The organism is Kitasatospora sp. UYEF31 (genome assembly GCF_057291755.1).
In genome coordinates this window covers 56,396-114,066 of sequence record NZ_JBXAWK010000011.1, presented here as the reverse complement: position 1 = coordinate 114,066, position 57,671 = coordinate 56,396, and the positions used below count along the sequence as shown (strand labels likewise).

The 57,671-nt window shown below is 68.8% G+C and carries 43 protein-coding genes, 1 tRNA gene and 1 pseudogene (2 of these 45 running past the window's edge); 10 read left to right on the top strand and 35 right to left on the bottom strand.

The window, feature by feature from the left end; genetic code table 11:
* The 8 genes from AC0Z36_RS08230 to uvrA all read right to left on the bottom strand — a co-directional run.
* A protein-coding gene (locus tag AC0Z36_RS08230; RefSeq protein WP_485462054.1) for a M14 family metallopeptidase crosses the window boundary here: on the bottom strand, nt 1–1,420 show its 5' portion. Its footprint begins 1,817 nt before the window's first position; only the first 1,420 of its 3,237 coding nucleotides appear in the window; the start codon lies at nt 1,418–1,420; the stop codon falls past the left edge of the window.
* 412 nt (nt 1,421–1,832) lie between these two features.
* A complete protein-coding gene (locus AC0Z36_RS08225) occupies nt 1,833–3,098 on the bottom strand; it encodes a GNAT family N-acetyltransferase (protein WP_485462053.1) in 1,266 nt (421 codons plus the stop codon).
* 330 nt (nt 3,099–3,428) lie between these two features.
* A complete protein-coding gene (gene whiA, locus AC0Z36_RS08220) occupies nt 3,429–4,409 on the bottom strand; it encodes a DNA-binding protein WhiA (RefSeq protein WP_485462052.1) in 981 nt (326 codons plus the stop codon).
* Nucleotides 4,400–5,392 (bottom strand): gluconeogenesis factor YvcK family protein, encoded by a 993-nt coding sequence (locus AC0Z36_RS08215; RefSeq protein WP_485462051.1) that lies wholly within the window; start codon nt 5,390–5,392, stop codon nt 4,400–4,402. Before AC0Z36_RS08215 ends, whiA begins: the two co-directional genes overlap by 10 nt.
* A complete protein-coding gene (rapZ, locus tag AC0Z36_RS08210; RefSeq protein WP_485462079.1) occupies nt 5,389–6,219 on the bottom strand; it encodes an RNase adapter RapZ in 831 nt (276 codons plus the stop codon). The genes AC0Z36_RS08215 and rapZ overlap by 4 nt, the downstream gene beginning before the upstream one ends.
* Before the next feature lie 80 nt (nt 6,220–6,299).
* Nucleotides 6,300–8,348 (bottom strand): excinuclease ABC subunit UvrC, encoded by a 2,049-nt coding sequence (uvrC, locus tag AC0Z36_RS08205; RefSeq protein ID WP_485462050.1) that lies wholly within the window; start codon nt 8,346–8,348, stop codon nt 6,300–6,302.
* A gap of 496 nt (nt 8,349–8,844) precedes the next feature.
* Nucleotides 8,845–9,318: a Rieske (2Fe-2S) protein gene (locus AC0Z36_RS08200; protein WP_485462049.1), complete on the bottom strand. Its 474-nt coding sequence runs from the start codon at nt 9,316–9,318 to the stop codon at nt 8,845–8,847.
* 36 nt (nt 9,319–9,354) lie between these two features.
* Nucleotides 9,355–12,189 (bottom strand): excinuclease ABC subunit UvrA, encoded by a 2,835-nt coding sequence (uvrA, locus tag AC0Z36_RS08195; protein WP_485462048.1) that lies wholly within the window; start codon nt 12,187–12,189, stop codon nt 9,355–9,357.
* Nucleotides 12,190–12,550: 361 nt separating this feature from the next.
* Between uvrA and AC0Z36_RS08190 the strand changes: the two genes are divergently transcribed.
* Both AC0Z36_RS08190 and AC0Z36_RS08185 read left to right on the top strand, forming a co-directional pair.
* Nucleotides 12,551–13,294, top strand: coding sequence for a maleylpyruvate isomerase family mycothiol-dependent enzyme (locus tag AC0Z36_RS08190; protein WP_485462047.1), 744 nt, complete (start codon nt 12,551–12,553; stop codon nt 13,292–13,294).
* Nucleotides 13,295–13,372: 78 nt separating this feature from the next.
* On the top strand, nt 13,373–14,029 hold the full coding sequence (locus AC0Z36_RS08185) for an MBL fold metallo-hydrolase (RefSeq protein ID WP_485462046.1): 657 nt from the start codon (nt 13,373–13,375) through the stop codon (nt 14,027–14,029).
* 93 nt (nt 14,030–14,122) lie between these two features.
* Here the strand turns inward: AC0Z36_RS08185 and AC0Z36_RS08180 are convergent, their stop codons facing one another.
* From AC0Z36_RS08180 to uvrB, 3 genes are all read right to left on the bottom strand, one after another.
* The gene (locus AC0Z36_RS08180) at nt 14,123–15,928 is read right to left on the bottom strand and encodes a TerD family protein (RefSeq protein ID WP_485462045.1); all 1,806 of its coding nucleotides are present in this window, start codon (nt 15,926–15,928) and stop codon (nt 14,123–14,125) included.
* Nucleotides 15,929–16,063: 135 nt separating this feature from the next.
* Nucleotides 16,064–16,639, bottom strand: a complete 576-nt coding sequence (locus AC0Z36_RS08175; RefSeq protein WP_485462044.1) for a TerD family protein — start codon at nt 16,637–16,639, stop codon at nt 16,064–16,066.
* Nucleotides 16,640–16,815: 176 nt separating this feature from the next.
* Complete coding sequence (gene uvrB / locus AC0Z36_RS08170) at nt 16,816–18,897, bottom strand: excinuclease ABC subunit UvrB (protein WP_485462043.1); 2,082 nt, start codon at nt 18,895–18,897, stop codon at nt 16,816–16,818.
* Nucleotides 18,898–19,205: 308 nt separating this feature from the next.
* Between uvrB and AC0Z36_RS08165 the strand changes: the two genes are divergently transcribed.
* The 4 genes from AC0Z36_RS08165 to AC0Z36_RS08150 all read left to right on the top strand — a co-directional run bounded on the left by AC0Z36_RS08165 (nt 19,206) and on the right by AC0Z36_RS08150 (nt 22,440).
* A complete protein-coding gene (locus AC0Z36_RS08165; protein WP_485462042.1) occupies nt 19,206–19,631 on the top strand; it encodes a hypothetical protein in 426 nt (141 codons plus the stop codon).
* Between the two features lie 109 nt (nt 19,632–19,740).
* Complete coding sequence (locus tag AC0Z36_RS08160) at nt 19,741–20,493, top strand: ATP-binding cassette domain-containing protein (protein WP_485462041.1); 753 nt, start codon at nt 19,741–19,743, stop codon at nt 20,491–20,493.
* The gene (locus AC0Z36_RS08155) at nt 20,493–21,764 is read left to right on the top strand and encodes an ABC transporter permease (protein ID WP_485462040.1); all 1,272 of its coding nucleotides are present in this window, start codon (nt 20,493–20,495) and stop codon (nt 21,762–21,764) included. Before AC0Z36_RS08160 ends, AC0Z36_RS08155 begins: the two co-directional genes overlap by 1 nt.
* A 169-nt stretch (nt 21,765–21,933) precedes the next feature.
* Entirely contained in the window at nt 21,934–22,440 is a 507-nt protein-coding gene (locus AC0Z36_RS08150) for a hypothetical protein (protein ID WP_485462039.1), read from the top strand.
* On the opposite strand, the gene coaE is transcribed toward AC0Z36_RS08150, so the two are convergent.
* The 7 genes from coaE to rpsA form a co-directional block, all read right to left on the bottom strand.
* Nucleotides 22,431–23,027, bottom strand: coding sequence for a dephospho-CoA kinase (gene coaE / locus AC0Z36_RS08145; RefSeq protein WP_485462038.1), 597 nt, complete (start codon nt 23,025–23,027; stop codon nt 22,431–22,433). The genes AC0Z36_RS08150 and coaE overlap by 10 nt on opposite strands.
* 145 nt (nt 23,028–23,172) lie before the next feature.
* The gene (dprE2, locus tag AC0Z36_RS08140) at nt 23,173–23,931 is read right to left on the bottom strand and encodes a decaprenylphospho-beta-D-erythro-pentofuranosid-2-ulose 2-reductase (protein WP_485462037.1); all 759 of its coding nucleotides are present in this window, start codon (nt 23,929–23,931) and stop codon (nt 23,173–23,175) included.
* 153 nt (nt 23,932–24,084) lie between these two features.
* Nucleotides 24,085–25,473 carry a decaprenylphosphoryl-beta-D-ribose oxidase gene (gene dprE1 / locus AC0Z36_RS08135; protein WP_485462036.1) on the bottom strand — a complete coding sequence of 463 codons (1,389 nt, stop codon included), beginning with the start codon at nt 25,471–25,473 and terminating at the stop codon, nt 24,085–24,087.
* Nucleotides 25,466–26,443, bottom strand: a complete 978-nt coding sequence (locus AC0Z36_RS08130) for a decaprenyl-phosphate phosphoribosyltransferase (RefSeq protein WP_485462035.1) — start codon at nt 26,441–26,443, stop codon at nt 25,466–25,468. The genes dprE1 and AC0Z36_RS08130 overlap by 8 nt, the downstream gene beginning before the upstream one ends.
* Before the next feature lie 7 nt (nt 26,444–26,450).
* A complete protein-coding gene (locus AC0Z36_RS08125) occupies nt 26,451–27,014 on the bottom strand; it encodes a phosphatase PAP2 family protein (RefSeq protein ID WP_485462034.1) in 564 nt (187 codons plus the stop codon).
* 495 nt (nt 27,015–27,509) lie between these two features.
* Complete coding sequence (locus tag AC0Z36_RS08120; protein WP_485462033.1) at nt 27,510–28,559, bottom strand: TolB family protein; 1,050 nt, start codon at nt 28,557–28,559, stop codon at nt 27,510–27,512.
* 198 nt (nt 28,560–28,757) lie between these two features.
* Complete coding sequence (rpsA, locus tag AC0Z36_RS08115; RefSeq protein ID WP_485462032.1) at nt 28,758–30,308, bottom strand: 30S ribosomal protein S1; 1,551 nt, start codon at nt 30,306–30,308, stop codon at nt 28,758–28,760.
* 444 nt (nt 30,309–30,752) lie between these two features.
* Here rpsA and AC0Z36_RS08110 point away from each other — a divergent pair, with 444 nt between their 5' ends.
* Nucleotides 30,753–31,598, top strand: a complete 846-nt coding sequence (locus tag AC0Z36_RS08110) for a class I SAM-dependent methyltransferase (protein WP_485462031.1) — start codon at nt 30,753–30,755, stop codon at nt 31,596–31,598.
* A gap of 102 nt (nt 31,599–31,700) precedes the next feature.
* Here AC0Z36_RS08110 and pgfA read toward each other — a convergent pair whose 3' ends face one another.
* From pgfA to polA, 4 genes are all read right to left on the bottom strand, one after another.
* A complete protein-coding gene (gene pgfA / locus AC0Z36_RS08105) occupies nt 31,701–32,945 on the bottom strand; it encodes a cell envelope lipid trafficking protein PgfA (RefSeq protein ID WP_485462030.1) in 1,245 nt (414 codons plus the stop codon).
* A 232-nt stretch (nt 32,946–33,177) separates the two neighbouring features.
* Nucleotides 33,178–33,315 (bottom strand): hypothetical protein, encoded by a 138-nt coding sequence (locus AC0Z36_RS08100; RefSeq protein WP_485462029.1) that lies wholly within the window; start codon nt 33,313–33,315, stop codon nt 33,178–33,180.
* 328 nt (nt 33,316–33,643) lie between these two features.
* Nucleotides 33,644–35,092 carry a lytic transglycosylase domain-containing protein gene (locus AC0Z36_RS08095; RefSeq protein WP_485462028.1) on the bottom strand — a complete coding sequence of 483 codons (1,449 nt, stop codon included), beginning with the start codon at nt 35,090–35,092 and terminating at the stop codon, nt 33,644–33,646.
* 300 nt (nt 35,093–35,392) lie between these two features.
* On the bottom strand, nt 35,393–38,146 hold the full coding sequence (gene polA / locus AC0Z36_RS08090; protein ID WP_485462027.1) for a DNA polymerase I: 2,754 nt from the start codon (nt 38,144–38,146) through the stop codon (nt 35,393–35,395).
* 98 nt (nt 38,147–38,244) lie between these two features.
* On the opposite strand from polA, the gene AC0Z36_RS08085 reads away from it, so the two are divergent.
* Nucleotides 38,245–38,685, top strand: a complete 441-nt coding sequence (locus AC0Z36_RS08085; protein ID WP_485462026.1) for a hotdog fold thioesterase — start codon at nt 38,245–38,247, stop codon at nt 38,683–38,685.
* A gap of 94 nt (nt 38,686–38,779) precedes the next feature.
* Here the strand turns inward: AC0Z36_RS08085 and AC0Z36_RS08080 are convergent, their stop codons facing one another.
* The 6 genes from AC0Z36_RS08080 to AC0Z36_RS08055 form a co-directional block, all read right to left on the bottom strand.
* Nucleotides 38,780–39,547: an ABC transporter ATP-binding protein gene (locus AC0Z36_RS08080; protein ID WP_485462025.1), complete on the bottom strand. Its 768-nt coding sequence runs from the start codon at nt 39,545–39,547 to the stop codon at nt 38,780–38,782.
* Nucleotides 39,544–40,437, bottom strand: a complete 894-nt coding sequence (locus AC0Z36_RS08075; RefSeq protein ID WP_485462024.1) for an ABC transporter ATP-binding protein — start codon at nt 40,435–40,437, stop codon at nt 39,544–39,546. The genes AC0Z36_RS08080 and AC0Z36_RS08075 overlap by 4 nt, the downstream gene beginning before the upstream one ends.
* Nucleotides 40,437–41,831, bottom strand: a complete 1,395-nt coding sequence (locus AC0Z36_RS08070; protein ID WP_485462023.1) for a branched-chain amino acid ABC transporter permease — start codon at nt 41,829–41,831, stop codon at nt 40,437–40,439. Before AC0Z36_RS08070 ends, AC0Z36_RS08075 begins: the two co-directional genes overlap by 1 nt.
* Nucleotides 41,828–42,748, bottom strand: coding sequence for a branched-chain amino acid ABC transporter permease (locus tag AC0Z36_RS08065; RefSeq protein WP_485462022.1), 921 nt, complete (start codon nt 42,746–42,748; stop codon nt 41,828–41,830). The genes AC0Z36_RS08070 and AC0Z36_RS08065 overlap by 4 nt, the downstream gene beginning before the upstream one ends.
* A gap of 316 nt (nt 42,749–43,064) precedes the next feature.
* The gene (locus AC0Z36_RS08060) at nt 43,065–44,237 is read right to left on the bottom strand and encodes a branched-chain amino acid ABC transporter substrate-binding protein (RefSeq protein ID WP_485462021.1); all 1,173 of its coding nucleotides are present in this window, start codon (nt 44,235–44,237) and stop codon (nt 43,065–43,067) included.
* A gap of 390 nt (nt 44,238–44,627) precedes the next feature.
* Nucleotides 44,628–45,269, bottom strand: a complete 642-nt coding sequence (locus tag AC0Z36_RS08055) for an ANTAR domain-containing response regulator (RefSeq protein WP_485462020.1) — start codon at nt 45,267–45,269, stop codon at nt 44,628–44,630.
* 119 nt (nt 45,270–45,388) lie between these two features.
* Between AC0Z36_RS08055 and AC0Z36_RS08050 the strand changes: the two genes are divergently transcribed.
* Nucleotides 45,389–45,469, top strand: a tRNA-Leu gene (locus AC0Z36_RS08050).
* Between the two features lie 115 nt (nt 45,470–45,584).
* A pseudogene (locus AC0Z36_RS08045) lies at nt 45,585–46,127 on the top strand (helix-turn-helix domain-containing protein); the annotation flags it as partial.
* Nucleotides 46,128–46,217: 90 nt separating this feature from the next.
* Here the strand turns inward: AC0Z36_RS08045 and pyk are convergent.
* From pyk to AC0Z36_RS08010, 7 genes are all read right to left on the bottom strand, one after another.
* On the bottom strand, nt 46,218–47,657 hold the full coding sequence (gene pyk / locus AC0Z36_RS08040) for a pyruvate kinase (RefSeq protein ID WP_485462019.1): 1,440 nt from the start codon (nt 47,655–47,657) through the stop codon (nt 46,218–46,220).
* A 316-nt stretch (nt 47,658–47,973) separates the two neighbouring features.
* Nucleotides 47,974–49,434, bottom strand: coding sequence for a glutamate synthase subunit beta (locus AC0Z36_RS08035; protein WP_485462018.1), 1,461 nt, complete (start codon nt 49,432–49,434; stop codon nt 47,974–47,976).
* Nucleotides 49,427–54,010, bottom strand: coding sequence for a glutamate synthase large subunit (gene gltB, locus AC0Z36_RS08030; protein ID WP_485462017.1), 4,584 nt, complete (start codon nt 54,008–54,010; stop codon nt 49,427–49,429). Before gltB ends, AC0Z36_RS08035 begins: the two co-directional genes overlap by 8 nt.
* Before the next feature lie 445 nt (nt 54,011–54,455).
* Nucleotides 54,456–55,235 carry a VIT1/CCC1 transporter family protein gene (locus AC0Z36_RS08025; protein WP_485462016.1) on the bottom strand — a complete coding sequence of 260 codons (780 nt, stop codon included), beginning with the start codon at nt 55,233–55,235 and terminating at the stop codon, nt 54,456–54,458.
* A gap of 4 nt (nt 55,236–55,239) precedes the next feature.
* Nucleotides 55,240–56,364, bottom strand: a complete 1,125-nt coding sequence (gene lgt / locus AC0Z36_RS08020; RefSeq protein WP_485462015.1) for a prolipoprotein diacylglyceryl transferase — start codon at nt 56,362–56,364, stop codon at nt 55,240–55,242.
* A gap of 13 nt (nt 56,365–56,377) precedes the next feature.
* On the bottom strand, nt 56,378–56,989 hold the full coding sequence (locus AC0Z36_RS08015; protein WP_485462078.1) for a DsbA family protein: 612 nt from the start codon (nt 56,987–56,989) through the stop codon (nt 56,378–56,380).
* Nucleotides 56,990–57,293: 304 nt separating this feature from the next.
* Nucleotides 57,294–57,671, bottom strand: the final stretch of a protein-coding gene (locus AC0Z36_RS08010; RefSeq protein WP_485462014.1) for a DsbA family protein. It continues 549 nt past the right edge of the window; only the last 378 of its 927 coding nucleotides appear in the window; its start codon lies beyond the right edge, outside the window; its stop codon occupies nt 57,294–57,296.

Sequence of the window (57,671 nt, the reverse complement as noted above, 5' to 3'; positions counted from 1 at the left end):
CCGGCTCGTCCGGCTGCTGGGTCGACTTGGCGACCGACAGCGCGAACGGCACGTTGGCCGCGTACTCACGCTGGATCAGCTTTTCGTCGTCCGGGAAGCCGAAGATGCTGCCGACGGCGTTGGTGCAGTCCGCGGCCTTCCAGCGGTCGTCCGGGTACCAGTTCGACGCCGTCTGGCAGGTCGACATCTCCGGGGTGTACGCCATCGCCGATGCGATGTTGTCCATCCACCCGTCAGTTTCGCCGTTGGTGGTGTACAGCTCAGCCGAAAGGTCCGGGTCGTAGCCCCGCACGGCCGGGTTCGCGTCGTCACCGGCCAGCGCGGCCATGATCTGGTCGTCGGGGCTGTCGGTGTTCACCTGCCAGCCGACGCCGTAGAGGAGCAGTTGCGCGGCCGAGTGGTAGTTGACCACGAACCGCGGCTTCAGCCGTTCGACCAGGCCTTCGATCGCCTTCGTCTCCGGCTCGGAGTCGGGGGCCGGGCCGCGGTAGGTCTCGCTGCCCGTGTTGGGCGAGGAACCTTCGTCGTCGTAACCCCACTTGTAGGAGAGGTTGCGGTTCGGGTCGACGCCGTCGCCCGCGCCGATCTTCCCGTCGCCGTTGTTGTCCCGCAGGTTCTTGCGCCACATCCGCTGGCCCGGCTGGAAGGTCCAGTCGTAGCCGTCCGGGTTGGCGGACAGGACGAACCAGAACTCGTTGTCGTCGACGAGCTTGGTGAGGTCCTTGTCCTTCCCGTACGAGTCGACGTATTGGTTCAGCAGCCGCCGGGTCATCTCCGGGGTGATCCACTCACGGGCGTGCTGGTTGGACATGTACACCGAGGTCGGCTTCGAACCGTCCGCCGAGCGCCGGGCGTCCTTGGTGACCCGCACCGCGAGCATGTCCTGCCCGAGCGTGGACTTGCCGAAGGACACGACCTTGGCGATGTCCGGGTGTTTCTGCGCGAGTTCGACCATCTGCGCACCGAGGCCGCCGGGTCCGCTGTACGGCTTGTAGACGCCGTCCCCGGGCGGGGCGGCGAACGACCGCGCCTGCTGCGAATCCGACTGGAGCTCGACGCCTGCGGCCCGCAGCGCCGCGGCCTGGTCGGCGGAGACGATGACAAGGGTGCCGTCGGTCTTGTCGCCGCCCTCCTCATGGTCGTCCAGGCCGAGCGCGTCGACCGCGGCCTGCTGCTTGGCGTCCTTGGCGACGGCGGTGTACGCCTTCAGCCCGTCGTCCGCGGCCGGCGGCAGTTTCGCCGCCGGGGGCGCGGTGGTGACCTCGGCGAACGGTGCCGGTTCCGACGCGTTCGGCGCGGCGTTCGCGGTCGGCAGCGCGGACGACAGCCCGATCGTGAGCGACAGCGCGGCCAGCCCGGTCACGCCGAGCCTGGCGCCCTTCCATGTGGTGCGACGTGCGGGGTTCCCCTTGGATCTCACTCGACCCCCCGGTCGTGAGTGCGAAGCGGTGCTGAGCGGCGGCACCGGCTACTGCTTGTGAGGTGGAACTGCTGCGTGCGGCAAAACGGAAAGCGGGTGTCGTACGGCTCTCAAGAACTCACTGGGAAAGGAGCTTTCAATGGAACCAGAGCGACACCCGTGGGCAAACGCTAGGCATGCTACGCCTGTTGCCCCGGCGCGCAAGAGAGTTCAGGTTGCACCGTTGTGACAACGTCGCGTGGCGAAAAGTCTGTACCAGCCAACGATTTCATCCCGTCCGATCGGAAAGCGACCGGATCCGCACATACCGGAGCACCCGCCGAGAGAGGTCGACGGGTGCTCCGGTGTCCGCTTGTGCCCGGGCCCGGCCAGAACCGGTCGGGGCACCAAACCGTCCCGGCCGTCCGGGACTTCAGAACCAGTCAGGGCACCAGGGCGCCTTCGCCGTACGGAACATCAGGTCCGCGGTGGCGGCCGAACCCCGCACTTCCCCGCCGACCAGTCCGGCGGCGGCGAACCTGACCGCGCTGTTCCCGCCGAGGTAGAGCGCGCCGAGGGTGCCGACGTCCAGCGACAGGTCCGCAGAGGCGTCCGTACGGGCGCACTGCGCCGTGCCGTCCGGCCGCACGGTGAGTTCGAAGCGGCCCTCGGCGTAGCCCAGCGGGTCGGTCACCTGGAGGACCAGACGCCCCGGAGCGCTGTAGGTCCGGGCCGCCAGCGCGGCCGGGACGTCGAGCAGCCGCACCCACACGAAGTCGGCCTGGCCGGTCCGGGTCACCGAGCGCGGGTCGTCGAACAGCAGGGGCAGCAGGTCGTCCGGGGCGCGGTCGGCCGCGGACAGCCGGGTCACCCAGTCCACACCCGCGGCGAACTCCCACAGTGCGGCCTCGGCCTGCGGGGTCGCCCCGAGCAGGTGCTCCACCTTGAGCTTGTTGTTCGACTGGAAGCCGGTCCAGTCGTCCTCGACGCTGTAGCCGAGCAGACCGGCGACCTCGCCCGCACCGTCCCGGTAGACGACGTGGAAACGCAGTTCGGGCTTGTCGGCGGCGGGCCGCTTGATCTTGCCCGAATACAGCTCCCAATGCCGCTCGTTGCGGGTGATGGAGCCGACGGCGGCCCCGTGCACCCGCGCGTACAGCTCGGGCCCGACCTTGCGGACGGTGTCGCCGTCCACGAACTCCAGGCTGGACCCCGGCTCACGCAGGACGGCCGCCCGCACGGGCTTGCCGCGCAGCAGGTCGACCTCGTAGTTCACCGACTCGGTGGCCGGGCCGAAGCCGAACCGGCCGTAGATCTGGTACTCGGCGGCGATGAGCATGGCCAGCGGCTCACCGCGCCCGGCGGTCTCCCGCAGGTCGCGCTCGATCATCCGGCTGAGCAGTCCGCGCCGCCGGTGCGTCGCCGCGACGGAGACGTTGGTGACGGCGCCGACGGTGAGGATCCGCCCGCCGGGCACGGTCAGGTCGCTGGGCCAGCTCCGGTACGTGCCGACGATCCTGCCGTCGTGGAAGGCCGCGAAGGTGCGTTCGGGGCTGTAGTGCGCGTTGCCGTTGAAGTACTCGGCCCGTGCCTGCCGGCCCTCCTCGGTGCGCTCGACCACGCGGTGGAAACCCGCGTCCAGGGCATAGACCCAGTCACCGATCTCGTCCTTGGCGATAGGCCGTACATCGATCTCCACTGAACACTCCCCTGACAGGCCCGACGGCCGGAACGACAAAAACCCCGACCGGGAAACCCTATGTTTCCTGGCCGGGGATTCCGAACCTTTTAATCCGCTGTCCGGTTTTCAGGCCTGTTACGCATACCGCACCGGGCTTGGCCGATCCGGCTTCGCGCCGCGCGACCTCTGCGACGGCGGTCCGCCACCAACTGGACAGACCGGAGGGAACTGGTGGTCATCCGTAGAAGATGACCACCAGTTCCCTCCGGTCTGTCTGGTCGGCGCAAGCCCCGCACAACAAACACCGCGCAGCACGCCGCACACTGCCCAGCCGTGCCGGCGAGCCCGCTACGACACCAGTATCTCCATGTTCAGCCCGGCCTCGGTGCTCGGCAGACCCAGGTCGGAGGCCCGCTTGTCGGCCATCGCGAGGAGCCGGCGGATCCGCCCGGCGACCGCGTCCTTGGTCAGCGGCGGGTCGGCGAGACCGCCCAGCTCCTCCAGGGAGGCCTGCTTGTGGTCCAGGCGCAGTTTGCCGGCCGCGGCCAGGTGCTCCGGGACCTCCTCGCCCAGGATCTCCAGGGCACGGGCCACCCGGGCCCCGGCGGCGACCGCCGCGCGGGCTGAGCGGCGCAGGTTCGCGTCGTCGAAGTTGGCGAGGCGGTTGGCCGTGGCCCGGACCTCGCGGCGCATCCGCCGCTCCTCCCAGGCCAGCACGTTCTCATGCGCGCCGAGGCGGGTCAGCAGCGCGCCGATGGCGTCGCCGTCCCGCACGACCACACGGTCCACACCGCGCACTTCGCGGGGCTTGCTGGAGATGCTCAGCCGGCGGGCCGCGCCCACCAGGGCGAGGGCCGCCTCGGACCCGGGGCAGGTGACCTCAAGGGAGGACGACCTGCCGGGTTCGGTGAGTGAGCCGTGCGCGAGGAACGCCCCGCGCCAGGCCGCCTCGGCGTCGCACGTCGCCCCGGACACGACCTGTGGGGGGAGGCCGCGCACGGGACGGCCGCGGCCGTCGATCAACCCGGTCTGCCGGGCCAGCTGCTCGCCGCCGGCGGTCACCCGCACGACGTACCTGCTGCCGCGGCGCAGCCCGCCGGGCGCGATCACGATCAGGTCGGAGGTGTGCCCGTACACCTCAAGGATGTCCTTGCGCAGCCGCCGGGCCGCGGCGCCGGTGTCCAGCTCCGCCTCGATCACGATCCGCCCGCTCACCAGGTGGATGCCCCCGCCGAACCGCAGCATCGCCGAGACCTCCGCCTTGCGGCAGCAGGAGCGGGTGACGGGCAGTCGGCTCAGCTCGTCTTTCACAGCCGCCGTCATCGCCATGGCGCGATCCTTTCACGATCGGTGAAAATCCGGTCATAGGCGGCGGCCAGACGCGAAGGGTCGTGCCTGGGGGTGCCGTCGCCCACGGCCACAGGGGCGAGCATGACATGTCCGCCCAGCCTTGCGGCGGTTTGTTCGAGTTCGGCCACATCCTCCACCCGGTCGGCGTCACCTAGTACTACATCGAACCGCAGCGCGGGCGCGTGCTCGGCGACGACCTCCAGGTGCCGCTGCGGTGAAAAGCCGTCCGTCTCCCCCGGCTGCGGTGCCAGGTTCAGCGCCAGGACGCGCCGGGCCTTCGTCTCCACCAGGGCGGTGGCCAGTTCGGGCACGAGCAGGTGCGGCAGCACCGAGGTGAACCACGAACCGGGGCCCACGACCACCCAGTCGGCGTCCATGATCGCAGTGACGGCCTCCGGCACGGTCGGCGGATCGTGCGGGATCAGCCGGATGCCGCGCACTTCGCCCGGGGTGGTCGCCACTTCGGCCTGCCCCCGGACCACAGTGATCGCATCGGGCCGCGCGGGGTCGACCCCGGCCACGTCGGCTTCGATGTCCAGCGGCACGGAGGACATCGGCAGCACCCGGCCGTGTGCGTCGAGCAGCCGGCCCATCCAGTCCATGGCCTGCACCGGATCGTCGTCGAGCAGTTCCCACAAGGCGGCGATGAGCAGGTTGCCGACGGCGTGGCCGCCCAGCTCCCCGTCACCGGCGAAGCGGTGCTGGATGACCCTGCTCCAGGTCTGACCCCACTCGTCGTCCCCGCACAGGGCGGACAGCGCCATCCGCAGGTCGCCGGGCGGGAGGATGCCCAGGTCGCGGCGCAGCCGCCCGCTGGACCCGCCGTCGTCGGCGACGGTGACGACGGCGGTCAGCTCCCGGGTGAGGCGGCGCAGTGCCGCCAGGGAGGCGGACAGCCCGTGCCCGCCGCCCAGGGCCACGACCTTGGGGCCCGTGGCCGGTGGTTGGTACTGGTGTTTCACTCCCGCCCCATGTCCCGGTGCACGATCGCGGCCTCCACACCGTCCTCGATGAGGCGGCGGACCAGCTTCTCGGACATCGCCACACTGCGGTGCTTGCCGCCGGTGCAGCCCACGGCGAGGGTCAGGTAGCGCTTGCCCTCGCGCTTGTAACCCTCGGTGATGATGCGCAGCAGTTCGGCGTACCGGTCCAGGAACTCCTTGGCCCCGGGCTGGTTGAAGACGTACGCGCTGACCGCTTCGTCGACGCCGGTGTACGGGCGCAGCTCGGGCACCCAGTGGGGGTTGGGCAGGAAGCGGCAGTCGACCACGAGGTCGGCGTCCACCGGCAGGCCGTACTTGAAGCCGAACGACATGACGGTGGCGCGCAGCGTCGGCTCGTCGGCCTCGGCGAACTGCGCGTCCATCTTGGCGCGCAGCTCGTGCACGTTGATGTCGGAGGAGTCGATCACCAGGTCGGCCTCACCGCGCAGTTCACGCAGCAGGCCGCGCTCCTTGGCGATGCCGTCGACGATGCGGCCGTCGCCCTGCAGCGGGTGCGGTCGGCGGTTGGCCTCGAACCGGCGGACCAGCGCGCCGTCGGAGGCCTCCAGGAAGACCGTGCGGCGGACCACTCCGGCGTTGTCGAGTTCGGCCAGGGCCGAGCGCAGGTCGTCGAAGAACGTCCGTCCGCGCACGTCGACGACGACGGCGATCCGGGCGACGGCACCCTGGGTGCGCGCGCCGAGGTCGACCATGGCGGGGATGAGGCTGGGCGGCAGGTTGTCGACGACGAACCAGCCGAGGTCCTCCAAACCTTTGGCCGCGGTGCTGCGGCCGGCTCCGGACATGCCGGAGATGATCACCAGCTCCGGGGTCCCCTCGGCCGGCACCACGCCCGCGGGGGGTTTGCCCCCGCGGCCTGATTCGTTCACTGTTCCTCCTGCTTCCCGGCTTGCGCCGGTGCTGTGCTGATCTTCTGTGTGCTGCCGGAAGTGGTGGTCGCCGCTCCGTCGTCTTCCATGATCTCGCCGGTTGCGGTGTTGACGGAAATCCCCGTGCTGTGGTCAGCGAGAGCGGCCAGTACGGCGTGTGCCGTCCGCTCCCCCACACCGGGGACCTCGGTGATCTGCGCCACGGTCGCGGCCTTCAGCTTCTTCAACGAGCCGAAGTGCTTCAGAAGTGCCTGCCGCCGGGTGGCACCGAGCCCGGCGACGCCGTCCAGGGCACTGGCCGTCATCGCCTTGGAGCGCTTCCTGCGGTGGTAGGCGATGGCGAACCGGTGCGCCTCGTCGCGCAGCCGCTGGAGCAGGTAGAGCCCTTCACTGGAACGCGGGAGGACCACCGGATCATCCTCGCCGGGCAGCCAGACCTCCTCCAGCCGCTTGGCCAGGCCGCAGACGGCGACGTCGGTCACGCCGAGTTCGTCCAGGGCCCGCCGGGCGGCGGCGACCTGTGGCTGCCCGCCGTCGACGACGACAAGCTGCGGCGGGTAGGCGAACCGCTTGGGCTTGCCGGTCTCGGGGTCCATCCGGGTCGGGCCCTCGTCATCGGCCTGTGGGTCTTCCGTACGGTCACGGTCGTCCAGGTAGTGCTTGAACCGCCGGGACAGCACCTCGTGCATCGACCGGACGTCGTCCTGGCCCTCGAAGGTCTTGATCGCGAAGTTGCGGTATTCGGACTTGCGGGCCAGGCCGTCCTCGAACACCACCATCGAGGCGACCACCTGGTCACCCTGGTTGTGCGAGATGTCGAAGCACTCGATGCGCAGCGGCACGGCGTCCAGGCCGAGCGCGTCGGCGATCTCCTGCAACGCCTTGGACCGGGTCGTCAGATCGCCGGCGCGGCGGATCTTGTGCAGCGCCAGGGACTGCTTGGCGTTGCGGTCGACGGTCTCCATGAGCGACTTCTTGTCGCCGCGCTGCGGCACCCGCAGATCGACCCTGACGCCGCGTTTGCCGTGCAGCCACTGCCCTATCGCCGCGGCGTCCGCGGGCATCACCGGGACCAGGACCTCCTTCGGGACGGACTCGCCCCCCTCAGCCGCGGCGCCGTACAACTGCTGGAGGAAGTGGCCGACCAGGTCGGCGGTGGTGACGTCCTCGACCTTCTCGGTGACCCAACCGCGCTGGCCGCGGACCCGGCCGCCGCGGACGTGGAAGATCTGCACGGCGGCTTCGAGCTCGTCCTCGGCCAGGGCGATCACGTCGGCGTCGGTGTCGTCGTTGAAGACGATGGCGTTCTTCTCCATGGCCCGCTGGAGCGCTTGGACGTCGTCGCGGAGCTTGGCGGCCTTTTCGTACTCCATCTCCTCCGCGGCCTGCTGCATCTGCTTCTCCAGACGGCGGATGTACGGGTCGGCCCGCCCTGCCATGAAGTCGCAGAACTCGTCCACGAGGGCTCGGTGGTCCTCGGTGGAGATGCGCCCCGTGCAGGGCGCGGCGCACTTGCCGATGTCGCCGAGCAGGCACGGGCGGCCGATGTTGCGCGCGTTGCGGAACACCCCGTTGCTGCACGTGCGGACGGGGAAGGCCCGGAGCACCAGGTCGAGGGTCTCGCGGATCGCCCAGGCCTGGCCGTACGGGCCGAAGTACTTCACGCCCTTGCGCCGGTCACCGCGCATCACCTGGGCACGCGGATATTCGTCGTTCACCGTGACCGCGAGATAGGGGTACGACTTGTCGTCGCGGTACTTGACGTTGAACCGGGGGTCGTACTCCTTGATCCAGGAGTACTCGAGCTGCAGCGCCTCGACCTCCGTGCCCACGGTCGTCCACTCGACGGAGGCCGCGGTGGTCACCATCGTCCGCGTACGGGTGTGCAGGTTCGCGATGTCCTGGAAGTACGAGGACAGGCGGGACCGCAGGTTCTTCGCCTTGCCGACGTACACCACCCGCCCGTGGACGTCCCGGAAGCGGTACACACCGGGGTCGGTCGGGATCTCTCCCGGAGCGGGCCTGTAAGTCGCCGGATCAGCCATGGCTCCCCCTCTGTTGCCGGGCTCCAAGCGCCGGCGTCTTCCTCCCGGCTCCGTCGCTTCGCTCCGGAGCCGGTCGGCGCCGGCGCGTCGCCCGGAAAAGACTGCGTCCTGCGGACGCGCTCGGGACGCTGCGCGCCCTCGCTGTGCTTATGCCGGGCTCCAAGCACTGAGGGCTCAGTCACCTTCGCTTCGCTCAGGTGCCTTCGCTACCTCACCGCGTCGCCCGGTCGAACCGCGACCTCCGGTCGCGCTCGGGACGCTGCGCGCCCTCGCCTGATGGTGGTGCGGCCGGGACGCTGCGCGCCCCTCGCCCCGTAAGTCTGCCGCTCCTTCGCTTCGCTCAGGTGCCTTCGCTACCTCACCGCGTCGCCCGGTCGAACCGCGACCTCCGGTCGCGCTCGGGACGCTGCGCGCCCTCGCCCCGTAAGTCTGCCGCTTCTTCGCTTCGCTCACCGGTCGCCCCGGAGTGGTACGACCCGCCCCGCCGTTGTGGGACCTACTGCCCCACCACGATGTCGCCGTCCTGCACCCGCATCGGGATCTGCCGCAGCCCCGAGTTCGCCGGGGACCTGACGACCGACCCGTCGTTCATCGAGAACTGGCTGCCGTGGCACGGGCAGTGGATGACACCCTGCTCGATCTTCCGCACCAGGCAGCCCTGGTGCGGGCAGAGCGCTTCGTACGCCTTGTACTGCCCGGCGGCGGGCTGCACGATCGCGACCTTGCTGTCGTCGTAGACCTTGCCGCCGCCGACGGGGATGTCAGCCGCCCTGCCGACCGTCACCGGGCCCTCGTCGCCGGCCACAGGACCCTTGGACTTCGAAGCCGGGTCGGGGCCGCAGGCCGCCGCGCCGAACCCGGCCGCGCCGACGGCCGCCACCGCCGCGGTGCCCCGCAGTACCGCGCGCCGTCCCGGGCCCGCTGTGCCGGTCGTTCCAGTCCCGGTCACAGCGGGCTTGTGCGTGGTCATGCGTGGATCTCCCTGCTGGTTCCTGCTGACGTGTGGTTAAAGAATCTCACGCAGGAACTTGCCGGTGTGACTCTCGGACACCTCGGCGATCTCCTCGGGGGTGCCTTCGGCCACCAGCACACCGCCGCCGCTGCCGCCTTCGGGGCCCATGTCGATGACCCAGTCGGCGGTCTTGACGACATCGAGGTTGTGCTCGATGACGATGACCGTGTTGCCCTTGTCGACCAGGCCCTGGAGCACGGTGATGAGCTTGGCGATGTCGTCGAAGTGCAGCCCTGTGGTGGGCTCGTCGAGGACGTAGACCGTCCGCCCTGTGGACCGCTTCTGGAGCTCGGCGGCGAGCTTCACACGCTGCGCCTCACCGCCCGACAGGGTGGTCGCCGGCTGGCCGAGCCGGACGTAGCCCAGGCCGACCTCGTTGAGCGTCTTCAGATGCCGGGCGATCCCGGTGATCGCCTCGAAGAAGGACAGTGCCTCCTCGATCGGCATGTCCAGGACCTCGGAGATGTTCTTGCCCTTGTAGTGGACCTCCAGGGTCTCCCGGTTGTACCGGGCGCCGTGGCAGACCTCACACGGGACGTAGACGTCCGGCAGGAAGTTCATCTCGATCTTGATGGTGCCGTCACCGGAGCAGTTCTCGCAGCGCCCGCCCTTGACGTTGAACGAGAACCGGCCCGGCAGGTAGCCGCGGACCTTCGCCTCGGTCGTCTCGGCGAACAGCGCGCGCACCTTGTCGAAGACGCCGGTGTACGTGGCCGGGTTGGACCGCGGTGTCCGGCCGATCGGGCCCTGGTCGACGTGCACGACCTTGTCGAGCTGGTCGACCCCTGTCACCTTGGTGTGCCGGCCAGGGACCGAGCGCGCGCCGTTGAGCTCACGCGCGAGGTGGGTGTACAGGATGTCGTTGACCAGCGTGGACTTGCCGGACCCGGACACTCCGGTGATCGCTGTGAAGACGCCGAGCGGGAAGGACACCGTGATGTCCCGCAGGTTGTTCTCCTTGGCCCCGTGCACGGTGACCTTGCGCTTCTTGTCGACGACCCGGCGCTCGTCCGGCACCGGGATCGACTTGCGGCCCGACAGGTAGGCGCCGGTCGCGGAATTCTTATTCTTCAGCAGGTCCTTGTAGGTGCCCGAGTGCACGACCTCGCCGCCGTGCTCACCGGCGCCGGGGCCGATGTCCACGATCCAGTCGGCCGTACGGATGGTGTCCTCGTCGTGTTCGACGACGATGAGGGTGTTGCCCATGTCGCGCAGCCGCAGGAGTGTTTCGATGAGCCGGTGGTTGTCCCGCTGGTGCAAGCCGATGGACGGCTCGTCCAGGACGTACAGCACCCCGACGAGCCCTGAGCCGATCTGCGTGGCCAGCCGGATGCGCTGGGCCTCGCCGCCGGACAGCGTCCCCGCGGCGCGGTCCAGGGACAGGTAGTCCAGGCCGACGTCGAGCAGGAAGCGCAGCCGCTCGTTGACCTCCTTCAGCACCCGGTCGGCGATCTTCGTCTCGCGGGCGTCCAGCTTGACCCCGGAGAGGAACTCCGCGCAGTCCGCGATCGACAGGTTGGCCACCTCGGCGATGGACTTCCCGGCCATGGTGACCGCCAGGACGATCGGCTTGAGCCGCGCGCCCTTGCAGGTCGGGCAGGGGATCTGCCGCATGTAGCCCTCGAAGCGCTCCCGGCTGTTGTCGGTCTCCGCCTCGGTGTGCCGGCGCATGACGAACGGGATCACGCCCTCGAAGGAGGTGTGGTAAGAGCGGTCCCGGCCGTAGCGGTTGCGGTATTTGACGTGGATCTGGGTCTTGTGGCCGTACAGGATCGCCTTCTTGGCGCGCACGGGCAGGCCGGCCCACGGGACGTCCGTACGGAAGCCCAGTTCTTCGCCGAGCGCCTCGACCATCCGGCCGAAGTACTCCTGCGCGTGGCCGGAGGACCAGGGCTGGAGGGCGCCCTCGTCGAGGGTCTTCTCCTCGTCCGGGACGATCAGCTCGGGGTCGACCTCCATGCGGGTGCCGATGCCGGTGCAGTCCGGGCACGCGCCGAACGGCGAGTTGAAGGAGAAGGATCTGGGTTCCAGCTCCTCGAAGGACAGGTCGTCGTACGGGCAGTACAGGTGCTCGCTGTACATCCGCTCGCGGTCGGGGTCGTCGTCGGGCAGGTCCACGAAGTCCAGGACGACCATGCCGCCGCCGAGCCCGAGCGCGGTCTCGACCGAGTCGGTCAGCCGGCGCTTGGCCGTGGCCTTGACCGCGAGGCGGTCGATGACCACCTCGATGCTGTGCTTCTCCTGCTTCTTGAGCTTGGGCGGCTCGGTCAGCTGGACGACCTCGCCGTCGACCCGGGCCCGGCTGTAGCCCTTGGCCTGGAGCTCCTTGAACAGGTCGACGAACTCGCCCTTGCGGCCGCGGACGACCGGGGAGAGCACCTGGAAGCGGACGCCCTCGTCGAGTTCGAGCACCCGGTCGACGATCTGCTGCGGCGACTGCCGGGCGATCGGCCGCGCGCACTGCGGACAGTGCGGGTGCCCGATGCGGGCGAAGAGCAGCCGGAGGTAGTCGTACACCTCGGTGATGGTGCCGACGGTCGAACGCGGGTTGCGGTTGGTGGACTTCTGGTCGATGGAGACGGCCGGTGACAGACCTTCGATGAAGTCGACGTCCGGCTTGTCCATCTGGCCCAGGAACTGCCGGGCGTACGAGGACAGCGACTCGACGTAGCGGCGCTGCCCCTCGGCGAAGATCGTGTCGAACGCGAGGGACGACTTGCCTGACCCGGACAGGCCGGTGAAGCAGATCAGCGCGTCCCGTGGCAGGTCGAGGCTGACGTCTTTGAGGTTGTGCTCACGGGCACCACGGACGATGAGACGGTCGGCCACTGGAGACGAACCCTTCGGCGGTAGGACTGCTGTGCTGACGGGGGCTGGAGCAATGCCGGGAGGGGCTGCGGCCCGACGCGCGGGACCGCACGGTATAGCGGGGACTCCCGCCGCCCGCACGTACAACTACGCCTCCGGCCCGGAGGGTGCGCTCCCTGTTCGCCATCCTGACAGCAACGACTGACAGGCGCTTGTTCCCTCTACTCGGGAAGGCTATCGCACAAACATTCGAACAAAAGGTAAAGCCGGATCCGGTCACCCGATCGAGTGATGCGGAAGGTCCTGACAGGGCGTCGATAGGGTGGGACGCGTGGTCGCCGGTCACCTGACCGGCTGACACGACTACTCAGGGGAGCCGCGCGTGACCACCGACGGATTCGATCCCACAGCACTCCTGGAAGAGATCGACACCGCTACCGCACAGCTGCTCGCCAACGCCGGACAGCTTGATCCGGAGCGGCTCGCGGGACCGTCCCTGCTGCCCGGTTGGACGCGCGGGCACGTCCTGTCCCACCTGGCGCGCAACGCAGGCTCGCTGACGAACCTCCTCGACTGGGCCCGGACGGGAGTGCCCACCCCCGCGTACGGCCCCGGCGACGCCCGCGACCAGGGCATCGAGGCGGGCGCCCACCGCCCTCTGGAGGACCAGCTGGCGGACCTGCGCACAACACACGCCCGGTTTGCCGGGGCACTGGCCGCGATGACCCCCGCGGCCTGGGGCGCGAAAATCCAGAACCGACAGGGCCGGGAGCTCTCCGCCGTCCAGATCCCGTACATGCGGATCAAGGAGCTGTACTTCCACCACGTCGACCTGGACGCCGGCTGGACCCCCGCGCACTGGCCGGCCGACTTCACCGCCCGGGAGCTCGCCGACGTCGCCGCGTCCTTCCGCGGCCGGACCGACTGCCCGCCGGTCCTCCTGCGCGAGGAGACCGCCGGTCACGTCGGCCGCGAACTGCGCCTCGGCCCCGACGGCGTCCCGTCGGCCGTGACGGTCGCCGGACCGCCGCGCGGCCTGCTCGGCTGGCTGACCGGGCGGACGAACGGCGACGGGCTGTCCGTGGACCCGGGCGGCGTCCTGCCGCCGCTTCCGGCGTGGCTCTAGCAGGCCGCTGAAGCTCTAGGCCGGGCACCGCGAGCCCGGCCTGGATTTTCAGTGGCCTTCTAGGAGGAGGATGGGCCCATGACGACTTACCACGGGACAGTCAAGGTCGGCGGGACCCCGGCCGTGCGCGAACTGGCGGACCTGATCATCACGAAGGTGGCGGTCGGCCCGTTCGACAACAACAGTTACCTGCTGCGTTGCCGGGCGACCGGCGAGCAGTTGCTGATCGACGCGGCGAACGAAGCGGCGACCCTGCTCGGCCTGACCGGCGACGGGCTGGCGCAGGTCCTGACCACACACCGGCACGGGGACCACTGGCAGGCGCTCGACGAAGTCGTCAAGGGGACGGGGGCGCGGACGCTGGCCGGCCGGTACGACGCCGAGGAGATCCCCGTACGCACCGACGTCCTGGTCGGGGACGGCGACACCGTCACCGTCGGACGGGTGCCATTGAAGGCCGTGCACATCGCCGGACACACCCCCGGGAGCATCGCGCTGGTGTACGACGACCCGAAGGGCCACCCGCACTGCTTCACCGGCGACTGCCTCTTCCCCGGCGGCGTAGGCAACACGTTCGGCGACCCGGAGGCGTTCCGTACGCTCATCGCCGACGTGGAGACCAAGCTGTTCGGGCAGCTGCCCGACGAAACGTGGGTCTACCCGGGCCACGGCGGCGACACGACACTGGGCGCCGAGCGCCCCAGGCTCGCGGAGTGGCGCGAACGCGGCTGGTGAGCCGGCGGTACGGCCGCGCCGGTCAGGCCCGGAGTGCTGTCGTCAGCCGCGCCGGCACAGCGCTCCGGGCCTGACCGGCGCGGCCCCACCGCACTACGAAGCCGCCGCCAGCCACCCCAGCAGCGTCTTCGTCACGTGCATCCCGCCCGCCGGCAGGTCCGGTGTGAACACCCAGCCCAGCTGCACCCACGGGTCGCCGATGTGGTCCTCGGGTACGGGGGTGAGCCGCAGCATCGCCCGCCACAGCGGGTCGAGCAGCGGACCGAACGACTCAGCGTCCGAACGGGAACCCACCACGATCACATGCACGCCCACCCGCGGCCCCTCGTCGACGAGGTGCCGCAACCGGCCGACCGCCCGGTCGTCGAACCCGAACGGGAAGTCGTGCACGACAAGGAGCTGCCGGCTGAAGTCGATGTGCGCGGGCAGGTCGTCCGTCAGCCCGCTCTCCACTGCCATCCGGGCCAGTTCCACCCGGTCCACCAGGCGCGTGAGCAGCGCGGCGATCTCCACGGCGTTGGTCGCGGCCGGGCCGTTGAAGAGCCCCACGGCGGCCAGCGGAGCGAACAGCACAGCCGCCGCCCCCTTACCCTCCGGGTCGATGACCTGCAGTTTCATCTCACCGACGGGGAACGCCGCGAGAAGCCGCGCGGCCAGCGCGACAGCGAGTTCACCGGCCTTGGCCTTGACGCCCGCCGGGTCCCCGGCCTCCGCTGCGTCGACACCCGTCGCGCCGCTGTCGATCCACAGCCCGCGCTCGTACGGCAGCCGGACCACCATGGGGACGCGCAGCGCCGGCCGCTCGGCCAGGTGCAGGTCACCCAGGCGGATGCCGATCTCCATGGACTCCGGTGCCCGCCAGGCCGTCCAGGCGGGTGAGTCCCAGCGGGCCAGGGCCGGCGGCAGGGTCGCTTCGAGCGTGGCGAGTTCGGCTTCGAGGTGCCCGCTGTCGCGGTCGAGCTTGGCCTGGGCCTGCTCCACCATGTCGCGGTGCTTGGCGCGGGCCTGCTCCTGCGCGGCCTGACCGGCGGCGGAGACCCGGGCCGACGGGTCGCCGAGGATCGTCTCCAGGTCCTTGTCGAGGCGCTGCTCAGCGTAGGCCGCGGCGGAGTGGTAGGCCGCGCCCGACCGGGCGGCGTCCTCGAAGATGCTCCAGATGTCGTCGTACTTCTTCTCGACCGCGCGCCGCGCCTCGCGGTCCGCGGACTCGGCGAGGGTCTCGGCCGAAGGGGCCGCCATGGGCAGCGACGTAGGCTGTCCGGCCACCGACGCGGGGACCGGCCGCGCCGCCGCCCGGGTGGGATGGACGTACGACAAAGGGCCGGGCGGCAGCGGCTCGGCGCTCGGCGGGGCCGCGTTGTGCGCCCCGGGCTGGGGACCGCCGAACCCGGCCCGCACCCGGTCCACGATGGGGGCGCGCAACCGCACGCCGACGTCGCTGAGGAACCCGTCGAGCCCGCTGTCATAGCCCTGGCCGACGGCCCTGACCTTCCAGGCACCCCGGCGGCGGTACAGCTCGACGGTCTGGAGGGCCTTCTCGCTGCTCAGGCCGGTGATGGTGAACCGGGCGTACGACGTGCCGTCGGTGAGCACGGTGGTGACGGGCGCGGCGACCGCGCCGAAGCGGGACACCCCGCCGCCTTCGATCGTCAGACCCACCAGGACCCGGTCGACGTCCGCCGGGAGCGCCCCGAGGTCGACGGCAACCGCGCCCCGGGCGACGTCCACCCCGGCGGCGGTGTTGCCGCCGGAGACCAGCACATCGGCGTCCGAGCGCACCCGCTGGTCGGCACCGACCAGGACGACGACCGTCTCGACCGGGCACTGCGCGGCCAGTTCGACCGTCACCCGGGGCGAGGTCAGCGGCAGATTCTGTCCTCGGACCAGCTCCGTAGTCACGCGTGCGCCCCCTGGCGTCTGGAAAACCATCCGGAAAATGAAGTACGGGCCGGGCGGCACCAGTCGTCCTGGTGCTTCCCGGCCCGCCTTACTGTGCCAGCACAGTGGGGGCTGCCGTACGGCAGCCCGACACTGTTACAGGTGTGCCGCCATCGCCGGCAGCAGGTCCTGGATCGTGCGGCCGTTGGTGGGCTCGCCGATCGCGGCCATCTTCCAACCGCCGCTGTGGCGGTACAGCTTCGCCATGATCTGGCCGGTGAAGTTGCCACCGCCCGACAGCGTGTAGCGGGCCAGCTCCGTGCCGGTGGTCTCGTCGACCAGACGGCAGAAGGCGTTCTCGATCTCCGCGAACGTCTGCCCCTGGAAGGAGCTGACGGTGAAGACGATCTGGGTGACGTGGACCGGCACGCGGTTCAGGTCGACGAGGATCGACTCGTCGTCGCCGTCGCCCGCCCCGGTGAGGTTGTCACCGGTGTGCCGGACCGAGCCGTCGTCGCTGGTCAGGTGACCGAAGTAGACGGCGTCGCGCGGCGCCTTGTCGTCGCTGAACAGGACACACGAGGCGTCCAGGTCGACGTCCTTCTCACGGCTGCCGAAGAAGCCCTTCTTCTTGATGGCGTCCCAGCCCAGGCCCATGCGGACCATGGTCAGCTCGCCGCCACCGGGCTTCTCCAGCGAGATCCTCTGGCCCTTAGACATGTTCACGGCCACTGAGCTGTCTCCCTCACATCTGTGTGTGCACCGACGCGTGTCCCCGGCTGGGGCCGCTTCCGGTGTCGAACCTACCCGTCATGACGTTCAGCCGTGCTGTTGCGTTCCCCATTGCGGCGGCCCGCAGGGCCTTCCCACGCTCCTGCGCCGCGTCCAGTCGCCCACTGTGGCAGAGGTCACGCGATGCCGATCTCCTTCATCGCCCGCAGTTCCTTCTTCAGCTCGCCGACCTCGTCACGGAGCCGGGCCGCGAGCTCGAACTGCAACTCGGAGGCGGCGGCCCGCATCTGATCGGTCATCAGCTGGATCATGTCCTGCAGATCGACCGCCGGCAGCGTCTTCGCGTCCTTCAGCGCCCGGCCCCTGGACGGGACGGGGGCCTTGACCCGGCCCTTGCCGCTGCTCAGCAGGTTCTGCGTGTCGGAGTCCTCACGCGCGATCGAGTCGAGGATGTCGACGATCTTCTTGCGCAGCGGCTGCGGGTCGATGCCACGCTCGGTGTTGTACGCGACCTGGCGTTCGCGCCGCCGGTTGGTCTCGTCGATGGCCTTCTCCATGGCGGGGGTCATCTTGTCCGCGTACATGTGCACCTGGCCTGAGACGTTGCGGGCGGCCCGCCCGATCGTCTGGATCAGCGCGGTGGCCGAGCGCAGGAACCCCTGCTTGTCCGCGTCGAGGATCGCCACGAGCGACACCTCCGGCAGGTCGAGGCCCTCGCGCAGCAGGTTGATGCCGACCAGGACGTCGTACTCGCCCAGGCGCAGTTCGCGCAGGAGCTCCACCCGGCGCAGCGTGTCGACGTCGGAGTGCAGGTAGCGGACCCGGACGCCCTGCTCCACGAAGTAGTCCGTGAGGTCCTCGGACATCTTCTTCGTCAGGGTCGTCACGAGCACCCGCTCGTTCTTCTCCGTCCGTGTCCTGATCTCGTGCAGGAGGTCGTCGATCTGGCCCTCGGTCGGCTTGACGACGACTTCCGGGTCGATGAGGCCGGTCGGGCGGATGATCTGCTCGACGAAGCCGTCCCCCTTGGCCAGTTCGTACTTGCCGGGGGTGGCCGACAGGTAGACGGTCTGGTCGATGCGCTCGGCGAACTCCTCCCACCGCAGCGGGCGGTTGTCCATCGCCGACGGGAGGCGGAAGCCGTGCTCGACGAGCGTGCGCTTGCGCGACGCGTCGCCTTCGTACATCGCGCCGATCTGCGGCACGGTCACGTGCGACTCGTCCAGGACCAGCAGGAAGTCCTCGGGGAAGTAGTCGAGGAGGGTGTAAGGGGGGGTGCCGGGCTCGCGGCCGTCGATGTGCCGGGAGTAGTTCTCGATGCCGGAGCAGGTCCCGATCTCGCGCATCATCTCGAGGTCGTACGTGGTGCGCATGCGCAGCCGCTGCGCTTCGAGGACCTTGTTCTGCTTCTCCATGCGCTGGAGCTGCCCGCCGAGTTCGTCCTCGATGCGGACGACGGCCTTGCTCATCCGCTCGGCGCCCGCGACGTAGTGCGAGGTGGGGAAGATCAGCAGTTTGTCGATCTCCGAGACCAGCTCACCGGTGACCGGGTTGAGGTAGCTGAGCCGCTCGATCTCGTCGCCGAACATCTCGATCCGGACCGCGAGTTCCTCGTACGACGGAATGATCTCGATGGTGTCGCCGCGCACCCGGAAGGTGCCGCGGGTGAAGGCGATGTCGTTGCGGGCGTACTGCATCGCGACCAGGTGCCGCAGGAGGTCCTCGCGGTCCGTGCGGTCGCCGACGGCCACCGCGACCGCGTGCTCGAAGTACTCCTTCGGCGTGGCCAGGCCGTAGATCGCCGAGACGGTGGCGACCACGATGACGTCGCGCCGGGTGAGCAGCGAGCGGGTGGTGGAGTGCCGCAGCCGCTCGACCTCCTCGTTGATGGAGGAGTCCTTCTCGATGTACGTGTCCGTCTGCGGGACGTACGCCTCGGGCTGGTAGTAGTCGTAGTACGAGACGAAGTACTCGACGGCGTTGTTGGGCATCAGCTCGCGGAACTCGTTGGCGAGTTGCGCGGCGAGGGTCTTGTTGGGCGCCATGACCAGCGTCGGGCGCTGGAGCTTCTCGATCAGCCAGGCGGTGGTGGCCGACTTGCCGGTGCCGGTGGCGCCGAGCAGGACGACGTCCTTCTCCCCCGCGGTGATGCGCTTTGTCAGCTCTTCGATCGCCGCCGGCTGGTCACCGCTGGGTGTGTACGGGCTGATGACCTCAAAGGGCGCCGTGGAACGCTCGATGTCAATGACGGGTCGCATGGCTACCACCGTACGGGCAACCACTGACAGCGCAGTGGACGTAGAACTCACCGCGCTGGGAACGAGTCGAATTTGTCGTTACTGAATCGCAATATGGCGATGCCCAGTCACCCACCGTGACCGCAAAAAGGGCGCGGGGGGGGTAACCAAACCAAAGGCAGACCGGGTTATCACTCTCCGACACCGACGCGCCTGCATCTTCATTTCGACATGGAAACCAACCATTGACCCGGTCGCCACGGGGCTGGAGGATCAACCCCGGTGAGCGGGGTCACAACCCAACCACGCCACAACCAATATCCACTTCGATGGTCGAGGCTCCGGCGCAGCAACGCCGAAGCCTCATCCCCACCATCGCGCCACAGACACAGGCGACAACGATGGCGAAGCTCTCCGGTCCGCTCACGCGGACCCGTTCCATCATCGCGAAGACTACCGTCATCGGCGGGTTGGCGGCCCTCGCCGTCCTGTCCGCCGCCCCGGTGGCTAACGCCGGCGGCACCAGCGGCACGACCAACGGCTGCTACAGCACCTGGGGCAGCACCGGAACGAACGGCCACTGCTACCCGGTCACGGCCACGGGTAACTTCCGGGTCAGCGCTGTCTGCAACTACGAATCCGATGGCAGCTCCAGCTGGAACTACTTCTATCAGGGTTCGAACATCGGCGGATTCGGCCAGTACAACTGCACGTTCGCTATCTCCCGGTCCTGGGTCGGCTACACAGGCGGCTGATTACTCACGACCGGACCGCACTGACAGCACTGCCGCCTGACGGTGGCTGATCACTGGGCGCCTCCAGAATCTTGGGGGCGCCCAGTCGTACATAGAGAGAGGCGAAAACGTGGAACCGATCGCCAGCGTGACCGGGCTTGTCCAAGGATACGGTCGCAACGTCATTATCCCTGGGCTGGATCTGGACATCGACTGTTCGGTGTTAGGGCTGCTCGGGCCCAACGGAGCAGGTAAGACAACACTGCTCCGCACCCTGGCCACGGTTGCGCCACCCCGGCAGGGAATTCTCACTGTGTGCGGCGACGTGGTCGATTCCGAGAAATCAGCACGCCTAGCCCGGAAGAACATCGGATACCTCCCACAGGACTTCGGTTATTACCCGTCGTTCTCCGTGCGGGATTTCGTACGGTATTCCGCCTGGCTCCGCTCAGTGCCCACCCGCCAGGCTGACGCGGCGACCGAGCGCGCCATCGCCGCTGTCGGACTGACCGAAAAAGCCAACGCCCGCCTGAAGTCCCTTTCCGGAGGCATGCTCCAGCGCGCGGGGATCGCCTGCACCATCGTCGGCTCACCCAAGTTGCTGCTTCTCGACGAACCCACCGTCGGTCTGGATCCGGCGCAGCGGCTCGAATTCCGGGAAATCATCCGTTCTTTCCCGGATGCCGCTGTCGTGCTCAGCACCCACCTCATCGAGGACGTCGCGGCGGTCTGCGACGAGGTGATCGTAATGAGCGATGGCCGCGCCCTCTTCCGTGGCACCCCTGGCGCGCTGGCCGAACAGGGGAACGCCGACAGTGCGGGTGACAGCGACCTGGAACGTGGCTACATGACTGTTCTCGACCTGGGGAAGGTCGCTGTCTGATGCGCGTCTACTGGATTGAACTCCGGCGCTCGCCACTGCTCTGGTGGTTTCCCGTACTCATCATCATCGATCTGGCCGCCGTGTTCGGCCGTGCCCAGTGGTGGATCGGGGTTTGGCCGCAGGCCAGTGTCGCCGTCCAGATCCCTGCCCTCTACCTCGGTCCTGCCCTCGCCGCAGCCGCCGCCTGGGCCGCTGGTCGCGACAGTCGCGCGAAGAGCGCGCCCGCCGCGCTGCAGACCTCGACGCGGTCCCGTTGGCGGGCGGACGCGATCCAGCTCTCCACGACTCTCGTCTACGGCACTCTCGCGTACGCCGTGGGCCTGGTGCTCGCGGCCTCGGCCAGCGCTTCCGACGCGGGTCCCGGGTTCCTCTGGCCCGGCTACCTGCTGCTCGGTTTCAGCGTGCTCGTTCTCTGCGCCGGTCTCGGCCATGCGGTAGGGCGTTGGGCCCGTTCGCTGCTCGCCGCACCCGCGATCTGCGGACTCGCCTGCTTTGTGTTCCTCGCCTGGCTCGGAAACGAAAACACGTTCGGCTTCTTCGTGCTGACCGGAAGTCCGGCGGCTACCGTCGACCCGTGGCCGATCGCAGCACGTCTCGCCCTTGGCGCAGCCACCGTCGCATTCGCTCTCACACTGCCCGGCTTGTGGGCCAGACGCGGCGACGGCTGGCGCCCGGCGCCCCGCCGTGTGGTCCTGGCCGGAGTGGTGGTCCTGGCTGTACTCGCATCAGCGGTAGGGGTCGGCACCATGGGCCCGGTGCAGGTGGCACGGGCCGCACCCCGGACTCCCCTCTGTTCGGCGGGCGCACCCAAGATCTGTCTCTGGCCTGAGGACCGCAAGTACCTTCCTGAGTTCACCACCATGGCCGAGCGCATCGCCGCATTGCCACCCGGACTCATCACACTTCCGCCGGCCTTCTACGAACTGGGTCTACGCGGAAAGGAGTTCCAGTACACGGACTTCCCCATCAGTGAGGGTTCGCTCTGGACGGCCGCGGAGAACATGTCCGTTGCGATCCTTCAGGCGACCGTGCCCATGCACTGTGCCAGCGCCAAGCCTTCCGACGAACAACGCGCAGTCCAGGCTTCCTGGGAGATCGGCGCGTGGCTGAACAACAGGATCACCGGAACCGGTCAGCCCTCCGATGTGCACGGCGGCCCACCGGGTATCGACACAGCCGCCATCACCTCCCTGACCAACCGCCCGGAGGCAGAACAGGATGCCTGGGTACGGGCCAGACTGGCGGTTATCCGGGAGATGCCCTGTGCCTGATCTGGCGGCTTCCACCCTCAGATACCTGCGACCCCGGCAGTCCACGGCCCTCCTGGTCGGCCTTGTCCTCATCGCCGTTTGCGAAGCGCTCATCGGATCGGTCAACCTCGCTCTGCCCTCCGCGCGCCCTGCGGGAATAGTCTCTGTTCCATTTCGCCGGGAACTCCCAGTGGCACTGGCCGCCCTCGCTGTGGGCAGCCTCCGAAGCGCTGGCATGACGTCCTTCGAGCAGTCCGCGGGCAGTGTTCTACGGCGCTTCGAACTAGCGCATCTGATGCTCGGCACTCTGCTGACATCCGCGCTCGTAGCTGTCGCGGAGGCATTCTCCACCAACCTGGAGACCTTGATGATCATGGAGCGAAGCCTTCTGCTCTGGACAGGCCTTGCCGTGATTTCCGGCCGCCTCTTCGGCTGGTCCCTGTCCTGGGTGCTTCCCGTCGCAAGCATCTTCCCCGTGACGTACTTCGGCGCGAGTGATGACGGCCGGATGAGCTGGTGGGACTGGACCGGCCAGCCCGCACACGACACAGCTTGCTGGCTTCTTGCCGCGCTGAGCATCCTGCTCGCCGTTGCGGCTACAACCCTGACGCCCTGGCGGATCAACTGGATCCGGAGGTCACTACTCCCAGCAGCCGCGTCAGCGAAAGGTTCGGCCAGGACGGCTTCTCAACGGTAGGCCCCCGTCAGGCGCTCCCACAAGGCGTCGAGCTGCGGCTGGAGCGCCGGCAGCGGGCCGTCGTTGTCGATCACGACGTCGGCGGCCTTGAGCCGGTCCGCACGGGTCGCCTGGGCGGCCATCCGGGCGCGGGCGTCGTCCTCGGTCATACCGCGCAGCCGGACGAGCCGGTCGAGCCGGGTCGCGGGTCGGGCGTCGACGACGACGACGATGTCGTACGCGTCCGCGAGCTTGTTCTCGACCAGGAGCGGGACGTCGTGGACGACGACGTCGTCCGGGCCCGTCCCGGACTCCAGTTCGGCGTAGCGGGCGCCGACCAGGGGGTGCACGATGCTGTTGAGGATCCTGAGCCGGTCCGGGTCACTGAAGACGATCCTCCCGAGCTTCGGCCGGTCCAGGGAGCCGTCGGGCAGGACCACGTCGGCGCCGAACGCTTCGATGACCGCTGTCAGTCCCGCCGTGCCCGGTGCGACGACCTCACGGGCGAGCTTGTCCGCGTCGATGACCACCGCGCCCAGCATCGCGAGCCTGCGCGCCACTTCGCTCTTGCCGGACCCGATGCCGCCGGTCAGTCCCACCTTCACCATGCGCCACACCGTACAGCCTCAAAAAGGCGTGACCCCGGTCCGGTGCACCGGACCGGGGTCACGCCATGCTTCTGATCAATTCAGATCAAGTCAGTTCAGTTCAGATCAGATCAGATCAGTTCAGATCAGTTCAGATCTGAACTGGTCAGAAGGGGAGCTTGCGGAAGATCGGGCGCGGCACGTGGCGCACGGCCGACATCACGAAGCGCAGCTTGCCCGGCACCCACACGGTGGCGGACTTCTTCTTCAGGCCCTTGATGATCCCGTCGGCGACCACGTCGGGCGTGGTGGCCATCGGGCCGTCCGCCATGCCCTCGGTCATGCGCGTGCGCACGAAGCCGGGGCGGACGACCATCACGTGCACGCCGGTGCCGTGCAACTTGTCACCCAGGCCCTGGGCGAAGGCGTCCAGGCCGGCCTTGGTGGAGCCGTAGATGAAGTTCGACTTGCGGGCCCGCTCACCGGCGACCGAGGAGATCACCGCGAGCTGGCCGTGGCCCTGGCGGACCAGGGCGTTGGCGGCGGCCAGACCGGCGGAGACGCCGCCGACGAAGTTGACCTGGGCGACGCGCGCGGCGGCGGCCGGGTCCTTCTCGTCGGCCTCCTGGTCGCCGAGCACACCGAAGGCGAGCAGCACGACGTCGATGTCGCCCTTGGCGAACACCCCGTCGATGGTCTTCTCATGGCCCTCGGGCAGCGCGGCGTCGAACGCGACGGCTTCGACGTCGGTCGCGCCCGCCGCCTTCAGGTCGGCGACGGCCTTGTCCAGGCGGGCGGACGGCCGCCCGGCGAGCACGACCCGGCGGACCCGCTCACCGACCAGCTTCTTCGCTGTGGTCAGCGCGATCTCGGAGGTGCCACCGAGGATCAGCAGGGACTGGGGCTCGCCCAGGGCGTCGTTCACAGGGTTTCCTTCACGTGCGGCAGGTTGACGGAGAAAGACTTAGACGAGGTCCGGCATGAGACGGGCCCCAGGCGGCGCGCCTGGCCGGACACGCTGCGCCGGCCGGGGGACGAACCCCCGGACCCCCGGCGCAACCGCGGCCGGCTCCGGCCCTCAGGCGAGCCCCAGGCGGCGCGCCTGGTCCGACACGAACACACCGTCCGGGTCGACCGCGGCGCGCACCTTGCGGAACTCCGGGAGGCGCGGGTACATCCGGCCCAGGTCCGCCGGGTCCATCCGGGAGTCCTTGGCCAGGTAGAACCGGCCGTCGTTGGACAGCACCAGTTCGTCCAGCTCACGCAGCAGCCGGCCCAGACCGGGGGTGTTGACCGGGAAGTCGAGCGTCAGGGTCCAGCCCGGTTTGGGGAAGGACAGGAAGCCCGCGTTGCCCGGACCGAAACGCTTGAGCACGGTCAGCGAGGACGGGGCTCCGGCGTCGCTGATCTTCTGCACGATCCGGCGCAGCGCGTCCTCGGCACCGAACGGCACGATCAGCTGGTATTGCAGGAAGCCGGTTCTGCCGTACACCCGGTTCCACTCGTGGACCAGGTCCAACGGGTGGAAGAACGCGGTGATGCCCTGTAGCTGGCCGACCTTGTGCTTGGGCGCCTTGCGGTACCACAGCTCGTTGAACACGCCCATGGTGAGCTTGTTCGGCAGCCAGCCCGGGACGATGTCCGGGACGGTCGCCAGGGTGCCGGACTTGAACTGCAGCGGACGGGCCCGCTTCTTCGCCGGCAGGTCCTCCAGCTTCGCGAACTCACCGCAGGTGAGCACCGAACGGCCGAGGTTCTTCCCCTTGGCCAGGCAGTCGAGCCACGCGACGGTGTAGGTGTACTTGTCGTCTGTTTCGGCCATCACCGACATGATGCCGTCGAGGTCGGTCGTCCGGTCGGTGTCGACGGAGACCAGCGACGTCTCGATCGGCGTCATCCGGATGGTCGCGGAGAGCACCACGCCGGTCAGGCCCATGCCTCCGGCGGTGGCCCAGAACAGGTCGGGCTCGCCCTCGGGGGTGATGCTCTTGACGGTGCCGTCGGCGAGCAGCAGGTCGAACGCCAGGACGTGGTCGCAGAAGCTGCCCTGCGCGTGGTGGTTCTTGCCGTGCACGTCGGCGCCGATGGCGCCGCCCACGGTCACCTGGCGGGTGCCGGGCGTCACCGGGACGAAGAAGCCGAACGGCACGAACATCTCGATCAGCCGGTCCAGGCTGACGCCCGCTTCGGCGGTGATGACTCCGTTTTCGAGGTCCACGGACAGGATCCGGTCGAGACCGGTCATGTCCAGGACGAGACCGCCGCCGTTCTGTGCCGGGTCGCCGTAGGAGCGGCCCAGGCCGCGGGCGATGACACCGCGTTCCGTACGGCGGCCCAGTGCGGCGGCGACCTGCTCGCGGGTGGTGGGGGTGACCACCTCCGCGGTGGTCGCACAGGTGCGACCCCAGCCCGACAACGCCTCACGGCGGACGGTCGGAAGTACAGCGGCCCAGTGGCCGTCAGACATGGAAGACTCCCAGCGAGAACGTGATCAGCCAAGCGGCGCCGAGGCCCATCATGACCTTGTCCTTCAAGACGACGTCCTCGGGCGTACCGGCGGTTCCGGAGTCCACGTACACGGCGTAGCGCAGTAGCGCGAAGACGAACGGGATCAGCGAAATCTGCTGCCAGGCTACCGTCGCGTCGCCGACCGGGATCTCGAAGGCCCACAGGCTGTACGTCACGACGGTGACGGCCACGGCCGTCTGCCACACGAAACGCAGGTAGGTGATGGAGTAGTTCGCCAGCGAGGCCCGGGTCTTGGCCGCGTCCTCGCCCATGAGGACCATCTCCGAGTAGCGCTTGCCCGCCACCATGAACAGTGAGCCGAACCCGGCGGTCAGCAGGAACCAGCGCGACAGCGGCAGGTCGGAGGCTGTGCCGCCGACCATGGCGCGGAACAGGAAGCCCGACGCGACCATGGCGAGGTCCAAAACCACCGCGTGCTTGAACGCGAAGCTGTAGACGATCTGCGAAACGATGTACAGGCCGACGACCACGCCGGTGGCGGTGTTCAGCAGCAGCACCGCGGCGACGACCGCCAGGACCGACAGGATCGGTCCGAGCACCCATGCCAGCTTGATCGGCACGGCACCCGAGGCGATCGGGCGGAAGCGCTTCTTGGGGTGCTCGCGGTCGGACTCGACGTCGGCCGCGTCGTTGATGTAGTAGATCGACGCGGCGGCCAGGCTGAACACCAGGAACGCGAGTGCGCTGTTGCTCAGTACGGAGGCCTCGTTCAGCTGCGCGGCGGCCAGCGGCGCGGCGAACACCAGGACGTTCTTGACCCACTGTTTGGGCCGGCCGAGCTTGATCAGGCCGAGCAGCAGGCTGCCCTGGCCGGGGGCTTCGACGCCCGGCGTGCCGGACTGCGCCGGCAGTACGGCGCCGGTGATCGTGTTGTCCGTCTTGACGGACTCGGTGGTTGTGTCTGTCACGTTGGGTTCAGACCCCTTCGGTACTCGCTGCGCGGCGGGACCAGGCCCTGCCCAGGCGCCCGGCGACGATGCCCAGGGCAACGCCGCCGATGACATCGGTCGGATAGTGCACGCCGACGACCAGGCGCGAAGCGCAGGTCGCAGCGGCGGCGGGAACGGTGACCGATCCGGGCAGGAGGCCTTTGAAGGCCACGGCGGCGGCAGCGGAGGACACCGAGTGTGAGGAGGGGAAACTGTGCTTGCCTGCGGTCTTGACCAGCGGTTTCATATCGTCCATGTCCGGACGCGGGCGTCGGACGATCCGCTTGACCACCATGCTGGCGGCATGCGCTCCGGCGATGGTCGCGGTCGCGCGCAGCCAGTCGCCGCGGCGGTCCTTGTCGACCGCCGCGCCGATCAGCCCGGCGGCGAGCCAGACTCCGGCGTGCTCACCGGCGAAGGACAGTGCCCTGCTGGCCGCGACGAGGTTCGGGTGGCCACTGCGGACCCGCACACCGCGGTACAGCGCCACGTCCGTCCCGTTGACGGCACTCAGCAACTGTCCGGTGGTCAGTGCTCCACCAGAGGCCATACCGTTTCCCTCACTCCCACGACGACGATGACGACTCATGTCGTCGGAACTGCTGTGCTTCAGGACTTCTTTGTCCGGGACTCCGGCGGCCGGCCCCGTGTGCCACCAGGGCGGTCCCGCGTTCGCGGGCCGCGCCGTGGTCAACGACGGGGACGCTCCCAGGATGCCGTCGGCCCGTGTCCGGCCCGGGTGAGGGGCGGACCGTCCGGAGCTGAGAGGACCGCTTCGTCCGTCCCGGCACCGGGCACCGACGAACCAGCGTACGCGAGCCCATCCTTGCCCCGTGGCCACTCCGGCACGGCCAGTCGTCCCGGTCACAAGACGACAAAAGTCCCGGATGTCTGTACGTTTCCCCAGGTCAAGGGCTTTCCGACGAGTGAGGAGCAGTCAGTGCGCCGCGTCTTTTCGTAACAGAACCGTGGCATTGCAGTTGGGTGTCAGTAGCCGGTCGCACACTCGTGCGATCTGACGGGCCGGGGTGGGATCTATCAGGAATCAACGCACCGAAACGGGCGAAAATGCCCCGGCGACCAACTTTTCCGGCACCCCACCGCCGTTCACCCGTACGGCCCACACGTCCGAGCCTGGCCCCGGACCGTCCGGCAGCGCGTAGGCGACGGTCGAGTCGTCCAGCCACAGGACCTGGTCGTCCACACTCCGGGTCTCGGCGAGCGGGGACTCCTTCATGGTCTTCAGATCCAGTACGTACAGCCGCCAGGGCCGCAGGCGGTCGGCGGAGACCTTCTTCTTGAAGGCGATCCGGGTGCCGTCCGGGGACAGGGACGGGCATTCGGCGTTCTCCCGGACGACGACGGCGGTGCGCGCCCTGAGGTCGCCGCGGATCAGGTAGGTCTTCCCGGAGACGGCCAGCCCCATGGTGGCGTAGAAGGTGGTGTCGTCGGCGGCGAAGGTGACGCCCCAGAAGTTTCGGTCCGGTTCCCTGACGACCGCGGCCCCGCGGACCACCTCGAACTCCTCCAGGTCCGTGGCCGGTCCCGGGCTGCGGACGTCCATGACCATCGTCCGGGTCGCGTACGAAGTCGCGGCGTACGAGTCGCCGTAGACGAAGGTCGTCCAGGCCGCGAACCGGCCGGAGGGTGAGACCCGGGCCCGGTCCGGGGTGCCGTCGACGGGGATACGGCGCTGTTCGCGGAACTGCGAGTCCATGATCATCGCGTAGGCCTGCGGGGTGCGCCCCGCGGTCACCGTCAGGCAGATGCCCGTGCCGGCCGCCGCGTAGAGGCGGTCGCACTTGAATCCGGACAGCGTACGGGGACCTTGCGGGGCGTCGAGCGGGACCGAGGCGACCTCCCCGAAGCCGCCCGCCGTGCCGAGCGCGGTGTTGTGGAACAGCAGCCTGGGCGGGGCCGCACCGGGACCGATCTCCAGCGGACGCGTCGCCGCCGGGGCGTCCGGGCCCTTCCCCGGCGGCTTCTCCGCCACCCTGCCGCTGGACCACGGTTCCTTCTGGACCGCGTAGACGGTCGCCGCACCGGCAAGCGCGACCACGCACAGCAGTGCTGTGACCAGGAGCCGCCCGGACAACCGGCGGGCAGTTCGGTCAGACGCGTCCGGAAGTAGACCTCTCACGTCCGCGTCCCCCTCCCCGTGACCGTCTGGCAGCGACGCTACCGGCCACGGTCCGGCCCGGGGTGGAAACGACGGAAGGCCCCGCCCCCTCGGCATGAGGGGGCGGGGCCTTCCGTACAAGCTGACCGGTCAGCCGGTCAGGCCGTCAGAGCTTCAGCTCTGGCCGCCCGCCAGCTTCTCGCGCAGTGCCGCCAGGGCCTCGTCGGAAGCGAGGGCGCCACCCGACTCGGCCGGAGCCGAGGAGTAGGAGGTGCCGGTGCCGCCGCCGCCGCCGCCGCCGCCGGTGGACGCGCCACCGGTGGAGGCGCCGGGCTCGACCTTGGTGGCGTTGCCGCCGATGGCCGCCTGGGCGATGGCCTCAGCCTCGGCCTCACGCGACTTGGTGACCTGGGTCTGGTGCGCCTCGAAGCGGGCCTGCGCCTCGGCGTACTGGGTCTCCCAGACCTCACGCTGCTTGTCGAAGCCCTCGAGCCAGTCGTTGGTCTCCGGGTCGAAGCCCTCCGGGTAGATGTAAGCACCCGCGTCGTCGTACGTCGCGGCCATGCCGTACAGCGTCGGGTCGAACTCGGCCGCGGCCGGGTCCTCGCCGAACGCCTCGTTGGCCTGCTTCAGCGAGAGGCTGATACGGCGGCGCTCGAGGTCGATGTCGATGACCTTGACGAAGATCTCGTCGTTGACCTGGACGACCTGCTCCGGGATCTCCACGTGGCGCTCGGCCAGCTCGGAGATGTGGACCAGGCCCTCGATGCCCTCGTCGACGCGGACGAACGCGCCGAACGGGACGAGCTTGGTGACCTTACCGGGGACGACCTGGCCGATCTGGTGCGTCCGGGCGAACTGCTGCCACGGGTCTTCCTGCGTCGCCTTGAGCGACAGGGAGACACGCTCGCGGTCCATGTCGACGTCGAGGACCTCGACGGTGACTTCCTGGCCGACCTCGACAACCTCGGACGGGTGGTCGATGTGCTTCCAGGACAGCTCCGAGACGTGGACCAGACCGTCGACGCCGCCGAGGTCGACGAACGCGCCGAAGTTGACGATCGAGGAGACGACGCCGGTGCGGACCTGACCCTTCTGCAGGGTCGTGAGGAACGTCTGGCGCACCTCGGACTGGGTCTGCTCGAGCCAGGCGCGGCGGGACAGGACCACGTTGTTGCGGTTCTTGTCCAGCTCGATGATCTTGGCCTCGAGCTCCTTGCCGACGTACGGCTGGAGGTCGCGGACACGGCGCATCTCGACCAGCGAGGCCGGGAGGAAGCCGCGGAGGCCGATGTCGAGGATGAGACCACCCTTGACGACCTCGATGACGGTACCGGTGACGATCCCGTCTTCTTCCTTGATCTTCTCGATGGTGCCCCAGGCGCGCTCGTACTGTGCGCGCTTCTTCGAGAGGATCAGGCGGCCTTCCTTGTCCTCCTTCTGGAGGACGAGGGCCTCGATGTGGTCGCCGACGGCGACAACCTCGTGCGGGTCCACGTCGTGCTTGATCGACAGTTCGCGCGAGGGGATGACACCCTCGGTCTTGTAGCCGATGTCGAGCAGGACCTCGTCCCGGTCGACCTTCACGATCACGCCATCCACGATGTCGCCGTCGTTGAAGTACTTGATCGTGGCATCGATCGCTGCGAGGAAGTCTTCCTCGGAACCGATGTCGTTGACCGCCACCTGCGGGGTGGTGAGGGTGGTCTCGGTGCTGCTCGTCATAGGGGGAAAGGCTCCGGTGCGGACAGAAGTCGTTGGTAAAACCACGCTCCAGGACCCTGTTTCGCCGTGTCTCCTGACGCCGACCGACAAAGGGGTCGACGACCAGGGTGACAACACGGTGAGCGCAACCTGCTATGTCTGAGTTCGCACAGGCCCGCGGCGCAACTTGCAGCATACGGGGCTGTCCGGGCACGGTCAACGCGCCCCCAGCCGACGGCGGTGCCGACGGTGCGGGTGCGGACGGGCCGGATGGTCGTCACGACGGGACGCGCTACACGCACTACGTGCAGAACGGGCACGTCGCCAGACGGTAACGTACGCCGCCGGGCCGCACCATCCCCTGCCCGCGTTTTCCCGGGGCCGGCCCCCGGCCCTCCGGTGCGGCGGTCAGACCCCGCCCGGCCCCCCACCCCGCAGTGAGGCGGTAGCAGAGCAGTGCACCCCGTGACCGAGTCGCCCGGACAGCCGACCACCGGGCCGGCCGGCCCCACCGACGCGGAGACCGCCGTACGGCGCGACGCGGACACCCGGGAGAGCGCCACGGCGTCGCGGCACTGGTGGGACGGTGAGGCCGACGAGTACCAGGCCGAGCACGGGGGCTTCCTCGGCGACGCCCGCTTCGTGTGGGGTCCGGAGGGCCTGGACGAGGACCACGTCCACCTGCTCGGCGCGGACGTGACGGGGCGCAGCGTTCTGGAGGTCGGCGCGGGCGCCGCCCAGTGCGCCCGCCGGCTCCTCGCCCGCGGCGCGCTGCCGGTCGCCCTGGACCTGTCGCACCGGATGCTGCTGCACTCCCGCCGGATCGACGCGGGCCTCGGCGTGCGCGTCCCGGTGGTGCAGGCCGAGGCCGGGGCACTGCCCTTCGCCGACGAGTCGTTCGACCTGGCGTTCTCCTCGTACGGCGCGCTGCCGTTCAGCCCCGACGGGGCCGGGATCATGAGCGAGGTCTTCCGGGTGCTCAAGCCCGGCGGCCGGTGGGTCTTCTCGATCACGCACCCGATCCGCTGGGCGTTCCCGGACGAGCCCGGACAGGAAGGGCTGACAGCCGTCACGTCCTACTTCGATACGACGCCGTACGTGGAACAGGACGCCGGCGGCAACGCGACCTACGTCGAACACCACCGGACCCTGGGCATGCGGGTCCGCGAGGTCGCCCGCGCCGGGTTCCGGATCGCCGACCTCGTCGAGCCGGCGTGGCCGGCGGAGAACAAGCAGGTGTGGGGCGGCTGGAGCCCGCTGCGCGGGGAACTGATCCCGGGGACCGCGGTCTTCGTGTGCGACAAGACCTGAGCCTGTTCCTCATGTCCGGAAACGGGTGGAACCGCGGCGGGGGTACTCCCGTACGCCCACCGCGGTCCGGCTGTTCCAGGTGTGTCAGCCGTCCCAGGCGGGTCAGTGCCGCCGACCGTGGCCGTTCGCCGTGCCGACCTGCCCGGGGAGGGCTGACGGCGCGGCCGGGACCGGAGGTGGCAGCGCGGTGTCACCGGACACCACGGCCTGGACCCCGGTGACCGTGTGCCGCGGGGCGCCGACGCCGGCCGGGACCGGCCGCGGAGCTGGTTCCGGGGCCGCGGGGAGCGCCGCCGGTCCCGCCGGGGCGGGCTGGAGCCTGGTCGCGAGCCGGCCGGCGAGCACACCGATCCGCTCCCTGGCACCCGGACCGCTGTCCTTGGGGCCGCCGGACACGGCCTGCGCCGCCGCCGGGTCGCGGCGGTCGAAGAACTCCCGCAACAGCGCGGCCAGGAAGAGCAGGACGCCCACGACCACCAGGCCCAGCGGAAGCTGATCGTGGATCAGCTTCATCTGCGCGCTCTGTTCCTTGGCGTCCTCGACGAGCTTGTCCGACCACTGCGGCAGCATCTTGACCTTGCCGTCGAACACCTTGATGGCACTCGGCTGCGCGGTCGGGGTGTCCGCCGGCGGCGGGGTGCGCATCTCTTCCCGGTGGTCCTCCTCCGCGTACACCGGGGCACCGGTGACCGGCTCGACCCAGAAACGGCGGACGGTGGTGTACCAGCGCTCCATGCCCGCGGCCTCGACCGACTGCGGGGTCAGGCCGCCGGGGATCTGACTGGGCACCGGGACCTTCGTCCACGGCACCGTCTGCTCGAAGAAGTAGACGTGGAGCCCGTTGAAGTTCTGCGTACCGCTGTAGTGGATGGGCGCGGCGGTGTGCGACTGGGAGTCGTAGTAGTTGTAGTCGCGCTTCTGCGTGAAGAACGGCCACTTGTACTGGATCCCGGTGTGTGCGACAGGCTTGCCGTCGATGCTCTCCCCGCAGCAGTTCTCCGGGGCCTGGGTGACCGCGTCGAACGCGTACCGCTCGGGGATCTGGGTGAGCACGCTCCCGGCACTGTCGACCATCGCCAGGTTCATGTCCCAGACGACGGTGCCGCCCTTGGACAGCCCGGCGTTGGGCCGGACCGTCTGGATCATGTAGGCCTTGGCTTTGCCCTCGCCTTCGGGCGCTCCGAAGAGCGTGGCGTTCTCCGCCTGGAGCACCATGGTCTTGTACGCCTTCTCGCCACTGAGGGCCTTGGCGACCAGGCGCGGAAAGGCGTACTCGCGCAACAGCGGTGCCAGTGCCACGCAGAACACCGCCAGACCCAACAGGATCAGGCTGGATTTGCGACGCATTGAGGTTGTCCCCTTGCCGGTGGAGCCGGATACAGATCGGTAGTGCGGGGTGCGGCGGCCGGCCTGCCAGGGCCTGTTCTGGTGTTTCCCACCGGACCAGGGCGCGTTGTCCGGCACCGTGCGTCGCAAGGCGCCGGATCCGGACTCGTACCGGTCGTACCTGGAGGATTCGGCAGCGCCGCGAGGGGCGGTGCCGGGCGGCGCGGCCCCGGCGGGAAACCCGGAACAGGCCCTAAGGCTTGGCCGGCACCTTGGTGACCTGCAGCGGTTTGTCGATGGTGCCCGGCTCCGGCAGGGCGAAGGCCGTGAGCGCGAGGGTGACGCCGACGGCGAGGACGAGGCCGACGACCACGGAAATGACGGTGCGCACGATGCCCCACCTCCTTTCGGTGGTTCTGGAGTCTTCGTCGTGGACCCACTGGTTCGTCAGGAAGCCTTCCGGTTTCCCGGAACCGCACGGTAGCAAGCCCGGCCATGAATGAGAACACGTTGCAGATTGCCAACTGGCCCAAAAGGTCACAGCACCCCTGACCAGGGAGATTGAGAGCTTCCAACTGGGATTTACGCTACTCAGCGCTGATGAATAGTGACCAGGTCGACATTGTCATCCGTACAAGAACTTGTTCCTGGAACACGCGGACGGCCCGGTCGGGTGTCGTTCCTCCGACACCCGACCGGGCCGTGGTCCACCAACTCTCCTACAGCTTGGCCGCCGCCGGGGCCGCACTCCCAGCTGCCGGAACCACCGTCCTGGCGCCGCCCTTCGCGGGGTCGGCCTGCCCGGCCGTGGCCGGCGGTACGGGACACTGCTCCCGCTTCTGTTTCTCCTCGAAGGCCTTCAGCTGCTCCGCGGTCAGCCCGGCCTTGGCCGCGGCGTCCTGCGCCGGGGTCGGCGGCGGGGTGCACACGGCCGACGGTGAAGCCGGCTTGGACGGCGTCGTGGACGGCGACTTCGAAGGGTCCGGCGACTTCGAAGGGTCCGGCGACTTCGAAGGGTCCGGCGACTTCGAAGGGTCCGCGCTCGTCGGCGGAGTCTGCGAAGGCTTCCCGGACGGCGGCTGCGACGTCGGAGGCGTGCTGCCCGACGGCGTCCCGGACGGCGTCGTCGGCGGGGTCGTCGGCGGGGTCGTGGCCGGCCGCTGCGACGTCACCGGGTTCGACGTCACCGGAGTGGTCTTGTCCGGCGTCTTCACCGGCGGGACCGGCGGAGCCACCGTGGTGGGAGCGGGCGTCTTCACCGGGTCCGGCGCACGGACGTTGTCCGGCACCTGCTTCACACCGGTCCGGTAGTACTCCAGCCACGCCGAGACCGTACGGAAGTACTCCTCGGAACGGTTGTAGCTGAGGACCGCCGCCTTCAGCCCCGCCGGGTCGGCCATGCTCCGGTCCCCGGCGCACAGGTAGCGCGCCGCGCCCAGGGCCGCGTCGTTGATGTTGTCGGGGTCGGACCTGCCGTCGTTGTTGCCGTCCATCGCCCACGACTTCCACGTCGACGGGATGAACTGCATCGGCCCGACCGCCCGGTCGAACTCCGTGTCACCGTCGTAGCGGCCGCCGTCCGTGTCCGTGATCCGCGCGAACTGGACGCCGTCCAGGCGCGGGCCGAGGATCCGGGTGACCGTCGTGCCGTCAGCCGTCACGTTGCCGCCCGACGCGTGCCCCGACTCCACCCGGCCGATGCCCGCCAGGAGCTCCCACGGCAGGTTGCAGCCCTTGTCCTGCTTGGCGATGGTCGCGGCGGCGGAACGGTACGCCACCAGGACGGACTTCGGGATCCCCCCGGACCCTGCCACCACCGGGACCGCCTGCCCGGCCGCCGTCAGGCCCGGCACCGCGGGCACGGGGCTCCCAGGGCCGGCCGGCGGCAGTTCAAGGGCAAGCGGCGCACCACCGCTCACCGGCGGCGCGGTCTCCGCCGGAGCGGCGTCCCGCGCGACGGGAGCCGCCGACACCATCCACTGCGGCACCTCCGCGGAGTGCGGACGGTACGCCGAGTCCGCAGCGGCCGGAGCCTGCGCCGCCGCACTGCCCGCCACCAGCAGAAGCACCGCGGCCGTACCGCCCAGCCACGGACTCACACCCCGCCGGCGCACACCCAGGACAGCCGACGACGGCGCCCCGGTCCCCACTGCGTCCGCCTCCGTCACGTCCGACCCCGTGACCCGCGGAACCCCATCGGCACCGATCGGTTCGACTTCTCCCTGCACAGACGCCCCTCACACCTGGATGCCGGCCCGGCCGCTGACACGCATTAGTTGGTGAACCTACGTCAGCCCGGGCCGGGGCTCCACCCCCACACGGTGGGCTCTTCACATCTCCCCCGCATGTCGAGCAGGCGATCCATGGGGCAAACGAGTGAAAAACGCCGCCGACCGATGGAAACCGATCGACGGCGTCTTGACGGGACGGGCGGGTCCCGGGTCACTGCTGCGGCTCCGCGCCGAGGATCAGTGCCCGGCGTCCTCCCAGTTCGAGCCGAGGCCCACCGACACGTCCAGCGGTGCCCGCAGCGGGTACGCCCCGCCCATCTCCCGGCGCAGCAGGGCCTCGACGGCCTCCCGCTCCCCCGGGGCCACCTCGACCACGAGTTCGTCGTGGACCTGGAGCAGTATCCGCGACCGCAGCCCCTGCGTACGCAACGCCTTGTCCACCGCCAGCATCGCCACCTTCACGATGTCCGCGGCCGAACCCTGGATCGGCGCGTTCAGCGCCATGCGTTCGGCCATCTCGCGGCGCTGCCGGTTGTCGCTGGTCAGGTCCGGCAGGTAGCGCCGGCGCCCGAACACGGTCTCGGTGTAGCCGGTCTGCCGGGCTTCCTCGACGACCTTCTGCAGGTAGTCCCGCACACCGCCGAACCGCTCGAAGTAGTTGTCCATCAGCCCGGACGCCTCCTTCGGGCTGATGTCCAGCTGCTGCGACAGGCCGAACGCCGACAGGCCGTAGGCAAGGCCGTACGACATCGCCTTGATCCGGCTGCGCAGGGTGCCGTCGACCGCGTCCTCGGCGACCCCGAAGACCTGGGCGGCCATCGTGGTGTGGAGGTCCTCACCGGTGGTGAAGGCCTCGATCAGCTTCTCGTCCTCGGACAGGTGGGCCATGATCCGCAGTTCGATCTGGCTGTAGTCGGCGGTCATGAGGCTCTCAAAGCCCCCGCCGACGACGAACGCCCTGCGGATCCGGCGCCCTTCTTCCGTACGGATCGGAATGTTCTGGAGGTTCGGGTCCGACGACGAGAGCCGGCCGGTCGCCGCCACGGTCTGGTGGAACGTCGTGTGGATCCGGCCGTCGTCGGCGACCGTCTTGACCAGGCCGTCGACGGTGGTCTTGAGCTTCGTGCGGTCACGGTGCCGCAGCAACGCGGTCAGCAGGCCGGTCGCCGCCGGATTGTCCGTCGTCTGCGTCAGCAGCCACAGCATCGAATCGGCGTCCGTGGTGAACCCGGTCTTGATCTTCTTCGTCTTCGGCAGCTGGAGCTCGTCGAACAAGATCGCCTGGAGCTGCTTCGGCGACCCGAGGTTGAACTCCTTGCCCGCGGCTTCGTGCGCCTGCGTGACCGCCTGCCGGGCCTCGGCTTCGAACTGCTCCTGAAGGCCCGTCAGATACGGCAGGTCGGCCCCGATCCCCACCTGCTCCATGAAGGCCAGGATGCGCAGCAGCGGCAGCTCCATGTCGTGGAGGAGCTCCAGGCCGCCCTTCTCCGCCAGTTCGACGTCAAGCACGGCGGCCAGGTCGAGGGTCGCGCGCGCGGCCAGCATCAGCGCCGCGCCCGGCTGCGACTCCCCGGGCTCCTCCATGTCGAAACTGAGCTGCTCGTCGCCGGTCTCCCCTTCTTCGGTGGCCTTGAGCTCCCGGCCGAGGAAGCGCCGCACGAGGACGTCGAGCGCGAAGGACCGCTGACCCGGCAGGATCAGATAGGCCGCCAGCGCGGTGTCGCTGGTGATCCCCCACAGCTCCCAGCCGTGCGAGGCCAGGCCGATCGTCGGGCCCTTGGCCTCATGCAGCGCCTTGGGCTGGTCTGTGTCCGCCAGCCAGGCGCCGAGCGCCCGCCCGTCCGCGCCGGACATCACAGCCGGGTCGATGAACGCGGCCGTGCCGTCCGCCGCGGCGAGGGCGATCCCGGTCACGGTGCCGACGCCCCGGCCCCAGGCGCCGTCGACGGCCAGTCCGGTACGGTTCGCGCCGCGCGCGTGGGCCTTGAGCCAGGCCTCGACGTCACCCGCCGCCAGCGCGGCGGTGTCGAGCTCGAAGCCCTCGCCGACGACGGCCGCCTCCGGCGCGGTCCCGGCCGCACCCGGGTCGGCGGCCCAGAGGCGGTCCCGGAAGCCGCTGTTGCGGAACTCCAGGGAATCGAGGACCTGTTCGACGGCCGGCCGGTCGTACGCCTTGCGCTTCAAGTCGGCCGGAGTGATCTCCAGCGCGACGTCGCGCACCAGCTCGGTGAGCTTGCGGTTCAGCTTCACGTTGTCGATGTACTCGCGCAGCTTCTCACCGACCTTGCCCTTGACCTCGTCGGCCCGGTCGATCAGGGCCTGGAGGGAGCCGAACTCCCTGATCCACTTGCCCGCGGTCTTCTCGCCGACGCTCGGGATGCCCGGCAGGTTGTCGGACGGGTCGCCGCGCAGCGCGGCGAAGTCGGGGTACTGCTGGGGCGTGAGCTGGTACTTCTCCTCCACAGCCGCAGGCGTGAACCTGTGCATCTTGGAGACGCCCATCATCGGGTACAGCACCGTGACGTCGTCGGTGACGAGCTGGAGGCTGTCCCGGTCACCGGTGAGGATCAGGACCTCGAAGCCCTGCTCCGCCGCCTGGGTCGCGAGGGTCGCGATGACATCGTCGGCTTCGAAGTTCTCCGCGGTGAACCACTCGATCCCCAGGGCACCGAGCGTCTCCTGGATCAGCGGCACCTGACTGCGGAACTCGTCGGGCGTCTCAGAGCGGTTCGCCTTGTAGTCGGGGAACTCGGCCGTCCGCCACGAGACGCGCGACAGGTCGAAGGCGACACCCAGGTGCGTCGGCGCCTCGGTCTTCACCACGTTCGCGAGCATGTTCGTGAAGCCGTAGACCGCTTGAGTCGGCTGACCCGTCGCCGTCGACATGGTCGCTTCCTTCATGGCGTAGTACGCGCGGTACGCCATGGAATGGCCGTCGATCAGCAGAAGACGGGGTCGGCCGGAGGTCTGGGGTGCGTCTTTGGGAGCCACACCCCGATCCTAAGGTGGTGGGCTGACACCGCAGGCCACTCCCGCAGCCGTCGGAGTGACTGTGGTTCTCGTCCTCAAATATTCAAGGAGTGGACCCGATGACCCAGCCGGCCGTTGCCTTCCCCATGCCGATCGACGACGTCTCCAAGGCGATGGGCCTCGACCACAGTCCCGTGACACTCGGCGGGCGCATGGGGATCGTGCTCCTTGAAGCCTCCGCCGACAAGGTCGTCGCGACCATGCCGGTCGAGGGGAACACGCAGCCGTACGGTCTCCTCCACGGCGGGGCGTCCTGTGTCCTGGCCGAATCCCTCGGCTCGATCGGCGCGGCCATCCACGCCGGTCCGGACGCCTCGGCCGTCGGCATTGAGATCAGCGCCACGCACCACCGCAGCGCCACCGCCGGTCTGGTGACCGGGGTCGCTACGCCGGTGCACCTGGGCCGGACGCTGGCCACGTACGAGATCGTGATCACCGACGAGGCCGGGAAGCGCATCTGCACGTCACGGCTGAGCTGCATGATCCGGCGCAACGCCTGAGGCCGCCCGGCGGCCTGCCCGGCGACCCGGGGCAAAAAGCACGACGGCCGGCCCGTCCCCGGGCCGGCCGTCGTCGTACCGCGTCAGCCGGGACTCAGCCCGCCGCCTCACCCAGGTACGCCTCACGGATGATCGGGTCGCTCAAAAGCTCCCGCGCCGGGCCGGTCTTGACGACCTGTCCGGTCTCCATGACGTAGCCGCGGTGCGACAGTTGCAGTGCCTTCGCCGCGTTCTGCTCGACCACGAGCACCGTGGTGCCCTGCTGGTTGATCTCCTGGATGATCTCGAAGATCTGGTCGATGATCATCGGGGCCAGGCCCATCGACGGCTCGTCCAGGAGCAGCAGCTTGGGCTGCCCCATCAGCGCGCGGCCGATGGCGAGCATCTGCTGCTCACCGCCGGACAGCGTGCCGCCGAGCTGGTTGCGGCGTTCCTTCAGGCGGGGGAACAGTTCGTAGACCCGCGCCAGGTCCGCCTGCGGCACCTTCTTGAAACGGTACGCGCCCATTTCGAGGTTCTCTTCGACAGTCATGATCGGGAAGACCTTGCGGCCCTCCGGTGACTGCCCGATGCCCAGACTCGGCAGGTGGTGCGCCGGGACGCCGTCGATCCGGACGCCGCCGAAGCGGATCTCACCGACCTTCGGCCGCAGCAGACCGGAGATGGTCCGCAGCGTCGTCGTCTTACCTGCGCCGTTGGCGCCGATCAGGGTGACGATCTCGCCTTCGCGGACGACGACGTCGATGCCCTTGAGGGCCTGGATGGCGCCGTAGAACACCTGGACGCCGTCCAGTTCCAGCATGACCGGGCCCGTCGCCTCCGGGCGCTCCGCCCTGGCCGGGGTCACATCCGTGGTGCTCATGCGCCCTCCTCAGGCTCTGCCGCGGCTGCGGCCTGTGCCGCTTCCGCCGCGTCCACTGCCTGCGCCGCCGCCATGACCTCGGCGGCGATCTCCGCGCCGAGGTACGCCTCGACGACCGCCGGGTCGCGCTGGACCTCCCGCGGTGAGCCGGTGGCGATGACCTTGCCGAAGTTCAGCACCAGGACCCGGTGCGCGATCGACATGACGAGCTTCATGTCGTGCTCGATGAGCAGGACGCTGATGCCCATCTCGGTGTTGATCTGCTTGATCAGGTCGGCCAGCTCCACCTTCTCGGTGGGGTTGGTGCCGGCCGCCGGCTCGTCGAGCAGCAGCACCTTGGGCTGGGTGGCCAGCGCGCGGGCGATCTCAAGCCGGCGCTGTTCACCGTACGAGAGGTTGATCGCCAGCTCGTTCATCTTGCTGTCGAGCCCGACGAACTGGAGCAGCGTGTGCGACCGTTCGTCACTCTCCCGCTCGTCCCGGCGCGCGCCGGGCAGCCCGAGCATGATGCTGACCGGGCCCGACTTCTGCCGGGTCTCCGCCGCGATCTTGACGTTCTCCAGCACCGTCAGCGCGCCGAACAGCCGGATGTTCTGGAACGTACGCGCCAGACCGAGCCGGTTGACGACGTGCGGCTTACGGCCGATCAGAGCGTGTTCCGTGCCGTCCGCGTGCAGCGTGACGGTGCCCTCCTGCGGCGTGTAGACGCCGGTGAGGGAGTTGAACAGGGAGGTCTTCCCCGCACCGTTGGGGCCGATGACCGCGAGGATCTCGCCCTTGCGGAGCGTCAGGTCGACGGCGTCCAGCGACGTGAGGCCGCCGAAGCGGAGGGTCACACCGCGGGTCTCGATGACCGTGTCGGCGACAGCGGTCGTGGTGGTCGTGCTCATCAGGCCCTCCCGCCGGGCGCTTCGGTCATGGCGTCGGCGTCGCCGAGACCGGCCTCGGCCAATTTCAGTTCACGCTTGCGCCGCGTGGACGGGATCAACCCCTGCGGACGGTAGATCATCATGATCACGAGCAGTGCGCCCAGGTACATGAAGCGGTCCTCGGGCTGCACCCAGTCCTTGAGGAACTGCGGGAGCCAGGCCAGGAACGCGGTACCGATGATGACGCCCCACAGCGAACCCATGCCGCCGAAGATGACGTACGACAGGACAAGCACCGAGAACATCAGGATGAACGCCTCAGGCGAGATGAACCCGGTCTTGGACGCGTACACCACACCGCCGACACCCGAAGTCGAAGCGCCGATCGCGAAGGCGAGGAGCTTGAACTTGACGGTGTCGACACCGTTCGCGGCGGCGGCCACCTCGTCCTCGCGTACGGCCGTCCAGGCCCTGCCCACGCGGGAGTGCTCAAGACGCCGGAAGAAGAACACCAGGAGGCCCGCCAGCGCGATGATCAGCCACCAGTAGTGCTTGGCCTCCGTGCCCCAGTCGAAGCTCCAGAAGCCCAGGTCGACGCTGAAGTGCGGGATCTGCGTCACGCCGCGCGGCCCGTTGGTGAAGCCGTCGGAGTTCTTGGCGATCAGGTAGATGATCTCGTGGAAGCCCAGTGTGACGATCGCCAGGTAGTCGCCGCGCAGCCGCAGCGTCGGAGCGCCGAGGATGAAACCGGCGATCAGGCAGGTCAGCATCGCGACCGGGATGCACAGGAACGGGTTCAGCGTGAACGGCGGGTCGATCGGCAGCTTGCCGGTCCAGTACGCCGTGCTGTACGCGCCGATCGCGAAGAAGGCGATGAAGCCGAGGTCGAGCAGACCGGCCCAGCCGACCACCACGTTGAGCCCGATGGCGATCAGGACGTAGATCGCCACCTGGTCGACCATGACCGTGTTCCAGTACCGGCTCAGGAACTCCGGCAGCAGGAACAGCGCCACGAGCACGAGCAGCGCGACGGCGGGCTTGGCCCACCCGTTGCGGAAGAACACGTCCTTCTGCGCCTTGGCCGTACCGACGCCCCCGCGCCAGGCCGTACGGACCGGGACCAGGTGGACGAACAGCGGCCCGCCGAACTCCGCCAGCGCCCAGACGGCGGCGCCGATCACGAGCCAGACGATCAGGCGCACCGGTGCGGTGACGAGGTGCTGGAGCGCGTAGTTGACGTCGGCCGTGCTGCCCTGCGGGCCCGTCATGAGGGCCAGCATGGCCCCCATGGCCAGGAGCCCGAGCAGCCGCGCGGTCCGCGGCCGCTGGTACCAGGACACATGTCGAAGTTTCGCCAGCTGAGCCTGTGCGGAGCTGTCCGCGGCGCTCTTGCTGGTCGTCGTCGTGTCGCTCACGCCGACCTCCCCAGTCGCTCACCCAGAATGCCGGTCGGACGGAACATCAGCACCAGTACCAGCACCGCGAAGGCCGATACGTAGCGCCACTCCTCACCGAAGATCGGCGAGGAGAAGCTCTCGACCAGGCCGAGCAGCATGCCGCCGATCATGGCGCCGCGGATGTTGCCGACACCGCCGACGACGGCCGCCGCGAACGCGGTGATACCCGGCAGGAAGCCCATCGTGTAGGACAGCTGCGAGTTGAGGGCGAACAGGAAACCGGCGATACCACCGAGGAGTCCGCCGACCAGGAAGGTCCGGGAGATCACCTTGTCGATGTTGACGCCCATCAGGCTCGCGGTCTCCGCGTCCTGGGCGACCGCGCGGATGCCGGCACCCATCTTGGTGCGGTTCACCAGGAGGTCGAGGCCGATCATCATGAGGATCGCGGTACCGAAGATCAGGATCTGGAGGATCGTCACCTGGGTGCCGAAGACCTCGAAGACCTTCTTGTTCTTGAAGATCTCCGGCAGCACCTTGGGGTCACGGCCGAACAGCTTGCCGGCCAGGTTCTGTAGGAAGAAGGAGGCGCCGATCGCGCTGATCAGGAAGGCCAGACGTGGTGCGTTGCGCTTGCGCAGTGGCCGGTAGGCCACCTTCTCAAGGGCGAACGCGGTCCCGGCGCCGGCTATGCCCGCGGTCAGCAGGCCGAGCACGACGAGTCCGACGGACATGAGTCCGCTCGGGTTCGACGGGTCTACCGCGACGAGTACGAGCAGTGCTGCGAATCCGCCCATCATGAAGACTTCGCTGTGCGCGAAGTTGATGAGCTGCAGTACGCCGTAAACGAGCGTGTATCCGATCGCGATCACGGCGTACAAGGCGCCGAGTGCGACCCCTGGGATGAGGTAGTCCCAGAACTCATGGATGTTCATGGCAAAACGCTTCCTGAGGCGGGAGCAGCGACCGGTCCGGTACGGAGGGGAGTGGTGGCCGTCCGGCAGGGCCGGGCGGGGTGACACCGGTTCTGCGTGTGGAGGACCGACCGGTCAAGGCTGGGGGGCGAAGTGGGTCAGGCGTCAGGGGGCCACCGAAGATCTGTTGCCGGATCAGCGGGCGACGTCCGGCGCTGTGCGGTGCCGGATGTCGCGAGCCCGGCCCAGACCTTCGGCGGCTCCCTGGAACCCGGCCCCTCCGGTGGGGAGGGGCCGGGCCCGGTGGACCGCTACGGCGGTCCGGTACGACCTGTGATCAGCCCGCGGCGAGGGTGTTGACGTTGCCGAGGTAGCCGATCTTTCCGGACTTCACCTGGTACAGGAAGATGTCCTTGCCGAGGAACTCGCCCTTGGCGTCGAACTTGAAGTTCTTCGTCAGGCCGGTGTAGTCGGCGGCCTTGAGCTTGGCGAGCATCGACTCGCGGGTGACCTTCTCCTTGGCCCCGTCGAGCGCCTTGATCTGCTCGATCACCATGTTGGCGATGTCGAAGGCCTCAGCGGAGTACGTGCCGGCCGGGGTGTTGAACTTGGCCTGGTAGTCGGCCGCGAACTGCTTGGTCTTGGCCTCGATGGTCGAGTCCGAGCACGGGCAGGTCAGGAACCAGTTCTCCGAGGCGTCCTTCGCCAGCTCGATGAACTTGTCGTCCTTCGTGCCGTCACCCGAGATCATCGGGAAGGTGACGCCGGCTTCCTTGAGCTTCTTGGCGAACGGCGCGGCGTCCTGGTAGTAGCCCGCGTAGATCATTCCGTCGACGCCGGAGTTCTTCACCTGGGTCGCGGCGGCCGTGTAGTCCGGGATGCCCTTCGGCACGGACTGGGTGACGACCTGGACACCGAGCTTGGTGAGCTCGTCCTTGGCGACGCCGCCCAGGCCCAGGCCGTACTCCGACTTGTCGTCGACGACCATGACCTTCTTGAGGTTCAGCTTCTTGGCGAAGTACGTCGCCATGCCGCCGCCCTGCGCGTAGTCGTTCGGCGCACCGCGCAGGAACGACGTGAAGCCCTGCTGGGTCAGCGTCGGGTTGGTCGCGGACGCCGACACCGTGGCGAGCTTCGCCTGGGCGTAGAGCGCGCCGGCGGCCTTGGTCGGACCGGAGAAGGCCGGGCCGATGGAGGCGATGACGCTGCTGTTGTCGATCAGCTTCTGCGCGGCCGCGGTCGACTTGGTCTCGGAGGCCTCGTCGTCGGACTTCTCAAGCTTGAGCTTGAACGGCAGGTTGCCGTTCTTGTTCGCCTGCTCGACGGCGAGCTGCGCGCCGTTGTACTCGTTGATGCCCAACTGGGCGCTCTCACCGGACAGGCCGGCCTGGAAGCCGATCGAGTAGGTCTTCCCCCCGCCGTCCCCACTGTCACTGTCGCCGCACGCACTAAGCACAAGTGCTGCCGCCGTCACCGGCAACGCGAGTTTGATCAGACGCTTTTTGAACACAGCCACCCCTTGGAAGAACAGTGAAGACACCAAAACCGACACGTCGGCAGACCGCGAATTAGTACGGTGGCCGGAATGTAGCCGGAAGATTACCCCTGTGTCAGTCCACCAGTTGAGATGTGATGTCGCCGTAACCAAAAGACATCATTTTGAAACACAAAACGAAACTAAATGCCGCTAAAGCACCTACTATGGCGATTTTGTATCCAGAAAACAGCAAACCCGCCTCGGCGGTGGTTACCGGGGCGGGTCGGGGCCTAACGGACATCTTGAACAACTCGTTGGGCGTCCGTGAATAATACACGTGTCGCATTTGTCGTCACACTGGCCCCACCGGACCCGGAGGGGCTGCAACCAGCCGACTACGGGCCCGGCGGTGGCCGGAAGGCGTCACCCGGTGACGTCGACCCCGTTCACGACCGCTTCGGCGACCGTACGCATGGAGAGCCTGCGGTCCATCGAAGTCTTCTGGATCCAGCGGAAGGAATCCGCTTCGGACATACCGAACTTCGTCTGCAGTACACCCTTGGCGCGATCGATGATCTTGCGCGTCTCAAGCCGCTGGGTGAGGTCCTGGACCTCATGCTCCAAAGCCGTCAATTCAGCGAACCGGGAAACCGCCATCTCAATGGATGGGACGAGGTCGCTTTTTGAGAAAGGCTTCACAAGGTAGGCCATGGCTCCGGCGTCCCGGGCGCGCTCGACGAGTTCCCGCTGGGAAAAGGCGGTGAGCATCAGTACGGGGGCGAGCCGCGCTTTGGCGATCTGCTCGGCGGCGGAGATCCCGTCCAGGACCGGCATCTTCACATCGAGGATGACAAGATCGGGCCGGTGCTCTTCGACGAGCTCTACGGCGGTCTGCCCGTCGCCGGCCTCGCCGACGACCAGGTAGCCCTCCTCCTCCAGCATCTCCTTGAGGTCGAGCCGGATGAGCGCCTCGTCCTCGGCGATCACAACCCGGGTGACGACTGGCGCGACGAGGCCCTCGATGGAGGGCTCAGTCGGTGCGGTCGGCTGCGTGGCGTCGGTCACGGCGCTCCTCGGTACGGGGGAAGGTACATGCACGAGGGTATCGAGAGACGGTAGAGTGAGCCGCACGCAGGGTTGGATGACAAGGACTGCGTCCACGTAGTACAAATTGAACAACCAAGGCCGGGTTGGTGGAACGGTATACACACGGCTCTCAAACAGCCGCGCCGAGAGGCATACGGGTTCGAATCCCGTACCCGGTACCGTCACTCGTCCATTCGAGTGACAAGTCAGTTATTTGGCAGACGAGCGTGTGGGGCTTCCCACACGCTCGTTTGCATGTACGACTCCCAGCTCAAGCTCTAAGTCATATCCCTGCTGCGCGACGGTCACATTGTTCGCCACGCGCGCGTGTACAGCCTCTCGATCTACCGCGCGGTCGCTTGGCCCGGGTTGATCGATGCCGCCGTCGAGGCGATGGACAAGGTCATGCCCGGCAGCCGGACCGGTCCGAACCGCGTTCCTCAGCCCGGTTGCACCGAGGTCACGAGGTACTCCCAGCACTGGCCGTGTCTCTTCCCCCAGCACGGGCCTGGCAGGAAGCACAACCGGCTGATCGAGCTCGCCCCCTGGCAGCGTGAGATCGTCGACGCCCACCGCTGGGACTTCATCCGCGGACTCATCCACTCCGACGGCTGCCGGATCACGAACTGGACCGAGCGCATGGTCGCCGGGGAACGCAAGCGTTACGAATACCCGCGCTACATGTTTGCCAACTAATCGGCTGACATCCTGAGCTTGTCCACCGTCACGCTCGACGCACTGAGTGTCTCGTGGACGCAGCCTCGCCGGAACATGATCTCCGTCGCCCGCCGTAAGGCCGTAGCCCTCATGGACCAGCACGTCGGCCCCAAGTTCTGAATCCGTACGAAAAAAGCCCGGTCCTGGCTGTGGGAGATCGAAGCTCCCACAGCCCGGACCGGGCTCCGTCGCGCTGTCAGCCGGACGAAGTCACTTCGTCGGGACCGTCGCGCCCATCTCTCCTATGTGGTGGACCCGGACCATGTTGGTCGAGCCAGGCACACCGGGAGGCGAGCCCGCGGTGACCACGACGACGTCGCCGGGCACACAGAGCTCCATCTTCATGAGCGACTTGTCGACCTGGCGGATCATCTCATCGGTGTGGTCCACCAGCGGGCTGGTGAACGTCTCCACACCCCAGCTGAGCGACAGGAAGTTGCGGACCTTCTGGTCCGGCGTGAAGGCGATCATCGGGATGCGCGTGCGGTAGCGCGAGAGCCGCCGCCCGGTGTCGCCCGACTGGGTGAACGCGACGAGGTACTTGACGTTGCCGAGGCGCTCGCCGATCTCGATCGCGGACTTGGCGATGACACCGCCCTGGGTCTTCGGGCCCGGCAACTCGCGGACCTCCTCCTCCATCGCGGTGGAGGACTCGGCGGCGACCACGATGCGGGCCATCGTCTGGACGGTCTCGATCGGGTACTTCCCGACAGCCGTCTCGCCGGACAGCATGACCGCGTCCGTGCCGTCGAGGACTGCGTTGGCGACGTCGGAGGCCTCGGCCCGGGTGGGGCGCGAGGTCGTGATCATCGATTCGAGCATCTGGGTGGCGACGATGACCGGCTTGGCCTGCGCGCGCGCCAGGGTGATACAGCGCTTCTGCACCATCGGGACGTCTTCGAGCGGCATCTCGACGCCGAGGTCGCCGCGGGCGACCATGATGGCGTCGAACGCCTCGATGATGCCTTCGAGCTCGTCGACGGCCTGCGGCTTCTCGATCTTGGCGATCACCGGGCGGCGGATGCCGACCTCGTCCATGATGCGGTGGACATCGACGATGTCCTTGGCGCTGCGGACGAACGACAGCGCGATCATGTCGGCGCCGATGCGCAGTCCCCAGCGCAGGTCTTCGATGTCCTTCTCGGACAGCGCGGGGACGGACACCGCGACGCCGGGCAGGTTGAGGCCCTTGTTGTCGGAGACCACACCGCCCTCGATGACGAGGGTGTGGACGCGGGGGCCGTCCACCGAGGTCACCTCAAGGGTGACGCGGCCGTCGTCCACGAGGATGCGCTCGCCCGCGGTGACGTCGCCGGCCAAGCCCTTGTACGTGGTGGAGCACATGAGCTTGTCGCCGGCGTGGTCGTCGGTCGTGATGGTGAACTCGTCACCGCGCTCCAGGAGGACCGGTCCTTCGGCGAACGTGCCGAGGCGGATCTTCGGGCCCTGGAGGTCGACGAGGACGCCGATGTTGCGGCCGGACTCCTCGGCTGCCTTGCGGACGCGGTGGTAGCGCTCCTCGTGCTCGGGGTAGCCCCCGTGGCTGAGGTTGAAGCGCGCTACGTCCATTCCTGCGTCTACGAGCGCACGGAGCTGTTCGTAACTGTTGGTGGCTGGGCCCAGGGTGCAGACAATTTTGGCTCGACGCATGGGATTCAGGATATGTCCTACTGATTGGTAAGCCGTAAGCGGCAGGTGGATGGGGGATGCACGGAACACGTACGGAGGGTGTCCCCCGGCTCCGGTGGACCGGGGCTGGAGGAGTGACGTAGGTTCCGCACACCGCGGGGGTGCCCTGACCGCGTTGCGGACCCGTACCAGACTATCCGTCGGCGGCGGAGTTGACGCGGCGGCGGCCTCCTGTGCGGGAGGCGGCCGCCGGGAGGGGGTCTCCGGGTTGTTCAGCACGTACGTCCCCGCAGCTGCGGATCGCTGCGGGGACGTACGAGGTCTGGTGCCGGGCCGGTCAGACCAGCAGTTGCCGGTCCGTCGGCCTGATCGGCGCGGGCAGGTTGCTCGTGCCGGTCAGGTAGGCGTCGACGGCGGCGGCGCAGGAGCGTCCCTCGGCGATGGCCCAGACGATGAGTGACTGGCCCCGTCCCGCGTCTCCGGCGACGTAGACGCCGTCGGCGTTGGTGGCGTAGGAGGCGTCCCGCTTGACGTTGCCGCGTTCGTCGAGGTCCAGGCCGAGTTGTTCGATCATGCCGTTGCCGCGCTCGGGGCCGGTGAAGCCCATGGCGAGGAAGACGAAGTCGGCGGGGATCTCCTTTTCGGAGCCCGGGACCGGTTCGAACTTGCCGTTCTTGAATTCGACCTCGACGAGCTTGAGGGCCTTGACCCGGCCGTCGTCACCGCCGACGAACTCCTGGGTGTTGACGGAGTAGATCCGTTCGCCGCCCTCTTCGTGGGCGGAGGTGACCTTGTACGTCATCGGGAAGGTCGGCCACGGCTGGCCCCCGGTGCGTTCGTCCGACGGGCGGGGCATGATCTCGAGCTGGGTGACCGAGGCCGCGCCCTGGCGGTGTGAGGTGCCCAGGCAGTCCGCGCCGGTGTCGCCGCCGCCGATGATGACGACGTGCTTGCCGCCGACGTGGATCGGGGAGACGACGAGGTCGCCTTCCTGCACCTTGTTGGCGAAGGGGAGGAACTCCATCGCCTGGTGGACGCCGCCCAGTTCGCGGCCGGGGACGGGCAGGTCGCGGGCCTGGGTGGCGCCGGCGGCGATGACGACGGCGTCGAAGCGCTTGCGGAGCTTGGACGCGTGGATGTCGGTGCCGATCTGGACACCGGTGCGGAACTTGGTGCCTTCCGCGCGCATCTGCTCGATGCGGCGGTTGATGTGCCGCTTCTCCATCTTGAACTCGGGGATGCCGTAGCGCAGCAGGCCGCCGATGCGGTCGGCGCGCTCGTACACGGCCACGGTGTGGCCGGCCCGGGTGAGCTGCTGGGCGGCGGCGAGGCCGGCCGGTCCTGAGCCGATGACCGCGACGGTCTTGCCGGAGAGGAACTCCGGGGGCTGCGGGGCGACCGTGTTGTCGTCCCAGGCGCGGTCGATGATGGAGACTTCGACGTTCTTGATGGTCACGGCGGGCTGGTTGATGCCGAGCACGCAGGCCTGTTCGCAGGGCGCGGGGCACAGCCGCCCGGTGAACTCCGGGAAGTTGTTGGTCGCGTGCAGGCGTTCGCTGGCGCCGCGCCAGTCGTCGCGGTGGACGAGGTCGTTCCACTCGGGGATGAGGTTTCCCAGCGGGCAGCCGTTGTGGCAGAACGGGATGCCGCAGTCCATGCAGCGGCCGGCCTGCTTTCCGATGATGGGGAGCAGTGCGCGCTCCTCGTACACCTCCTTCCAGTCGCGCAGGCGGACGTCGACGGGACGGCGCGGTGCGTTCTGCTGGGGTGTGGTGAGGAAGCCCTTCGGGTCAGCCATGTGCCGCCTCCATCATCTTCTGGACGGTCTCGGACTCGGTGAGTCCGGCCAGCTCGGCGGCGTCCTTGGCTTCGAGCACTGCCTTGTAGTCGGTCGGCATGATCTTGGTGAAGCGGGCGGCGGCGGCGGTCCAGTCGGCCAACAGTGCGGAAGCGACCGTCGATCCGGTCTCCTCGGAGTGCCGGCGCACGATGTCGTGCAGTTCGGCGAGGTCTTCGGCGGAGGGGGTCTCGACACCGACCATGCCGGTGTTGATGTTGGCCGGGTCGGCGTCCAGGAGGTACGCGGCGCCGCCGGACATGCCGGCGGCGAAGTTGCGTCCGGTGGGGCCGAGGACGATCGCGCGTCCGCCGGTCATGTACTCGCAGCCGTGGTCGCCCACGCCTTCGGCCACGACGGTGGCGCCGGAGTTGCGGACGCAGAAGCGTTCGCCGACCTTGCCGCGGAGGTGGATCTCGCCGCTGGTCGCGCCGTAGGCGATGGTGTTGCCGGCGATGACGTTGTCCTGGGCGGCGGCGTTGATGGCGTCGGCGCGGCGGTCCGGGCGGACGATGACGCGTCCGCCGGAGAGTCCCTTGCCGACGTAGTCGTTGGCGTCGCCTTCGAGGCGGAGGGTGACGCCCTTGGGCAGGAACGCGCCGAACGACTGGCCGGCCGAGCCGGTGAGGGTGATGTCGATGGTGTCGTCGGGCAGGCCGGCGGCGCGGTAGCGCTTGGTGACCTCGTGGCCGAGCATCGTGCCGACGGTGCGGTTGGTGTTCTGCACCGGCAGTTGGATGCGGACGGGGGTGCCGTTTTCGAGGGCGTCGGCGGCCAGCTGGATCAGCTGGTTGTCGAGTGCCTTGCCCAGGCTGTGGTCCTGGGTGGTGGTGCAGTGCAGCGAGGCGCCCGCGGGCAGCTCGGGCACGTGGAAGAGCGGTGCGAGGTCGAGCCCGGCCGCCTTCCAGTGGTCGATCGCCTTGGTCGTCTCCAGGAGTTCGGCGTGGCCGATGGCCTCTTCGATCGTACGGAATCCGAGCTCCGCGAGGATCTCCCGTACTTCCTCACCGATGAACTCGAAGAAGTTGACGATGAATTCGGCCTTGCCGCTGAACCGGGAGCGGAGCTCGGGGTTCTGGGTGGCGACGCCGACGGGGCAGGTGTCGAGGTGGCAGACGCGCATCATGACGCAGCCGGAGACGACCAGCGGTGCGGTGGCGAAGCCGAACTCCTCGGCGCCCAGGAGGGCCGCGATGATGACGTCGCGCCCGGTCTTGAGCTGGCCGTCGGTCTGGACGACGATGCGGTCGCGCAGGCCGTTGAGCAGCAGGGTCTGCTGGGTTTCGGCGAGGCCGAGCTCCCAGGGGCCGCCCGCGTGCTTGAGGCTGGTCAGCGGTGAGGCGCCCGTACCGCCGTCGTGTCCGGAGACCAGGACGACGTCGGCGTGGGCCTTGGAGACGCCCGCCGCGACTGTTCCGACGCCGACTTCGGAGACCAGCTTCACGTGGATGCGGGCGGCCGGGTTGGCGTTCTTGAGGTCGTGGATCAGCTGGGCGAGGTCTTCGATGGAGTAGATGTCGTGGTGCGGCGGGGGTGAGATGAGGCCGACGCCGGGGGTGCTGTGGCGGGTCTTGGCGACCCAGGGGTAGACCTTGTGGCCGGGCAGCTGGCCGCCTTCGCCGGGCTTTGCGCCCTGGGCCATCTTGATCTGGATGTCGTCGGCGTTCACCAGGTATTCGCTGGTGACGCCGAAGCGTCCGGAGGCGACCTGCTTGATGGCGGAGCGGCGTGCGGGGTCGTAGAGGCGGTCGGCGTCTTCGCCGCCCTCGCCGGTGTTGGACTTGCCGCCGAGTCGGTTCATGGCGATGGCCATGGTCTCGTGGGCTTCCATCGAGATGGAGCCGTAGGACATGGCGCCGGTGGAGAAGCGCTTGACGATGGCGCTGACGGGTTCGACTTCGTCGATCGGGATGGCCGTACGGCCGTCTTTGAAGGCGAAGAGTCCGCGCAGTGTCATGAGGCGTTCGGCCTGCTCGTTCACGCGCGCTGTGTACTGCTTGAAGATGTCGTAGCGGCGGTTGCGGGTGGCGTGCTGGAGGCGGAAGACCGTCTCGGGGTCGAACAGGTGGGGTTCGCCTTCGCGGCGCCACTGGTATTCGCCGCCGATGTCGAGGCGGCGGTGCGACGGGGAGATGCCGCTGGGCGGGTAGGCGATGGCGTGGCGTTCGGCGACCTCGCGGGCCACCTCGTCCAGGCCGATGCCGCCCATCTTGGAGGTGGTGCCGCTGAAGTACTCGGCGATGAAGTCCTGGGCCAGGCCGACGCTTTCGAACACCTGGGCGCCGCGGTAGGAGGCGACGGTGGAGATGCCCATCTTGGACATGACCTTCAGGACGCCCTTGTTGAGCGCCTTGATCAGGTTCTTGATGGCCTGTTCGGGCTCGTCGGTGAGGAAGACGTTCTCGCGGGCGAGGTCTTCGACCGATTCCATGGCGAGGTACGGGTTGACCGCTGCCGCGCCGTACCCGATGAGCAGGGCGACGTGGTGCACCTCGCGCACGTCGCCGGCCTCGACGATGAGGCCGACCTGGGTGCGGGTCTTAGTGCGGATCAGGTGGTGGTGCACCGCGCCGGTGAGCAGCAGGGAGGGGATCGGCGCGTGTTCGGCGTCGGCGTGCCGGTCGGAGAGCACGATGATGCGCGCGCCGTCGGCGATGGCCGCGGCGGCTTCGCGGCGGATCTCTTCGAGGCGGTCGCGCAGGGCGGTGCCGCCGTCGTCGACGCGGTAGAGGCCGGAGAGGGTGACTGCTTTGAAGCCGGTCTGGTCGCCGTCGGCGTTGATGTGGACGAGTTTGGCGAGTTCGTCGTTGTCGATGACCGGGTAGGGCAGGACGACTTGGCGGCAGGAGGCGGGGGCGGGGTCGAGGAGGTTGCCGCCGGGGCCGAGGTAGGTGCCGAGTGAGGTGACGAGTTCTTCGCGGATGGCGTCCAGCGGGGGGTTGGTGACCTGGGCGAAGAGCTGGGTGAAGTAGTCGAAGAGCAGGCGGGGCTTGGTGGAGAGTGCGGCGATGGGGCTGTCGGTGCCCATGGAGCCGAGGGGTTCGCCACCGGTGCGGGCCATCGGGGTGAGGATGACGCGGAGTTCTTCCTCGGTGTAGCCGAAGGTCTGCTGGCGGCGGGAGACCGAGGAGTGGGTGTGGACGATGTGCTCGCGCTCGGGGAGGTCTCCGAGCTTGATGAGTCCGGCGTGCAGCCATTCCTTGTACGGGTGTTCGGCCGCGAGGGTGTTCTTGATCTCGTCGTCTTCGACGATGCGGTGTTCCGCGGTGTCGACGAGGAACATGCGTCCTGGCTGGAGGCGGCCCTTGCGGACGATCCTGGCCGGGTCGATGTCGAGGACGCCGACTTCGGAGGACAGGATGACGAGGCCGTCGTCGGTGACCCAGTAGCGGGAGGGGCGCAGGCCGTTGCGGTCGAGGACCGCGCCGATCTGGGTGCCGTCGGTGAAGGTGACACAGGCGGGCCCATCCCACGGTTCCATGAGGGTGGCGTGGAACTCGTAGAAGGCGCGGCGTGCTTCGTCCATGGAGGTGTGGTTCTCCCACGCCTCCGGGATCATCATGAGCACGCTGTGCGGGAGGGACCGGCCGCCGAGGTGGAGGAGTTCGAGGACCTCGTCGAAGGACGCGGAGTCGGAGGACGCCGGGGTCGCGATCGGGTAGAGGCGTTCGAGGTCGCCGGGGATCAGATCGGTGGTCAGCATGGATTCGCGGGCGCGCATCCAGTTGCGGTTGCCCATGACCGTGTTGATCTCGCCGTTGTGGGCGATGAAGCGGTACGGGTGGGCGAGTGGCCAGGCCGGGAAGGTGTTGGTGGAGAAGCGGGAGTGGACCAGGGCGAGCGCCGAGGCGAAGCGGCGGTCGGAGAGGTCGGGGAAGAACGGCTCCAGCTGGCCGGTGGTGAGCATGCCCTTGTAGACGAGTGTGCGGGCGCTGAGGGAGGCGAAGTAGACCTCGACCTCGCGTTCGGCGCGCTTGCGCAGGGCGAAGGCCAGGCGGTCGAGGCTGAGGTCCGTACGCTCCCCTGTGGCGTGCGAGACGAACAGTTGCGCGAAGCGCGGCATGGTGGCGCGGGCGGCGGGTCCGACGAGGTCGGGTGTGGTGGGGACGGTGCGCCAGCCGAGGACTTTGAGGTCTTCTTCGGCGGCGATGCGCTCGATGGAGGCCATGGCGCGGCCTGCCTGGACGTCGTCGTCGGGCAGGAAGGCCAGGCCGGCGGCGTACGAGCCCGCGGCGGGCAGGGCGAAGGCGGTTGCTTCGGTGAAGAAGTCGTGCGGGATCTGGGTGAGGATGCCGGCTCCGTCGCCGGTGTCCGGGTCGGCCCCGGTGGCACCGCGGTGCTCCATGTTGCGGAGCACGGTGAGTGCCTGGTCGACGATGTCGTGGCTGGGCTCGCCGGTGAGCGTGGCCACGAAGCCGACGCCGCAGGCGTCGCGTTCGTGCCGGGGGTCGTACAGTCCCTGAGCCGCGGGAATCGCGGAGAAGAGCGGGGCCTTGGGTGCGTTGTCCCCGTGGGAGGGGATGGCAGCAGGAGGCATGGGCGCTCCCGTCGTCGTCGTGGCATGTGGTGGCGCTGCAGGGACGACGTTGGCCCTAACGCGGTTTCGTGCAGGTTACATGACCGGTTCTGCAACGGGAACGCGGATTTTCGCTGTCCCAGCATCCGGACTGGCGTACGGATGTGCTCGCGGCGGGGTGCGCCGCGAGGTGTTCCGAACGTGTTGGTGTGGACTCGTTGTTCCCGTTGTTTTCCATGGCGAAACGACCGTTTCACCTATGTCTTTGCCTGTTTTCCGCTGGTGCCTGGCGAATACGTGACGTGTGTCGCAGGTGTTTCGCGGGCGTCACGGGCGTCGGGGCCGTCCCGGGCGTCAGCGCTGGCCCGGGCGCCGGGGCACTCGGGCCCGTCAGGGCCGTCTTGGGTGTCGCGGGCGTCACGGGCGTCCCGGGCGTCGGGGGCCGTCCTGGGCCGGTGGGGGCCGGTCAGCCGACGCTGCCGCCGAGGAGCAGGCCGAGGAGGTAGGTGAGTCCGCCGGCCGCGCCGCCGAGGACAAGCTGACGCAGGCCGCTGAACCACCAGGGCCGGGCGGTGACGGCGGCGACGGCCGCGCCGGCGGCGAAGAGGCCGATGGCGGTGAGGATGAGCGCGGGCCACAGGACCGTCGCGCCCAGGAGGTAGGCCAGGAGGGGAACGAGGGCGCCGACGGCGAAGCACAGGAACGAGGAGCCCGCTGCGGTCCACGGCGAGGGCAGGTCGTCGGGGTCGACGCCGAGTTCCTCGCGGGCGTGGATGGCCAGGGCTTGGGCGGGGTCCCGGGAGAGCTGTACGGCGACCTGGTGGGCGAGGTCGGGATCGACGCCGCGGGAGACGTACAGGTCGGCGAGTTCGCGGACTTCGGCTTCAGGGTTGCGGGCCAGTTCGAGGCGTTCGATCTCGACTTCGGCCCTGGCCAGTTCCGACTGGGAGGCGACGGAGGTGTACTCCCCCGCCGCCATGGAGAACGCGCCGCCCGCCAGGCCCGCGAGCCCGGTGATGACGACGGTCCTGGGCTCGACGTCGCCGCCGACCACCCCCGCGATGAGCGCGAAGTTGGAGACCAGGCCGTCCATCGCGCCGAAGACGGCGGGACGGAGCCAGCCGCCGGTGACGTCGCGGTGGTGCGGGTGGTGGTGGTCGGCGACGGGGTCGGTGCCTTGGGCGTGCTGGGGCGGCCGGTCTGGGAAGTTGTACCGTGCGTGGCGGGCCTGGAGCGGGTCCTTCATCGGATCAACTCTGCTTGAGGTCACCGGTGGCCTGCTCGGTGGCGGGGTCGGCGGGCTGGGTTACGGAGGATTCCGCGGCGGCGGATTCCGTGGCGGCTTCAGCGTCGGCTGCCGGAGCGTCGGCGGGTGTCCTGTCCTTGTCCGCGTCGCCCTCCTTGTCCTTGCCTTTGCCGGTGTCCTTGCCCTTGGCGGTGGGCTTGTCGCCGTCGGATCCGGTGCCGGCCGTCTTGTCACCGGTGGACTTGTCACCGTCTGCGGCCTCGTCGCTGTCGGACCCGGCTTCGTCTTCGCCGTGGAGGTCGAGGCCGCGCAGCGTTCCGGGCTCCTCGCGGCCGGGGTGGCGGCGGGCGGAGACGACGAAGTACACGACGGCGCCGATGAAGACGACGATCGAGGTCCAGTTGTTCAGGCGCATGCCGAAGACGTGCTCGGCCTCGTCGACGCGCATGTATTCGATCCAGAAGCGCCCGACGGTGTAACCGGCGACGTACAGCGCGAAGGCGCGGCCGTGGCCGAGCTTGAAGCGCCGGTCGGCCCAGATGACCAGGAAGGCCAGGGCGACGCACCACAGCGATTCGTACAGGAACGTGGGGTGGAAGGTGCCGGGTTCGCCCGGGTTGACGACGTTGTGGTCGCCGTCGATCTTCACCGCCCACGGGACGTCGGTCGCGCGGCCGTACAACTCCTGATTGAACCAGTTGCCCCAGCGGCCCGCGGCCTGGGCCAGGACGATGCCGGGGGCCATCGTGTCCGCCATCGCGGGCAGGGGGATGCCCCTGCGGCGGCAGGCGATCCAGGCGCCGACGCCACCGAAGGCGATCGCGCCCCAGATGCCCAGGCCGCCCTTCCAGATCTCGAAGGCCTGCCAGGGGTTGCCGTCCGCGCCGAAGTACGGGCCCGGCGTCGTGATCACGTGGTAGATCCGGCCGCCGATCAGGCCGAACGGCACGGCCCACACGGCGACGTCGCCGACTGTTCCGCGACGTCCCCCCCGGGCGACCCAGCGTCGTTCGCTCAACCAGATGGCGATTGCGACACCGATGATGATGGAGAAGGCGTAGCCGCGGAGCGGGAGTGGTCCGAGGTGGAGGACTCCGGTCGACGGGCTGGGAATGAAGGCGAGTTCCATGGCAGGGCAGACGCTACCCTGCCGGGTCGGCCGCGGGTGCAGTGGCCGGGGTACCGGGCGCGGCGGCACCCACCGGTGCGGGTCCGGGAGCTCCGGCCACGAGTTCCCTGAGCTTGTCCGGAGTCAGGGGGTTCTTCCTGTCACCGTTGATCTTCTTGCCGTCGAGCAGGACGGCGGGCGTCGAGTCGATCTTGTCCTTGTCGAAGGCTTCCTGGACGTCGCGGACCCATCCGGCGTGGGTGTTGTCGTCGACGCACTTGTCGAAGGTGTCGCCGCGCAGTCCGCCGACCTTGCCGGCGAGTTCGAGGAGCCTGGCCCGCTTGCCGAAGGCGTCGTCGGTCTCGGTGGGCTGGTTGTCGTAGAGGACCTGGTGGTAGTCGCGGAACTTCCCGGCGTCCTGGGCGCAGGCGGCGGCGTTGGCGGCGCGCTTGGAGCCTTGGCCCCTGCGGTTGCCCGCGACGCGGTCGATGAAGGACGCGATGCGGTATTCGACGCTGATCTTTCCCTGCTCGGCGAGTTCGCCGAGGGTTTTGCCGTACTCGGCTTCGAAGCCGCCGCAGGCGGGGCAGCGGAAGTCCTCGTGGACTGTGACGACGTGGGGGGCACCGGGGTTTCCGACGCCGATGGCGAGCTGTCCGGGGCCGGCGGCGGGCCCGGCGGCGTCGCGGGTGCCTGGTGCAGTCGTCGGCGCGGCGTTCGCGCGCCGCTTGCTTGCCTTCGCGGTTCCGCCGGCTCACCGTGTACCTCCGTGATCGTTTCCTTACGGAAAACGATCAGGTGCGGCACCGGAATAGTTCCGGTGCCGCACCTTGAGCGGTACTGCGGTTCGCCCGATCGGACGCGCCCCGGGATCGGATGCGGCTCACCGGACGCGCGACTGGTTTCCGGACGCGGGCCTCAGGGCGAACGTCAGGTCCCGGACGCGGGCCTCAGGAGGCCGCCGGGGTCGGCGTGACCGCCGGCGGGGCCTGCGGCGCGGTGAACGGCTTGGCCGGTTCGGCCTTCGGGGTGCTCCCGATGGCCTCGTCGACGGCTGCGCGGAACCCGGCGGGCGTGATGAGCCCGTTGGAGGAGTAGCCGGCACCCTTGCCGTTGGTGACCTTGATGATCTTGTTGTTGAGGGCGAAGGTCGGGGTGCCCTCGACCCTCACGCCGCCGACGACCGCCTTGTTGAACTCCTCGTTGGCCTTCTTCACCCACGGGGCGTACGTGCCGTTGCTGACGCACTGCTCGAACGCGGGGGTGCGCAGCCCGTCGACCTTGCCGGCCAGGTCGAGCAGGTAGCTCGACTTGGCGAACTTGTCGTT

Bases quoted from the DNA above. Each gene is read 5' to 3' on its own strand.
- whiA (WP_485462052.1), bottom strand. From the start codon at position 4,409: ATGGCGATGACGGCGGCTGTGAAAGACGAGCTGAGCCGACTGCCCGTC.
- rapZ (WP_485462079.1), bottom strand. From the start codon at position 6,219: ATGTCCGGAGCCGGCCGCAGCACCGCGGCCAAAGGTTTGGAGGACCTC.
- uvrC (WP_485462050.1), bottom strand. From the start codon at position 8,348: ATGGCTGATCCGGCGACTTACAGGCCCGCTCCGGGAGAGATCCCGACC.
- AC0Z36_RS08200 (WP_485462049.1), bottom strand. From the start codon at position 9,318: ATGACCACGCACAAGCCCGCTGTGACCGGGACTGGAACGACCGGCACA.
- AC0Z36_RS08185 (WP_485462046.1), top strand. From the start codon at position 13,373: ATGACGACTTACCACGGGACAGTCAAGGTCGGCGGGACCCCGGCCGTG.
- uvrB (WP_485462043.1), bottom strand. From the start codon at position 18,897: ATGCGACCCGTCATTGACATCGAGCGTTCCACGGCGCCCTTTGAGGTC.
- AC0Z36_RS08165 (WP_485462042.1), top strand. From the start codon at position 19,206: ATGGTCGAGGCTCCGGCGCAGCAACGCCGAAGCCTCATCCCCACCATC.
- AC0Z36_RS08155 (WP_485462040.1), top strand. From the start codon at position 20,493: ATGCGCGTCTACTGGATTGAACTCCGGCGCTCGCCACTGCTCTGGTGG.
- coaE (WP_485462038.1), bottom strand. From the start codon at position 23,027: ATGGTGAAGGTGGGACTGACCGGCGGCATCGGGTCCGGCAAGAGCGAA.
- dprE1 (WP_485462036.1), bottom strand. From the start codon at position 25,473: ATGTCTGACGGCCACTGGGCCGCTGTACTTCCGACCGTCCGCCGTGAG.
- AC0Z36_RS08125 (WP_485462034.1), bottom strand. From the start codon at position 27,014: ATGGCCTCTGGTGGAGCACTGACCACCGGACAGTTGCTGAGTGCCGTC.
- rpsA (WP_485462032.1), bottom strand. From the start codon at position 30,308: ATGACGAGCAGCACCGAGACCACCCTCACCACCCCGCAGGTGGCGGTC.
- pgfA (WP_485462030.1), bottom strand. From the start codon at position 32,945: ATGCGTCGCAAATCCAGCCTGATCCTGTTGGGTCTGGCGGTGTTCTGC.
- AC0Z36_RS08085 (WP_485462026.1), top strand. From the start codon at position 38,245: ATGACCCAGCCGGCCGTTGCCTTCCCCATGCCGATCGACGACGTCTCC.
- AC0Z36_RS08080 (WP_485462025.1), bottom strand. From the start codon at position 39,547: ATGAGCACCACGGATGTGACCCCGGCCAGGGCGGAGCGCCCGGAGGCG.
- AC0Z36_RS08075 (WP_485462024.1), bottom strand. From the start codon at position 40,437: ATGAGCACGACCACCACGACCGCTGTCGCCGACACGGTCATCGAGACC.
- AC0Z36_RS08065 (WP_485462022.1), bottom strand. From the start codon at position 42,748: ATGAACATCCATGAGTTCTGGGACTACCTCATCCCAGGGGTCGCACTC.
- pyk (WP_485462019.1), bottom strand. From the start codon at position 47,657: ATGCGTCGAGCCAAAATTGTCTGCACCCTGGGCCCAGCCACCAACAGT.
- AC0Z36_RS08035 (WP_485462018.1), bottom strand. From the start codon at position 49,434: ATGGCTGACCCGAAGGGCTTCCTCACCACACCCCAGCAGAACGCACCG.
- gltB (WP_485462017.1), bottom strand. From the start codon at position 54,010: ATGCCTCCTGCTGCCATCCCCTCCCACGGGGACAACGCACCCAAGGCC.
- AC0Z36_RS08025 (WP_485462016.1), bottom strand. From the start codon at position 55,235: ATGAAGGACCCGCTCCAGGCCCGCCACGCACGGTACAACTTCCCAGAC.
- lgt (WP_485462015.1), bottom strand. From the start codon at position 56,364: ATGGAACTCGCCTTCATTCCCAGCCCGTCGACCGGAGTCCTCCACCTC.